Consider the following 57,671-nt stretch of genomic DNA (forward strand, 5'->3'; position numbering starts at 1 on the left):
ATGCAGTTTCAGGTGCGTTGTCTTTCTACCTGCTCGCGACCATAAGAGCGATCGAGATCCCGATCCCTGCAGGGGAAGAAATGGGTAGAATGGTGCCCATTCTGAGCATGCAGTTGGAATCCAATCACACCATGAAAAGCCCACTAGCCCTATGGCCACTCTCTTGACGGTATAGCTGCTCCTGCTCCCGCAAAAATGACGAATTGATATGCCATCAGGCCATGCCCGGTGGTTCAGAAAGCTTACGGAAAAAACGATCACTCATGGCCATCAAAAAATCAGAGCTCTACTCTTCCTTATGGTCTTCCTGCGACGAATTGCGCGGTAGCATGGACCCGAGCCAGTACAAGGACTACGTATTGGTATTGTTGTTTATCAAGTACGTCAGCGATAAGTATGCTGGCCAAACCTTTGCGCCTATCACCGTCCCGGCCGGTGCTAGTTTTGCCGATATGGTCGCGCTCAAGGGCAAACCTGATATCGGCGACCAGATCAACAAGAAGATCATCGCGCCGCTGGCCAATGCAAACAAACTGTTCGACTTGCCGGATTTCGACGACTCCAACAAGCTCGGCACCGGTCAAGAAAAGGTAGAGCGCCTCACCAACCTGATCGCTATCTTTCAGAATCCGGCGCTCGACTTTTCAAAGAATCGTGCCGCTCACGATGACATTCTGGGCGATGCTTACGAATTCCTTATGCAGCACTTCGCCAAGGATTCGGGCAAGAGTAAGGGCCAGTTTTACACCCCCGCCGAGGTGAGCAAGGTAATCGCAAAAATAATCGGCATCGGGCAGGCACAAACCAGCAGCGATACCAGCGTTTATGACCCGACCTGCGGCTCGGGGTCGCTGCTGCTCAAGGTCGCAGACGAAGCCGGAACGCCTGTTACCCTTTACGGTCAGGAGAAAGACTCGGCCACCAGTGGCTTGGCGCGCATGAACATGATTCTGCACGACAACCCCACGGCGTTGATCGCCCAAGGCAACACATTGACCAGCCCGGCCTTCACGCTTAAAGCGGGCAATTATGACCTGCTTAAGAACTTCGACTTCGTCGTGGCCAACCCACCGTTTTCAGATAAACGCTGGAGCACGGGGTTGGATCCGCTCAACGATCCTTACAACCGTTTTGAAACCTTCGGTGTGCCGCCAGCTAAGCAGGGTGACTTCGCCTATTTGCTTCACATCATCCGCTCGCTGAAAAGCGACGGTAAAGCAGCCTGCATTCTGCCGCACGGCGTGCTATTTCGTGGTAATACCGAGGCCGACATCCGTCGTAACTTAATCCGCCACGGTTATATCAGGGGCATCATCGGCCTGCCGGCCAACCTGTTCTACGGCACCGGCATTCCGGCCTGCATTGTCGTTATCGACAAGGAACATGCGACGGGACGCAAGGGTATCTTCATGCTCGACGCCAGCGCTGGTTTCATCAAAGACGGCCCAAAGAACCGACTGCGCGAGCAAGACGTTCACAAAATCGTTGATACCTTCACCCGCCAGGACGACAGCGAGCCGCGTTACGCCCGTATGGTGGGTTTCGAAGAAATTGAGAGGAACGACTATAATCTCAACCTGCCGCGCTATATCGATAGCACCCAGGCCGAAGACAAACAGGACATCGAAGGCCATCTGAAGGGAGGCATTCCGGCCGCTGATATCGAGGCGCTAGCCGGCTATTGGGCGGTGTGTCCGCAGCTCAAGTCCGCGCTGTTCAGCGCTAACCGCCCCGGCTACTTCGATTTGGCTGTGAGCAAGTCCAATATAAAACACTGCATCTATGGACACCCGCAGTTTGCAGACTTTATTGCCGGTATGGCCAAACATTTTGACGATTGGCGTACGCAGGCGACGAAAACGCTCAAAGCGCTGCAACCGGGTTTTCATCCCAAGCAGCTGATTCATGAGGTATCTGAAAGCTTGCTGCAGCACTATCAGAACCAGCCGCTCATCGACGCCTATGATGTCTATCAGCACCTGATGGATTACTGGGCTGAAGTGATGCAAGACGACGCCTACCTGATCGCCGCTGACGGTTGGAAGGCCGAGACTTATCGCATCATCGAAAAGGACAAAAAGGGCAAGGAGAAGGATAAAGGCTGGGGTTGCGACCTGCTGCCGAAAAACCTGATCGTCACCCGCTACTTCGGCATCGAGAAGGCGAAGATTGACCAGATCAGCGTCGACCTAGAAGCGACCAGTGCCGCCCTTGCCGAATTGGAGGAAGAGCACAGTAGCGAGGAAGGTGTGTTCGCCGATCTCGACAAGATCAACGCCGCCACGATAAAAGAGCGCGTCAAAGATGTCGGTAAGGACGCGGTCGAGGAACTGGCTGTGCTCAAGCAATGGCAGACGTTGGCTGTCCAAGAAGCTGCGCTAAAAAAACAGCTCAAAGAGCGGGACATTGATCTGGACAAAAAGGCATATATCAAGTATGCCGATTTGAATAAGGCTGAAATTGAAATCAAGCAACTGGCCGTAAATGATAAATGGTTGACCAGCTTACAAGCCGCCATCAGTGACGAGATTGATCGCGTTAGCCAGACGCTGACCCTGCGTGTGAAGGAGCTGGCTGAGCGTTATGAGAGCCCGCTGCCGCAATTGATTATTCGCACTAGCGGACTGGAAGCTAAGGTAGCCGAGCATCTGCGGAAGATGGGGTTTGTATGGAGTTGATGCCTGGTTACAAGCAGACTGAAGTGGGGCTGATTCCGGAGGATTGGAGCACCCCTTGCCTAGGTCAACTAATCCACTCGGTGGAATACGGCTCATCAGCAAAGTCGCGCCCTAGTGGTAAAATTCCCGTACTCCGAATGGGTAACCTACAAGATGGGAGTATCGATTGGCGAGACCTCGTTTTCACGAATAGTGAGGCGGAGATAAAAAAATATTTGCTCAATCCGGGTGATGTGCTTTTCAATCGTACGAACACCATTGATCTAGTTGGAAAGACGGCGATCTATAAAGGAGAGTATTCTGCGGTTTTTGCCGGTTATTTAATTCGGATAAATGAAAACAAATTATTGCTGGATTCGCGCTTTCTTAATTACGTGTTGAATGCTGAGTTCTCCAAGAAATATAGCCTAAAGATTCTAAGTGTTGCTGTTGGACAAGCCAATATCAATGGGCAAAAACTCAAGACCTATTCGATTCCTCTTCCTCCTACACTCGCCGAACAAAAAGCTATCGCCGAGGCCTTGAGTGATGCGGATGCGCTGATTGAATCACTAGCCCTACTGTTGACCAAAAAACGCCAGACCAAGCAAGGCGTGATGCAGGAGTTGCTCACCGGTCAGCGCCGTCTGCCAGGGTTTAGTGGTGGTTGGGAGAAAAAAACTATTGGGGAAGTTGCTGATGTAAAGACAGGCCCCTTTGGTTCATCTCTGCATGAAAGTGACTACGTGCAGTCTGGTACCCCTATTATCACTGTGGAGCACTTGGGCGAATTTGGGGTGACATACCAAAACCTCCCTCTAGTATCGGAGGAGGATCGAGTTCGTCTTGGGAACTATTCTTTAAGCGCTGGGGATATTGTTTTCAGTCGAGTTGGGTCGGTTGATCGAAATGCACTGATTCGAGAAGAACAAGAAGGCTGGCTATTTTCAGGTCGGCTTCTCCGTGTTCGGCCCAATCACGGAGTAGTGTATTCACCATATTTGAGTTTTCAATTTAATACTGAGCGTTTCAAGAGCTCGGTTCTCAAAGTTGCTGTTGGGCAAACCATGGCCTCCCTTAATACGCAGATTCTTAAAGCGCTATATGTGGATGTGCCGAATATCGCTGAGCAAACTGCTATAGCGACTATTCTCTCCGATATGGATAACGATATCATCAATCTTGAAAGCCAACTCCAGAAAGTCCGTAATCTCAAACAAGGACTGATGCAGGAACTCCTTACCGGAAGGATTCGATTGGTATGATCCAGCACCTACAGCGGGCACGGAAGGCCGCGTGGTGCGGCGAGTACCTGAAATGGATATGCGGTTTCGGCAATACCGGCGAGCCAATGGGCGTGGACGACGCGGCGCTCCTGTCTCAGCAATCAACTAAAACGAAACTCCAGCTGGTAATGCAACTTGGACCGAGCGGTAATGGAATAAAATATCATGTAACCAAACTGCGGACGTCTAGAATGATCCGGCAGGTTAGCCCAACGAAAAGCGAACACAGGGAAGTACTCAAATGACCGATATCGGCAAAGCCGAACGCGTGACACAGAACCGTGTGACCAAACTGTTTGTTGAGGAGTTGGGCTACAAATATCTCGGCGATTGGGCTGACAAGGTTAATAACAGCAATATTGAAAAAGATTTGTTCAGTGTATATATGATCGGCGCAGGCTACAGTCAGACGCAGATCAATGCCGTCCTGCACAAGCTGAACACGGAGGCCAACAAATCCGACCGCAGTCTGTATGGCACCAATCAAGCCGTTTACAAGTTGCTGCGCTACGGTGTGCCGGTGAAGACTGAGATCGGCAAGGTGACCGAGACGGTGCATCTGATCAACTGGGCCGAGCCGCTGAAAAATGATTTCGCCATCGCCGAGGAGGTCACGCTCAAGGGCAAGCTAGAGCGGCGGCCGGATATCGTGCTCTATGTGAACGGTATCGCTATTGGCGTGCTGGAGCTGAAAAATAGCCGCATCAGTATCGGCGACGGTATGCGCCAGAGTTTGTCCAATCAGCAGCCGGAGTTCAATGAGTGGTTCTTCAGTACGGTGCAGTTCGTCTTCGCCGGCAATGACTCGGAAGGTCTACGCTACGGCACCACCGGCACTCAGGAAAAGTACTTTCTGACCTGGAAGGAAGATGAGTCCGATAACAGCCGCTACAAGTTGGACAAGTACCTGTTAAAAATCTGCGACAAGGCCCGGCTGATTGAGCTGATGCACGACTTTGTGTTGTTCGACGGCGGTGTGAAAAAGTTGCCCCGAGTGCACCAGTACTTCGGCATTAAGGCTGCCCAGGAACATGTGAAGCAGCGCCAGGGCGGCATCATTTGGCACACCCAGGGCGCTGGTAAAAGCATTCTGATGGTGCTGCTGGCCAAGTGGATTCTGGAGAGCAACCCAAACGCTCGTGTGGCCATCATCACCGACCGTGACGAGCTGGATAAGCAGATTGAAAGGGTGTTCCGGGATGCTGGAGAAACCATCTGCCGTACCGGCAGTGGCCAGGAGCTGATGCGCCAGCTCAGCCAGCCAAGTCCGCGTCTGCTGTGCTCGCTGGTGCACAAGTTTGGCGGCTCTACCAAAGGCAAGGATGACAAGGACTTCGAGGCATTTATCAAGGAGCTGCAGACCCAACCCAGCCAGACCTTGGGCGAGCTGTTCGTGTTTGTCGATGAGTGCCACCGGACTCAGGGCGGCCGGCTCAATCGAGTGATGAAGGCACTAATGCCCAATGCGGTGTTTATAGGCTTTACCGGCACGCCGTTGCTCAAGCAGGACAAGGTCACTAGTCTGGAAGTGTTTGGTGGTTACATTCATACCTACAAGTTCAGCGAGGCGGTGGAAGATGGCGTAGTACTGGACCTACTCTACGAAGCACGTGACATTGACACCAGATTGGGGTCTTCAGAAAAAATTGACCAGTGGTTCGAAAACAGCACCAAGTCATTGAATAAGTGGCAAAAGGATGAACTGAAGCAGCAGTGGGGCACCATGCAGAATGTGCTCAGTTCCAAGTCGCGTATGGACCGTGTGGTGGCGGATATCATCTTCGATTTCAGCACCAAACCCCGTCTGTCCAGCCAGCGAGGCAATGCTATTTTCGTCGCCTCCAGCATCTATGAGGCCTGCAAGTACTTCACGCTATTCCAGAAGTCATTGTTCAAGAGCAAGTGCGCAGTCATAACGTCCTACAACCCGTTGGCCAAGAATGTGACTCTGGAAGAAACCGGCGCGAATACTGAAACAGACAAGCAGTTTATCTACAGCACCTACATGGACCTGCTGGAAGATGTACAGGCAAAACCCGGCATGTCCAAAACTGAAACCTATGAAGAACGGGCCAAGGCGCTGTTTATCAAGGAGCCTGCCAACATGAGGCTGTTGGTGGTGGTGGACAAGTTGCTCACAGGCTTTGACGCGCCGCCGTGCAGCTATCTGTATATCGACAAGTCGATGCATGACCATGGCCTGTTTCAGGCTATCTGCCGGACCAACCGTCTGGATGGCGAGGACAAGGAATTTGGCTACATCGTCGACTACAAGGACCTGTTCAAGAGTGTGGAGAATGCCATCGCGGTATACACCTCCGAGCTGGATCACAGCGCTGGCGGAGTCGATCCAGAAGTGCTGTTGCACGATCGTTTAACGCAGGGCAAGGAGCGTCTGGACGATGCCCTGGAAGTGCTGGCGCTGTTGTGTGAGCCGGTCGTTCCGCCAAAGGATGAGTTGGCGCATATTCACTACTTCTGCGGTAATACCGAGATAGCAGACGACCTGCAAAACCGCGAACCACAGCGAGTGGCCCTATACAAGGCAGTAGTAGTGCTGCTGCGCGCGTATGCGAATCTGGCTGATGAGATGGAAGCGGCGGGTTACAGTTCCGCGCAGATCGAAGAGATCAAGCGCAAGCTGGGTCGGTACCTGGCGCTGCGCGAGATCATCCGCAAGGCCAGCGGTGAGACGCTCGACATCAAGCCGTTCGAAGCGGACATGCGGCATCTGATCGACACCTATATCGAGGCCAGCGAACCGCGCAAGATTTCCCCCTTTGACAACATAGGGCTGCTCGACCTGATCGTAAAGACCGGTATTGGTGAGGCTATCGCCGAGAAGTTGGGAGAGATGAAAGGTAATAAGGGAGCAGTGGCCGAAACTATCGAGAACAACGTTCGCAGCAAGATCATCAAGGAAAACCTGACTGACCCAGCCTACTTCGCGAAAATGTCAGCTCTGCTCGATGAAATCATCAAGCTCCGCAAGGAAAAGGCCATCGAGTACGAGGAGTACCTCAAGCGTATTGGTGAGCTGGTGGCCAAAGTCCAAGCTGGAAAGTCCAAGGATACTCCGGAAACACTGAACACCCCTGGCAAGCTAGCGCTCTATAACAACTTGACGCCAAAGAACTCAGTGTCCGAGCCGGCAATGCCCTATGGCCAGTCTCCTGGGGACGCCGTTTTGGATCTGGCACTGAAGATCGACAAAGCGGTGAAGCAGGCGCGACCGGATGGATGGCGTGGAGTGCAGGCCAAGGAAATGATGGTCAAACAGGCTATGTACAAGGTGTTGAACAATGAGGAAGAGGTCGAGCGTCTGTTTCCCATCATTGTTGCTCAGGAGGAGTACTGATGTCCGAGCACATTCAGCTCGGTGATATCCGGGTCGAGGTTCAGAGAAAGAATAATAAGCACGCGCACCTGTACGTGTATCCCCCGGAAGGTCGGGTGCATATCTCCGCGCCTCTGCACATGGGGCTGGACGCTCTGCGAGCGTTCGCTATTTCTCGACTGAGCTGGATCAAGGCGCAACAGAGGAAAATGCGCGCCCAACCGCGCGAGACGGAACGTGAGTATCTGAACCGAGAAAGTCATCAGGTGTGGGGAAGGCGCTACTTGTTGGAGGTGATTGAGGTAAATGCAGCGCCAGTTGTCGAGCTAAAGCATTCCGCGCTGGTGTTGCAGATACGCCCCGGTAGTGACGAAGCACGCCGAGCGGCGCTGCTGGAAAGCTGGTATCGCGAACAGCTGCGGGCGAAGCTGTCGGTGCTGCTGGGCAAGTGGCAGCCTCTGATGGGGGTTAACGTTCGGCGTATTTTGGTGCAACGCATGAAAACCCGTTGGGGTGGATGCAACCCGAGCACCGGTAATATTCGGCTGAACACCGAGTTGGCGAAAAAGCCGCCGGAGTGTTTGGAATACATCCTGATACACGAGCTGGCACACCTGATCGAACCAACCCACAACAATCGTTTTCTAGCGTTGATGGATAAATTCATGCCCCACTGGCGGCAAATCAAGGACGAGCTGAACCGTTTACCGGTTCGACATGAAGAGTGGGATCACTGATGTATTTGAAATAAGGCTGCTGCTGCCAAATTCTACCTTGAGTGAGTCCTTTAAACGTCAAGGTCGATACTCAGGCCGTAGCCAATAGATGCCGACGACGCCAGTTAAGACGGTTGGCTTCCGTATCAACGTATGGGCCCATACCCCATCCATTTCCAGATTAGCAGCAAAAACGGAGTGGATTTATTTTGTGGAGTATTCGCACGCTTTCGGCCGACGCTGCTGAAAAAGTCGGTTTCACTTTTCATGACAGAACAGTGCGCGTCTGGGATTGAAATTTGTGTTTTGAACAGAGGGTGCAGGACTCAGACTTCACGTAGCAGAGTGCTCAAATGACGTTTTCACCGCTCAATGCATGGACCGTCCCCCGGGTCGACTGTTTTCAACAGAATCGGTCAATCGTGGCTTTCTCATCGGTGGTTTCCGGTCAGAAGCAGGTATTTGGTAGCAGAAAATAGACCCGTCTGATTTTCTAGGAGGAGCTTCTAGAAAATCAAAGCGGCCGGCAACGCGAACGCTGCCGCCTAAATGTTCAGCGAAGCGATGGACTGCGTTGGCTCCGGTATTGCGCCGCGATCAATCGCTGCTGCAGATAACGTAGAAATCCAGCTTCGAAGGCCTCGCGCCGATCACCTTCCGGATAGTCACGACGGGCTTTGATCAATTCCCACCACAGAGGCTGGGTGGTTTGCCGTTCTATCCAGCGCCCGGCGCAGCGGGCGCCGCTGGCGATTTCCTGGGCGAACTGTTTTTCCCAGGGCGTCGGGATTCCAGGCAGCGGATCGGCGCAGGCGTTGAAGCGGGTGGCGGCGGTTGACGCGGGTGAGGGGGGATGACGTTGCCGGAGGAGTGCCGTGTCATAAAAGGCGATGGCATCGAGGATCAGTTTGTTGCCTAGTTCCTGTTGTTGATCATTCTGAAAGGCCAGGGTTCGGGCACCGTCCAGGCACAAGTGGGCAGCACGGCGTAGATGACCGACTGCTTCGCTGGTATCCAAGATGGCGAATTTGATCAGTGCGGGTGTGGGTAGGCGCGAGAGCAATGGGCAATCAATCATGGAGGCAATCTCCCTGATCGGGTTGCATTAACGCCAGGCGGAGCAGGCGGTGCCCGGGCGCGAAAGGGGGGTAGGCCATTCTCCTTATCTCCATCGTGAGGTTAAGGAACCGACACCCGCCGATCTGACGCGGTTGGGGTGGCGGACCGCACGGGGGTCAGAATCCGGCTCACGAAGGAACGCCGGCCAGGCCGAAGCCTGCCCCGCGCGGTCCACCATATGAGCGAAGCAACCGAACGCAAAAATGCGCCGACTCCATCGCTACGGCGCTACCGCGCCTTCGTGAGGTTTACAGGTTCTGACACCCGGTCACAGGTATGCCTGTGACTCAAGAAGCCTAACGAAGGGGGGAGCATTGCTCAGTCGGTCATAGACCAAGACGGCGTGCGAAGTATCCGATAATTTTGTAGGGGTGTCTTGTTGGCGGGGTGGGATCTGTTTGTCGCATTTTGTTTCTTGGATGGGGAAACAGGGCGCTCACGCCAATCCGTTGGGCCAGGGTCGAACGTGGGACGGCCAAGCCGGTTCGACCGAAAATCAGCGGCTAAGCGCAGAAAATCTTTGTGGGCGAGCGAGCGGTCCAGAGCTTCCACGAAGGACAGCTTTAACCCGAGCCGCAGCCATCTCAAGTGCCTGGGGGGTTGCTGCATAGACAGCATCAACCTGACGGTCACGTAGGCTGCTTTTAAGGTTCATCATCTCCGCAAAACTGAGGTCTTTTGAACGCTGGCGGTCACTGATCATGACAAAGGTGCCTAGATTAAAGGGTAGAAATTTAGACTTGGGGCCGAGATTAGCCCTTCAGCACGCGCATTTACAGCAGGAGAGCTGTGATCGTGGAGCATTAGCCGACGAGGTGCGCACATCGCCCTGCGACAATGTAGCGGGCTGCCAACATGTATCCGGTCGGTAGCGACGTCAGCTGGACCAATCGGCTTTGCTCTCAACGCATAGGCCAGCTTTTCCCCAGTTGCTTCAAGATTAGCTGCGCGGTGAGACGGTAGTAATACAGAGTCGCTTCGGAGTGGTCCTTCAGGTGATGAGCCAGAAACCAGCGTATATGCTTGCGCCGCCAGGTCCAGGGGTTATCGCGTTGCCATCTCTGTTGGATGGCTGCCTGCATGATTCGGGCTTGGCGTAGGTGGCGTTGCTGGGTGACTTTCGAACCAGTCAGTACACCGCTCAGAAACAGCGCCATATCGAGGGGCCTGGTCACGCTCGACCTCCAATGTAGGCCGAAACCACATCGACTCGGTAATGCCCGAGTTCAAGGCTGATCTGTTGGCGCGCCTGTTGATCAAGGTCGCGGTCAATGTGATAACAGCGGCCACCATTGACCGGCGCTACGTGGCCAGTGAGCTGCTGGTAACGTTCGCAGGCGTAGGCTGCTCGTAGTTCATGAAAACCCTTCAACCCCTGTTCATGTAGAGTTTCGCGGGCAGGGAGCACCGCCTGTCGCAGGAACGCGGCATAGCTTTCGTTTCGGGCCAGCAGGTTGCGGCTGCCGGTCGGCGAGGCATTACCAGCAAACTGCAGCGCTGCCTTCACCTCTTCGCTGGCAGCAATCCATCGTGGCGCTGAAGCTCCTGAACGACCGCCTTTGGTGCCGTCCTGGATGTTGATGCGACCGAGTCGTTCGGCTTCACGTTGCAATCGTGGCAGGTCAGCCAGTATCGCTTCACGCAGGCGCATGCCGGTTGCTCGGGCCAACAGGACAATCGCGGCCACCCGCTCGTGCTGCTGTTCGCCAAGCGCCTCTAGCACTCGCTGGATCTGTTGGCGGTCTTGACCATCCGGTGCGCTGATACGGACTGCCGAGCGCCGCATGCCTAACGCCTTGCTCGGGCTGGCGATCCTCACATCATGATCACCACGTAGAGCCGCGAGGGTTCGGTTGACGCTACTCAGGCGGTTCTGCGCGGTGGCGATGCAGATTTCACCTCGTCGGAGCAACTGGCGTAGATGAGCTGCATAGTCCTGCAGTGTCCGTAGATCGATCTGGCGTGTATCGTTGTAACCTGGACCCTCCGCTGACCGACACCACCTCACGAACGCTTGCCAGCGATCACTATGCGCTTTAACCGTGGCGAAGTGACCACCGGCAAACAGGTCCTTCAGCGCTTGCGGTCCGGCGTAACTCAACTGGCGGCCATATCCAAAATTACGCCCATCACGCCGACCGACCAAAGCCATCAGCCTCACCGTTTTCATTGTCTTGCAGAAAGCGCAGCAAGGCTTTCCAGTGGGAGCTGATCCGGTCCAACTGTTGCCAGTGTGTTGGCCGGATCAGAAGGGTATTTTCGTTGTGCTGCAGTACCATCCCTTCTTCACGCAGTTGCTGTATCAGTAGGCGAATATGGGCCGGCTCTAAAGTGTGTGTGGCGACGGCGGCGACAGTGGCGACAATCCCTGCCGTAGCTGGCCTGGCGCATGGCGACAAGTTGGCGACACATCGCAACACCGGCCGCGGTTGATGTTGCGCCTGATAGCGGCGCACCGCGTCATTGAGGCGGAACATGGCGCACCTCGAAAGTCTTGCCATCGCTGCTGTTCAGCCAGTTAAACGTGATCAGCTCTACGAGTAGCGTGGCGGTCTGATGGCTGCTCTTGCGGGCAAAGCGGGGGCCGTTGCGATTGAGATCGCGGATGGTGAAGTGGGTCCAACCTTTTTGCGTCAGCCAGCGCAGTAGCCGATCCGCTTCCTCGCGTCGGGTGTTGATCGGCTCCTGTTCGGTCAGGCGTTGGATCTCTGCCAGGTAGTAATCCATCAGCGTGGAGGCGCGTTCAATATGGGCCTCGCCCAACGAGCTGGCGTCTTCGATTACCGCCAGCACACCCGCGATACGCAACACATTGGCCGCCGCTTTGCCCGCGACAGACTGGATGCCGGCTAACTCGCCGAACTCACCCGATTGGCACTCGATGGTGTCGTGAATATCAATCCAGGCAGTGCGGGCACTGGCCGTCAGCTCCAGCGCCACGGGGTTAAGCGAGCCGTCCTTGTGAAGCGGCAACGGCTTTTGCAGCAGGGCTGTGATGCGCGCTTGGTAGCGCTGGACCCTGGCATCTCGCGTCAGGTCGACGGCCTTGTACAGACGCCGCCCGGCCAGGCGTTCGGGCCAACTGACCAGGCAGCGGCCGAGGATGCCTTGGCCATTGATCACCGGGTCTCTGAGTAACTGGTTGGCCAGGTAAGGTTGCAGCATCAGGTGCAGACTCAGACGACGATCATAGGCCCGCAGGCTCTCTCCGGGCATGGAACGCGTCCGGTCGATTGGACTGCCATCCCAGAGTGACGACAGGGTGCTGATGGCTTTGAGTTGATTCTCTTTGCTCATGGTGCTGCTGCCCAGGAACTGGCCACCTTCGTCATTGAACAAGCCCATGCTGGGCAACCCGTGGCACAAGTTTTTGATCAGTGCCTCAATGGTGGGTTCGGAGATGATCAGCCTCGGCGGTACTGGTTCGGCTGGCTCACGGTCTTCCAGCTTTCCGTGCTTCCGGACTCTGGCCGTGACACGAACGGCTGCGCGATAGGCGTTGAGCTGTTCCATATACAAGGTCCATTGCTCTCGTTCCCAGTTGCGCGTTGCCGTCAGCGCCAAGTGATCCACCGCGCTCTTGCGATCGCCCGAGGAGGCCACCGTCAGCAGGTACAGGGACAGTGGATAAGTGCGACCGTCGAGGTGCACATTGGCATGGCCCTGACTCACCAGGGCGGCGGTGGCCAGCACCGATTGAGCGGCCATGGCGCGGGGCACGCCGATGACCTCGGCCATTCGCTCTACCGCCGGGCCCAAAATCTCTCCCAATGCTTCGACCGGGTAGGCCAATGGTTCGGGCCGGTACTCCAGTAGCGGGCGCGGTGGGTCGAACGCTTCGCACAATTGCATCGTCATTCTCCTGAAGCTTCGATTGCTCCCTCACTCTCCCCGCCACGGTTGTTGAGTGTTATCAGGGATCAAGGCCCCTGCTGCCTGTGAGGGTTGTCCACTGACGCGGGACGGGCGGCTCCTTACGGCCGGGAGCTTGGGCATCTCATGATCTGGCCTCCTGAGCACTTCTACGGAAGTGGGCGGGTGGAGGCTGCGTTGGCTGACGAGACCTGCGCCGCGAGATCCTGAGTCGGGATCAGGCTGCGATGTGATGACCGGGGCGTGCCTGGCTGTCAGTCAGGTGCAGTCCGTTCCGTGGGCTGCGGCACCATCATCGAAATCGCTGTTGCGGGTGATGTCGGCGGTTTGTCAGGCCGATTGTCACGAGGAGAGTCGCCGCAACGCCATATTCGACGTGAGCTGCGGCAGTGGTCCGGGCGTCCGTCTCTTTCCAGGAGAAAGAGACGGACGCTGGTTGCCGCATTTGCACTGTGGATAAGTTGGCTTCCATCACGTTGGGCGTGACTGCGCGTACTAGCGGAAGCGAACGCGCATGGGCAGGGACCACCACTGCGTGGCGTAGCCTCAAAGGTCCGGGCTACCTGGGCGTGCTGTCGAGGACAGCGTTGCTACGGCTCTGGTGTAACGCTTGATCGGCGGGTGGTCAACCGTGTGTGCGGTGGGTTTTTTATGCGGTGTACAAGTGTGGACGTGAGTGGCATTGAGTGGACGAGAGGCCGTTCGTCGGCTTTTTAACGCGAGCCCCTGAGGACGGGAAGGCGAAGCCTTCCTGCCCTCAGGGGCTTGGCCGGAAAAGCTCGAGGGCGACGCAGATGCTGGCGACTGTCGCCGATTTGTCGCCAGACGCCAGACCGGTAAATACGCGGGTTGTCGCCACTGTCGCCGCAGTCGCCAACAGGAACTGGTTAGCGAATCGGGATGACGTTTCCGCCTTTGTTTTCACGAATGGCTGTCACCGATAAATTGCCTGTCGCTGCTTTTTGGATGTGCTCGCTCCACCAGGCCATCATCGGGCGTCGGCGTTCGATGTAGTCCGCTCGGTTGTAAGTGCTCCGCACTTCGTCTTTGTCGACGTGGGCGAGGGCGACCTCGATCAGCTCAGGGTCCCATCCATGTTCGTTGAGGATGGTGCTGGCCATGGAGCGCATGCCGTGGCTGACCAGACGGTCCTGGAAGCCCATGCGTTTCAAGGCCATGTTCGCCGTTTGGCTGTTGGCGTGAGTGCGCGGATTTCTGTCTGCCGGGAATACGTATTCCCTGTGGCCGCTGTAGGGCTTGAGCGTCTCCAGTAATGCGAGTGCCTGGTCGCTCAGTGGGATGATGTGTGCCCGACGTTTTTTCATGCGTTCCGGCGGGATGGTCCAGATGCGCTTGTCGAAGTCGATATCTACCCAGCGCGTGGTCGCGGCCTCGGCAGGGCGGGTCATGGTGTGTAGCTGCCATTCGATCAGGCAGCGGGTGATCCGCTTGATACTGGCGTTGGCGATTTCCACCATGAGCTCGGGCAGCTCATCGGGTCGGAGTGCGGCCATGTTTTGTTTTTGGGGTTTCTTGAATACGGCTCGAATGCCACTGAGTGGGTTGGCAAAGATCAGTCCGCAGTTGACGCCGTAGGTCATGATTTCGTTGAGGCGTTGGGAAAGCCGCTTCACCGTCTCCAGGCTGCCTTTGGCTTCGATGGGGCGAATGAGCTTGATGATCATGGGGGCGGTGATGTCTGCGAGTGGTGTGTTTTTCAGGCTGGGGAAAATATGCAGGGTGAGTGAGCGCCAGATGTCTTCGGCGTAGGCCGGTGTGACGGAGTGTTTTTTCAGTTCGAACCAGGCAGTGGCCACTTTCTCGAATGTGTGCTCGGTTTTTGCCAGCTTGGCTTGCCTGAGCTCATCGCGGTGAGCTTTGGGGTCAATGCCTTGCGCCAGCAGTTCACGTGCCTCATGGGCTTTCTTTCTGGCGTTCGCCAACGAGAGGGCTGGGTAAGGGCCTAGCGCCATGTTGAGGTGGTTTCTGGTTACCGGCTCGCGGTAGTTGAAGTTCCATATCATCGAGCCACTGGCTCTGACCCTGAGTTGAAGGCCGTCGCCGTCAGTGAGAACGAAGTCTTTACCTGTTGCCTTGACTGCCTTGAGTTGGCGGTCTGAGAGGCGGGTTGCATGAGTAGGCATGAGAGCTACCTCTGACACCGTTTTGGTATCCCAAAAATAGCATCGGTGGGCTCGGGATACCAAATGGGATACCAAAACGACCAGCACTCAGACACCCTCTGCGGAACTCCGCAGCGCTGAAACCCTTGATTTCATTGGATTTCAGGCACAAAAAAAGACGTCCTTGGACGTCTTTAGATGTTGAAGTGGTGGAGCCGGGGGGATTTGAACCCCCGTCCGCCAGTACTCCGCTGTCGGTACTACATGCGTAGCCGTGTCTATTAAGTTAACCCGCAGCGACCCGACGGGCAGGGTGCTTTGGGCGAGTTGTGTAAGTTTTAGCCGCTTCGTCCACAACGTACTGCACGGCGATTCTGTTCTATATGACAATCATTTTGGGTTTACAGACATCCCCTGATGATTGCTGGCACCGAAGTAGCCAGGAGGAAGGCTAGCGCCGCTTACGCAGCGAGAGCTTGTTCCCCGTAATGGTCGTCATTGGCAACTATAAGTAGTTGCAACAGTGGATTTACGAGTTCTGTTACCAACTCGGCATGCACCTAGAGTTTCGCGACCGGCGTCGAATCCTAAACGGCCCCGTGCCTGCTGTACGTAACCAGCAGGCATGCACAGTGTACGCCAATCTGGCTCGCAAGGCCATCCCGATGCGGGCCAGGTTTACGGGGCGCTTTTCGGGCTGCTCTGGATTTCCTGGAGCGTCCGGTCGGCGATGGCGATGCACTCCCTGGCGCCGTCAAGGGTGTTTTTATCCCCGGCGGCCCTGGCTTGCTGGATGTTGGTGTCGAAGTTGGCCTGCTGATTGGGGGCCAACTGGGTCCTGGCAGTGTCGAGCGCCTGCAGTTTGATCGCGCAAAGATCCTTCTCCGCCGAGGCAAACGCAGGCGCGGCCAGGACGCAAGCGCTGACGAACAGACCCAGCAGCACAGAACGATTCATGCATGACTCCTTGAACTGAGTAGCCCGACGTCATCGGCCATCAGCACAGACTGTCGAGTAGGGGAGGAAGTCCCGCTTTCGCGAGACTTGGTCTATAGACTGCCGCCGGCAGCCAAGGTTCTGTTTCTATCCGTGCGCCGACTTGGCCCGGGTCACCCGATCCACCAGGTACACCAGCCCGTGGTAGTCGATCCCGCCATGCTGGCTCAGGCCGATCTCGCAGGTGCGGCTGGTGGAGATGCCTTCTTCGCAATACTGCACGGCGTCCTTCAAGGTCCGCAGCGAGTGGGCATTGAGCTCCGGGGTGGTGAAACCCTTGTCGCCGGCAAAACCACAGCAGTGAATGCCTTCCGGAATCACCACGTTATGGCTGCAACGCCGCGCCAGGTCGATCAGCGCCTGGCTCTCGCCCAGGTGCTGGGTGCTGCAGGTTACGTGCACCGCAATCGGCGCGTCCTGCGGTGTGAATTCCAGTCGCTCTACTAAATGTGTGCGGATGAAGCGCACCGGGTCGTAGAGGTCGAGGCGGGTGTCGCCCAGGTCTTGCACCAGACGCAAGGTGCACGGGCTGGTGTCGCAATAGATCGGGTCGAGGCCGCCTCGGCTGGCGTGCAGCAGCGCGCCAATCAACTCCTGGCGCTTGTGCTCGGCCTGTTCGACGTAGCCCTTGGAAGCAAACGGCTGGCCGCAGCAGAGCTGGTCGGTGTTGTCCGGGAACACCACCTGGTAACCGGCTTTTTCCAGCAGGCCACGGGTCTTGTCCAGCAGCGACATTTGCTCCTTGTCACCCGCCGCCGGGCCCATTACCCGTGACACGCAGGCAGCCAGATAGACCACCCGTGGTCGCTCGTCGCTGACCGCCGGGCTGAAGCGCACCGCCCGCTCCGGCTGCGGCATGGCGCTGGTCCATTGCGGCACGCGGCCCTTGGACAGACGCGTCAGGCTCGACGACAGCTTCGCCAGGCGCGGTGCCCCGAGCAGCAGGCGTGCGCCGTTGGCGACATGCAGGGTAAAGCGCGCCCCTTGCAAGACCGTGGCGAAATGGGTGCCGAGCCAGTCGGCGGCTTTTCCGTGTGTGGCGTGCTCGCCCCGCAGCTTCTTCACCAGTTCACCGGTGTTGATGCCCACCGGGCAACGTTGCGCACAGAGTCCGGTCGCGGCGCAGGTGTCGATGCCCTGGTACTGATAGGCCGCCTCCAGTTCCGTGGTGTCCACCCCGGCGCGTTTTTTTGCCTGGATATCCCGCCAGATCACGATCCGCTGGCGTGGGCTCAAGGTCAGTCCCTTCGACGGGCAGACCGGTTCGCAGAAACCGCACTCGATGCACTTGTCGACGATCTCATCGGCGGCAGGCAACGGCTTGAGGTGCTTGAGGTGAATCTGCGGGTCGTCGCTGAGCACCACGTCCGGGTTGAGAATGCCCTGGGGATCGAGCAGGCGTTTGATGGCCCACATCAACTGGTAGGCGTCGCGGCCCCATTCCAGTTCGACAAAGGGCGCCATATTGCGTCCGGTGCCGTGCTCGGCCTTGAGCGAACCGCCGAATTCGACGGCAACAAGGTGCGCGACGTCGTCCATAAATGCCTGGTAGCGGGACACCTCGGCGGCGCTGTTGAAGCCCTGGGTAAAGACGAAGTGCAGGTTGCCTTCCAGGGCATGGCCGAACAGGATCGCCTCGTCGTAGTGGTGCTTGTCGAACAGGGCGATCAGGCGGTTGACGCCGATGGCCAGTTGTTCGACCGGGAAGGTCACGTCCTCGATGATCACCGTGGTACCGGTCTTGCGCACGGCGCCGACGGCGGGAAAGGTGTCCTTGCGGATCGCCCAGAGCCGGGCGTTTTCGGTCGGGTCTTCGGTGAAGTCGACCTGTTTTTCCACCGGGAACGACGCCAGCGATGTCATGATCTGCCGCAGTTGTTCCTGCAACAGCGACGAGGACGCGGCTCGGGATTCGATCAGCAGGGCGCAGGCGCCGTCGGACAGTTCGCGCACGAACGCCGGCATGCCCGGTTTGTCCTGTACCGAGCGCATGCTGCGGCGATCGAGCAGTTCCACGGCGGACACCGGCTGGCTTTTCAGCACGGTGACGGCGGTGCAGCAGGTCTCCACATCGGGGAAGACGATCAGCGCCGAGGCCTTGTTCGGGTGGTCGATCACCGTGTCGTAGGTCACTGCGCTGATAAACCCGAGGGTGCCTTCGGAGCCCACCAGCAGGTGGCTGAGAATTTCCAGAGGCTCGTCGAAGTCCACCAGGGCGTTGAGGGACAGGCCGGTGGTGTTTTTCAGCCGGTACTTGTGCCGGATCTTGGCGGCCAGTTCGCTGTTGGCGCGGGTTTCCCGGGCCAGCACCGAAAGTTGATGGAGCAGCGGGCCATGGCTCTGGCGAAAGGCCTCGACGCTGGCCGCATCCTCGGTGTCCAGGCGACTGCCGTCGGCCAGGATCAGGCGCATCCCGGCCAGGGTGTGATAGGTGTTCTGCGCGGTGCCGCAGCACATGCCGCTGGCATTGTTGGCGACGATGCCGCCGATCTTGCAGGCGTTGATCGAGGCCGGGTCCGGGCCGATCTTGCGCCCGAACGGCGCCAGCCAGGCGTTGGCCTGGGCGCCGATCACGCCGGGTTGCAGGCGGATCTGTGTACCTTGATCGCGAATCTCCCGACCGTTCCAATGGTCGCCGAGCACGATCAGCACCGAGTCGCTGATGGCCTGGCCCGACAGACTGGTGCCGGCGGCGCGAAAGGTCACCGGCACCTGGTCGCGGCTCGCCAGCTTGAGCAGGGTCACCACTTCATCTTCGGATTCGACGCGGATCACCAGCTTGGGGATCAGTCGATAGAAGCTGGCATCGGTGCCGAAGGCCAGGGTCGAGAGCGGGTCGTCGAAACGGCGCTCGCGGGGGATCAGGCGTTCGACCGCGTGGAGGAACGGGTGGGGCAGGCTCATGCAAACTCCTCACGGGGTCGCGGCGTCTGGTGCGCGACGTGCCCCGTTCAATCAGGCGGTGATTCGTTTGGGCGCGCTGTTCAGGCGCCCAGTTCACGAACCAGCGAATCACGGTTGATCTCGCTGATGGACTTGGCGCCGGTGAGCACCATCGCCACGCGCATTTCCTTCTCGAACAGGTCCAGCAGATTCTTCACGCCGGCTTCACCGGCGACGGCGAGTGCGTAGAGGAACGCGCGGCCGATCAGTACGGTGTCCGCGCCCAGGGCGATCATGCGCACCACGTCCAGGCCGCTGCGGATGCCGGAGTCGGCGAGGATCTTCAGGTCGCCTTTCACCGCATCGGCGATGGCCGGCAGGGCGCGGGCGCTGGACAGCACGCCGTCGAGCTGACGACCGCCATGGTTGGAGACCACGATGCCGTCGGCACCGAACTTCACCGCGTCCCTGGCATCCTGCGGATCGAGAATACCCTTGATGACCATCGGCCCTTCCCAGAACTCGCGGATCCACTCCAGGTCCTTCCAGGAAATCGACGGGTCGAAGTTGTTGCCCAGCCAGCCGATGTAGTCGCCCAGGCCGGTCGGGTTACCGCGATACTTCGAGATATTGCCCAAGTCGTGGGGCTTGCCCATCAGGCCCACGTCCCAGGCCCACTGCGGGTGAGTCATGGCTTGCCAGACCCGCCGCAGCGGCGCGTTCGGGCCGCTCATCCCGGAGTGCGCATCACGGTAGCGGGCGCCGGGCACCGGCATGTCCACGGTAAAGACCAGGGTGGTGACACCCGCTGCCTTGGCGCGCTCCAGGGCATTGCGCATAAAACCGCGGTCCTTGAGTACGTACAGCTGGAACCACATGGGGCGACTGATGGCCGGGGCCACTTCCTCGATCGGACAGACCGACACGGTCGACATCGTAAAGGGAATGCCCTTGGCCGCCGCCGCGCGGGCCGCCTGAACCTCGCCGCGACGGGCATACATGCCGGTCAGGCCGACGGGTGCCAGGGCCACCGGCATGCTCAAGGTTTCATTGAACAGCCGGGTTTCCAGGCTCAGCTCGGACATGTTCTTCAGCACGCGCTGACGCAGGGCGATGTTCGCCAGGTCCTCGACGTTATGACGCAGGGTGTGTTCGGCGTAGGCGCCGCCGTCTGCATAGTGGAACAGGAACGGCGGCAGCTTGCGTTGGGCCGCTGCGCGGTAATCGGTAGAGGCGGAAATAATCATGGGGGCTCGCAGCCTTGGTTGAAAGGGAACGGTTGCCGGGGGCTTCGACAGGCCCCCGGCCCTTGTCACTTTAGTGCACCAGCATGCCGGTGAAGATATAGGCCTGGGCCAGGGTGATCAGCCCGACAATGGTGGCGAAGAACAGGCTGTGCTTGAGGGTGAAGCGGAACAGATCCGACTCCTTGCCCACCAGGCCGGTGGCGGCGCAGGCCACGGCGATCGATTGCGGGGAGATCATCTTGCCGGTTACACCGCCGCTGGTATTGGCCGCCACCAGCAGGGTGTCGCTGACGCCGATCTGGTGTCCGGTGGTGGCCTGCAGGGAGCTGAACAGGGCGTTGGACGAGGTGTCGGAACCGGTGAGGAACACCCCCAGCCAGCCGAGGAACGGCGAGAAGAACGGGAACGCGGCGCCGGTCGCGGCCAGGACCAGGGCCATGGTCGAGGACATGCCCGAGTAGTTGGTGACGAAGGCGAAGGCCAACACCATGCCGATGGACAGGATCGGCCAGCGCAGTTCGTACAGGGTTTCTTTAAAAGTGGTCAGACCAGTTTTGATATCGATTTTCAGGATCAGCATCGACACCAGGGCGGAGAAGAAAATCGCCGTGCCGGTGGCCGCGATCGGGTCGAGCTTGAAGATCGCTGCAATCGGGGTGGGCGCCGCGACGATCGGCGCGGTCTTGATCACCAGTTGGTCGAGGTGCGGGATGGCAAAGCTGAACACCGTGCCGTACATCGCGCCGCCAGTGGCGAACAACGCCTTGAACGACTTCAGGGTCCAGATCGTCACCAGTACGGTGAGGATCAGGAACGGCGACCAGGCCTTGAAGATCTGGCCCAGGCTGTAGGGCGAGGCGAGGCTGCTGCGCGGCTGGCCGAAACCGCCGGCGCTGGCGGTGCTCAACACACCCGCGGCGGCACCGGCGATCTGCGCGCCGGCGGTGCGCTTGGGTTGCCAGATTTTCAGGAACAAGGTCAGGGAGACCAGGCTGACCAGCGCCGAGGTGATGTCCGGCAGTTCCGGGCCGATGAAGTTCGAGGTGAAGAACTGGGTCACGGCAAAGCTCAGGCCGGCCACCAGGGCCGCCGGCCAGGTTTCCCGCACGCCGCGCAGGCCGTCCATCATGAACACCAGCCAGAACGGCACGAACAACGACAGCAGCGGCAGTTGGCGACCGGCCATGGCGCCGATCTTGAACGCGTCGATGCCAGTGACCTGGCCCGCAACGATGATCGGGATACCGAGGGCGCCGAAGGCCACCGGTGCGGTGTTGGCGATCAGGCACAGGCCGGCGGCATAGAGCGGGTTGAAGCCCAGGCCGACCAGTAGGGCGGCGGTGATCGCCACCGGGGCGCCGAAGCCGGCGGCACCTTCCAGGAAGGCGCCGAAGCAGAAGCCGATCAGCAGCACTTGCAGGCGCTGGTCATCGGTAATCGACAGCACCGAACTGCGGATGATTTCGAACTGGCCGCTCTTGACCGTCAATTTGTAGAGGAACACCGCCGCCACGATGATCCAGGCAATGGGCCACAGGCCATAGGCAAATCCGTAGCCGGCGGCGGCGAGCGCCATGTCGACCGGCATCTTGAAGGCGAAGATCGCCACCAGGATCGACAACGCGAGGGTAATGCTGCCCGCCACATGACCCTTGAGGCGAAACACCGCCAGGGCCAGGAAGAAGAACACGATGGGAATCACGGCCGCGAGAGCGGACAGGCCGAGGCTGCCGAGAGGGCTGTAGAGCTGTTGCCAGGTTTGCATAGTGGGGTGGCCCCTAATTGTTGTTGGTCAGGCACTGATGGGGATTTGGATAATTGGTAATACCAATTTACAATCGCCGGACGCTAGGTTAAAAGCCTTGTTAGGGATGTGTCAATTTGCCGCCCTGAAACTTTCGTCTGATAGGTGGTCGGCGAGAGGGCTGAGCAGGTGATTTATGTCGTGTCTGGCAGGTGCTGGTCGTGCCTCGATAGGCCAGAATAGGCAGTCCCGGCAAGGGTTCGGGATCGTGAGGAGTGAGTGATGGGGTTTGATCAGGTTCGTCAGCGCCGTTTGTCTGACGATATTGTCCAGCGGCTGGAGGAGATGATCCTCGAGGGCACGCTCAAGGCCGGTGAGCGGCTGCCGGCCGAGCGCGCGCTGGCCGAGCAGTTCGGTGTCTCACGGCCGTCGCTGCGCGAGGCAATCCAGAAGCTGGTGGCCAAGGGGTTGCTGGTCAGTCGCCAGGGCGGTGGCAATTACGTGGTGGAGTCGCTGGGTTCGACCTTCAGCGATCCGTTGCTGCACCTGCTGGAAAGCAATCCGGAGGCCCAGCGTGACCTGCTGGAGTTTCGTCATACCCTGGAGGCGTCTTGCGCGTATTACGCGGCATTGCGGGCGACCGAGGCGGATCGGGAGCGCCTGCGGGTGGCCTTTGAGCATTTGCAGAGTTGCTATGGGCGTGCGGACGAGGTGAGCCGGGCGGAGGAGGGCGCGGCAGACGCGAGTTTTCACCTGGCGATTGCCGAGGCGAGTCATAACGCGGTGTTGCTGCATACCATCCGCGGCTTGTTCGATCTGCTCAAGCGCAATGTGGTGACCAACATTGGCGGCATGTACAAGCAGCGCAGCGAAACCCGGGACATGCTGATCAACCAGCACCGCGAGCTGTACCTGGCGATTATCGAAGGGCGTGCCGAAGACGCGCGCGAAGTGTCCAGCCGGCATATTCTGTATGTGCAGGAGGTGCTGGAGGAAGTGCGCCAGGAAGTGCAGCGGGTGGCGCGGGCGGAGCGGCGCAAGGGGTTGTAAGCGTGGCGAGGGGTTGCCCCCCCTCGCCACGGGCTCAGTCTTCCTTGCCCTTGTTGCGCACCGCGCGCTGCAAGTCCCGGTTGGCATCGCGCTCGCGCTCGGTATCGCGCTTGTCGTATTCCTTCTTGCCCTTGCCCAGGGCGATCTCGCACTTGACCAGGTGCTTGCTCCAATACAGCGACAGGCAGACACAGGCATGGCCTTTCTGCTGCACGGCCGCATGGATCTTTTCCAGCTCGCGCTGGTTGAGCAGCAGCTTGCGCGTGCGCGTCGGGTCGGCAATGACGTGGGTGCTGGCGGTCGTCAACGGTGTGAAGTGGCTGCCGAACAGCCAGGCCTCACCGTTCTTGAGCAGCACATAACTGTCGACCAGTTGTGCCTTGCCTGCACGCAGACTCTTTACTTCCCAGCCGGCCAGGACCAGACCAGCCTCGAACCGTTGTTCGACGAAGTAATCGTGGCGCGCCTTTTTATTTTGCGCGATGGTCCCTGTGGGGTGCTTCTTCTGTTTAGCCATAGGGGCGGCATTATAGGGAGTTGCGCGTCACTCGGCTACGGTGAAGCTGCGTGCTTGAGCGCGTAGGATGAATCCCGGACAATGCGCGCACTTTTGTTTGCCGCCCAGCTGTGGAATCAACGCTGACATGACGACCCATATTCAACGTTCGGCCTTGCTGCCTTACCCGGCACAGGCGCTTTATGACCTGGTGAACGACGTGGCGCGTTACCCGGAGTTCCTGCCGTGGTGCTCGACGGCCCAGGTGCTGGAAAGCTCGGAGGTGCACATGCGTGCCACGCTGGGGGTAGCCAAGGCGGGCTTGAGCCAGCATTTCGTCACCCGCAATACGCTGCTGCCGGGGCACTCGATTGAAATGAACCTGGAAGAGGGGCCGTTCACTCAGTTGCACGGTGTCTGGGTGTTCAAGCCCCTGGGGGAGAAAGCCTGCAAGATCAGCCTGGACATGACCTTCGATTACGCTGGGCCCCTCGTGCGGGCAACCCTGGGGCCGTTGTTCAATCAGGCGGCCAATACCCTGGTGGATGCCTTCTGTCAGCGGGCCAAGCAACTCCATGGTTGAGCCCATGATCGCGATAGAGGTGGTTTACGCCGATATCGGGCGTCAGTGCCTGCAGGCGGTTTCAGTGCCGGCGGGAGCGACGTTGCGGGCGGCGGTGCGCCTGTCGGGGATCGCCGAGCAGTTTCCCGGGCTGGATATAGCAAGCTGTCCGCTGGGGATTTTCGGCAAGGCGATCGCCGATGCCGATAGCCGCACGGTGGAGGAGGGCGATCGCATCGAAATCTATCGTCCCTTGCTGGCCGATCCCAAGGAAGTCCGGCGCCTGCGTGCGGAAAAAGCGGCCAAGGCCAAGGCGCAAAACCTGTAGCCAAAAAAAAGCCCGGACATGCCGGGCTTTTTTTTGTACCGCCGTTTTACTGCGGCGTGGTGTCCAGCGGTTGCGGCGTCGGAACCGGTACGGCTTTTACGCCGTCGACATCCTTCTGGATCTGGTCCAGCAGCGAACCCGGCTTGACCGGCTTCTCAGGTTGCGGCTTCTCGGCATTCTGCGCCGGAGCGTTCACTTGTGTGCCGTCCTTGCCCAGGATCGCTTCGTCACGGCTTACGCCGGGCTTGAAGTCGCCGGACAGGCTGGCGAGTTGATCATTGGCATTGAAGATCAGGCTGACACGCTCCTGTTGGCGTTCACCGCCGCCGGGCTGCAGGCTATACAGGTAATCCCAGCGATTGGGGTGGAATGTGTCGACCAACAGAGGGTTGCCCATGATAAACCTTACTTGCTTGCGGGTCATTCCCGGGCGCAACTGGTCTATCATGTCCTGCGTGACGACATTGCCCTGTTGGATGTCGATTTTGTAAACCCCGGGGAATGAACAACCGGCGAGTGCGAGCAGTCCCACTAAGGTAAAACTGGTTAGCAACAGCTTGGTGTTTTGCATCGGTGGGCGACTTCCACTATCTTGGCTGGGACAACGTAAACCCCGATCATACCCGTATTAAGAGAAGCTGCGAAGCAGCATCGCGAGAAAGCTGACCATGGTTGAAAATAGCGAACTACGTAAAGCCGGCTTAAAAGTGACTCTGCCACGGGTCAAGATTCTGCAAATGCTTGATTCCGCCGAGCAGCGTCACATGAGCGCCGAGGATGTCTACAAGGCGCTGATGGAAGCGGGCGAGGATGTTGGCCTGGCAACGGTCTACCGTGTACTGACCCAGTTCGAAGCGGCCGGGTTGGTGGTTCGCCACAATTTCGATGGCGGCCATGCGGTCTTCGAGCTGGCGGACGGCGGGCACCACGATCATATGGTCAACGTGGATACCAGCGAGGTGATCGAATTCACCAGCCCGGAAATCGAGAAGCTGCAGAAGGCTATCGCCGAAGAGCACGATTTCGAGCTGGTGGACCACAATCTGGTGCTGTACGTACGTAAAAAGAAAAAATAAGTCTGTCGCGGATACCGGTTCGCGAAGCGAACAAAGGCGACCCTAGGGTCGCCTTTGTGTTTTTTGTTGCCGGATTTTTCCGGGTGTCGATATCCGGACTCAGGCTTTGGCCGTGATCACCATCTTTTTCGCGTGGGCCAGGGACTCCTTGGTCAGGTCGATGCCCCCGAGCATGCGCGCGACTTCTTCGATCCGTTCAGCCTTGCTCAGTTTCGAGACTGCCGTACGGGTGGCATCGCTGCCGCGCATCTTGTGCACAAATAGATGGTGGTGCCCTTGCGCCGCTACTTGGGGCAGGTGCGTGACGGTCAGTACCTGCCCGCGTTCGCCGAGGCGGCGCAGCAGTTGGCCGACGATCTCGGCGGTCGGGCCGCCGATACCCACGTCCACTTCGTCGAACACCAGGGTCGGGATGCGCGAGGTCTGTGCGGTGATGACCTGGATCGCCAGGCTGATCCGTGACAGCTCGCCCCCCGAGGCCACCTTGGCCAGGGCCTTGAGCGGCTGACCGGGGTTGGCGCTGACCAGCAATTCGACCAGTTCAAGGCCATAAGGCAGCGGCTCGTTGCTGGTGTTGGCGTGCAGTTCGATGCTGAAGCGCCCTCCGGGCATGCCCAGGCGCTGGATTTCCTGTTCCACGGCATTGGCGAGGCCGGTCGCCGCTTGATGACGTAGATCACTAAGTTCCCGTGCCCGTTCCTGATAGTGTCGGGCATAAGCCGCGAGTTCTTCGGTGAGGCGCTCGATGGCTTCGTCATTGGCATTGAGGGTTTCGATTTCATCCAGCAGCTTTTGCTGGAGGGTCGCTACCTCCGTTGGCTGGATGCGGTGCTTGCGCGCCAGGGTGTAGATCGCGTCCAGGCGCTCCTCCAGCTGTTGCAACCGGGCCGGGTCGGCGTCGAAGTGGTCGAGGAAGCGGTTCAGTTCGCCGACGGCTTCCTCGACCTGGATCTGCGCGCTGGCCAGCAGGTTGGTGGCTTCGCCCAGTGAGCCGGAGCCGTTGCTGACGCTGGACAGGCGATTGAGGCTTGCGGTCAGGGCATTGAGCACATTGCCCGAGTCGCTTTCGCTGCACTGTTCCACCACTTGGCGGCAGATGCCGAGCAGGGTTTCGGCGTTGGTCAGGTTCTTGTGTTCCTGCTCCAGGTCCCCCAGCTCGTTTTCCCCCAGGCCGAGGTTCTCGAGTTCTTCGAGCTGGTAGCTGAGCAGTTGGTGGCGGGCGCGCTGTTCGTCGCCGGAATTGGAGAGGCGCTCCAGTTCCTGGCGGGTCTGGCGCCAGCGCTGGGCGGCAAGCTGTACCTGGCGGGCGAGGTCGGTGGCGCCGGCGTATTCGTCGAGCAGTCGGCGATGGGTGTCGGTTTTCAGCAGGGACTGGTGTTCGTGCTGGCTGTGGATGTCGATCAGCAGTTCGCCGAGGGCCTTGAGGTCGCCCTGGGGGCACGGCGAGCCGTTGATATAGCCGCGCGAGCGACCTTCGGCGGTAATGACCCGGCGCAGGATGCACGGACCGTCGTTGTCGAGGTCGCGTTCGGCGAGCCAGGCCCGGGCCTCGGGGATGTCCTCGAGGTCGAAGGTAGCGAGGATATCGGCCTTGTCCGCGCCGGGCCGGACCACGCCGCTGTCGGCGCGATCGCCCAGGGTCAGCCCGAGGGCGTCGAGCATGATCGACTTGCCGGCGCCGGTTTCGCCAGTGATTACGCTCATCCCGCGATCCAGTTCCAGATCGAGATGTTCGACGATTGCGTAGTTATGTACGGACAGGTGCACCAGCATGAAGGCCGCTCCCAGGCTTTAGGTCTGGTTATTTATACAGTGTTTTGATTTGCGCTGACAATGCTTGCTCTTAGTTCGATTGGCTTGAATGTCGGGGTTTCTTAGCGCGATCTGTAACCGCGCGCGGATGGACCGGGGTGCGATTGCCGTACTGGCGGCCCTTGAACCTGGAAATTGCGACCCCATATATCGGGGCAGAAGCGCGAGTCGAGCTCGCAGACGATATTGAAAGGAGGTTTTTTATGGCTGACGAACAGACTCTGGATTCGCAAAATCAGGAAGCCGGCTCGGCCGCACAGGCTCAGGGCGACGATCTGGCTACCCGCGTCCAGGTGCTCGAAGAGCAACTGGCAGCGGCGCAGGATCAAGGGTTGCGTGTCGCGGCCGACCTGCAGAACATCCGCCGGCGTGCCGAGCAGGATGTGGAAAAGGCGCACAAATTCGCCCTGGAGAAGTTTGCCGGCGACCTGCTGCCGATCATCGACAGCCTGGAGCGCGGCCTGGACCTGTCCAACCCGGACGATGAAAACATCCGGCCGATGCGCGAAGGCATCGAGCTGACCCTGAAGATGTTCCAGGACACCCTCAAGCGTTATCAGCTGGAAGCCATCGACCCCCACGGCGAGCCCTTCAACGCCTCCCTGCACCAGGCCATGGCCATGCAGGAAAGCGCCGAGGTCGAGCCCAACAGCGTGCTGAAGGTGTTCCAGAAAGGCTATCAGCTGCACGGTCGCCTGCTGCGCCCGGCGATGGTTGTGGTCAGCAAGGCGGTGGCGCCGGTTTCGCCGACGATCGACGAGCAGGCTTGAAATCGGCTGCAAGGCCCCCCATCTACAAGTCAAGCGTTTAAGTGCTACCACAGTTGGCCATAACCGCTGCGGTAAAAAAAATCAAAGTTTCGGGAGAGTGAAATGGGCAAAATTATCGGTATCGACCTGGGGACTACCAACTCCTGCGTCTCCATTCTTGAGAACGGCAAGGCCAAAGTGATCGAAAACGCCGAGGGTGCGCGCACCACGCCGTCGATCATTGCCTACGCCAACGATGGCGAAATCCTGGTTGGCCAGTCGGCCAAGCGCCAGGCGGTGACCAATCCGCATAACACCCTGTACGCGGTGAAGCGTCTGATCGGTCGCAAGTTCGACGAAGAAGTCGTTCAGAAAGACATCAAGATGGTCCCTTACAAAATCGCCAAGGCTGACAACGGCGACGCTTGGGTTGAAGTGAACGGCCAGAAAATGGCGCCGCCGCAGATCTCGGCTGAAATCCTGAAGAAGATGAAGAAAACCGCCGAAGACTACCTCGGCGAGACTGTGACCGAAGCGGTCATCACCGTTCCGGCCTACTTCAACGACAGCCAGCGCCAGGCCACCAAGGACGCCGGTCGTATCGCCGGTCTGGACGTCAAGCGCATCATCAACGAACCGACCGCGGCTGCTCTGGCCTACGGTATGGACAAGGCCAAGGGCGACCACACCGTCATCGTTTATGACCTGGGTGGCGGTACCTTCGACGTGTCCGTGATCGAAATCGCCGAAGTCGATGGCGAGCATCAGTTCGAAGTGTTGGCCACCAACGGTGACACCTTCCTCGGTGGTGAAGACTTTGACATTCGTCTGATCGACTACCTCGTCGACGAATTCAAGAAAGAAAGCGGCATGAACCTCAAAGGTGACCCGCTGGCCATGCAGCGCCTGAAAGAAGCTGCTGAAAAAGCCAAGATCGAGCTGTCCTCGGCTCAGTCGACCGACGTCAACCTGCCGTACATCACCGCAGATGCCACCGGTCCCAAGCACTTGAACGTGAAAATCTCCCGCGCCAAGCTGGAAGCGCTGGTGGAAGACCTGGTTCAGCGCACCATCGAACCTTGCCGCATTGCGCTGAAAGACGCCGGTATCGACGTCGCCAAGATCAACGACGTGATCCTGGTCGGTGGTCAGACCCGTATGCCGCTGGTGCAGAAGCTGGTAACCGACTTCTTCGGTAAAGAAGCCCGTAAAGACGTCAACCCGGACGAAGCCGTTGCCATGGGTGCAGCTATCCAGGGTGCCGTTCTGGCCGGTGACGTGAAGGACGTTCTGCTGCTCGACGTCAGCCCGCTGACCCTGGGTATCGAAACCATGGGTGGCGTGATGACCGCGCTGATCGAGAAAAACACCACGATTCCTACCAAGAAATCGCAAGTGTTCTCGACTGCCGACGACAACCAGGGCGCCGTGACCATCCATGTCCTGCAGGGTGAGCGTAAGCAAGCCACGCAGAACAAGTCCCTGGGCAAGTTCGACCTGGCCGAGATTCCACCAGCGCCACGTGGCGTGCCACAGATCGAAGTGACTTTCGACATCGACGCCAACGGCATCCTGCACGTCGGCGCGAAGGACAAGGCCACCGGCAAAGAGCAGAAGATCACCATCAAGGCCAACTCCGGCCTGTCGGATGAAGAAATCCAGCAGATGATTCGTGATGCCGAGCTCAATGCCGAAGAAGACCGCAAGTTCGAAGAGCTGGCCAGTGCCCGCAACCAGGGTGATGCCCTGGTGCATTCGACGCGCAAGATGGTTGCTGACGCCGGTGACAAGGTGACCGCCGAAGAGAAAACCGCGATCGAAGCGGCTGTGGTTGCCCTGGAAGCCGCTGTCAAAGGCGACGACAAGGCCGCTATCGAAGCCAAGGTCGAGGAACTGTCCAAGGTCTCCGCGCCTGTGGCCCAGAAGATGTACGCCGAACAGGGCGCCAAGCCTGAAGCCGGTGCACAACCTGCCCAGGAAGAAGCGCACCACAAGGATGACGTCGTCGACGCTGAGTTCGAAGAAGTCAAAGAACACAAGTAACCACTTGTAGGTCAACCGGTTGACTGCCCTTGAGCGGTGACTGGTAGGATGTCGCCGCGCGGGAGCTTGCTCCCGCGTTGGCGTGTCTGGAATAGACGAATTTTTACAGCATGCGACAGCGTTCGGGTGCTGGTGGTAGGGGCGGGACTGTTCCGGTCGGTTGTCCCGAACATCCTCAAGAGTGCAAAGAATCATGGCAAAGCGTGACTATTACGAGGTTTTGGGGGTCGAGCGTGGCTCCAGCGAGGCGGACCTGAAAAAAGCGTACCGCCGCCTCGCGATGAAACATCACCCGGACCGTAATCCGGATGACAAGGCGTCGGAAGAGCTGTTCAAGGAGGCCAACGAGGCCTACGAAGTACTGTCCGATTCCAGCAAGCGTGCGGCCTACGACCAGTACGGCCATGCGGGCGTCGACCCGAGCATGGGTGGCGGCGGTGCCGGTTTCGGCGGGCAGAATTTCTCCGATATCTTCGGTGATGTATTCAGCGATTTCTTTGGTGGCGGTCGCGGCGGTTCCCGTGGTGGCGCACAGCGCGGCAGTGATCTGCGCTACACCCTGGAACTGAATCTGGAAGAAGCGGTACGCGGTACCACCGTCAATATCCGCGTTCCGACGCTGGTCAATTGCAAGCCGTGCGACGGTTCCGGGGCCAAGAAAGGTTCCGCGCCGATCACTTGCCCGACCTGTGGCGGTATCGGTCAGGTGCGCATGCAGCAAGGCTTCTTCTCGGTGCAGCAAACCTGCCCGCGTTGCCATGGCCAGGGCAAGATCATTTCCGATCCGTGCGATTCCTGCCATGGTCAGGGCCGCGTGGAAGAGTACAAGACCCTGTCGGTGAAAGTGCCGTCGGGCGTCGATACCGGTGACCGTATTCGCCTGTCCGGCGAAGGCGAGGCGGGTACCCAGGGTGGTCCGACCGGCGATCTGTATGTCGTGATCAATGTCCGCGAGCACGATATTTTCCAGCGCGACGGCAAGCATCTGTTCTGCGAGGTGCCGATCAGCTTCGTCGACGCGGCCCTGGGCGGCGAGCTGGAAGTGCCGACCCTGGACGGTCGCGTCAAGTTGAAGATTCCGGAAGGGACCCAGACCGGCAAGCAGTTCCGTCTGCGCGGCAAGGGCGTTGCGCCCGTGCGTGGTGGCGGTGCGGGTGACCTGATGTGCCGTGTGGCCGTCGAGACCCCGGTGAACCTGAGCCGTCGCCAGCGTGAGTTGCTTGAAGAGTTCCGCTCCTCCCTGGACGGTGACAGCTCTCATTCGCCCAAGGCCAGCGGTTGGTTCGAAGGCATGAAGCGTTTCTTCGGCGACCTGTAAGGAGCGAGGCATGCGACGCATAGCTGTGATGGGCGCCGCCGGGCGCATGGGCAAGATCCTGATCGAGGCGGTGCAGCAGCGCGCTCCGCTCACCGCTCTGACGGCGGCGATCGTCCGTCCCGGCAGTTCGCTGGTCGGCGCGGATGCCGGCGAGTTGGCTTCGTTGGGGCGTATCGGCGTGCCGTTGTCCGAGGGGTTGGATGCGCTGGCGGATGGGTTCGATGTGTTGATCGACTTCACGCTGCCGGAAGTGATGCTGAAAAACCTGGCGTTCTGTCGCCAGGCGGGCAAGGCCATGGTGATCGGTACCACCGGCCTGAGCGCCGAGCAGAAGCAGTTGCTGGTGGAGGCGGGCAAGGATATTCCCATCGTCTTCGCCGCCAATTTCAGTGTCGGGGTCAATCTGTCGCTGAAGTTGCTCGCGCTGACCGCTCGGGTAATGGGCGATGAAGCGGATATCGAGATTATCGAGACGCATCATCGGCACAAGGTCGATTCGCCGTCGGGAACGGCCATGCGCATGGGCGAGGTGATTGCCGATACCCTGGGCCGTGATCTGCAGAAGGTCGCGGTCTATGGTCGCGAAGGTCATGTCGGTGCGCGGGCACATGACACCATCGGTTTTGCCACGGTGCGCGGCGGTGACGTGGTCGGTGATCACACCGTGCTGTTCGCCACCGAGGGCGAGCGCCTGGAGATCACCCACAAGGCTTCGAGTCGCATGACCTTCGCCAAGGGCGCGGTGCGTGCGGCATTGTGGCTGGATGGCAAGGCGCCAGGCCTGTACGATATGCAGGATGTGCTCGAACTGCACTGACAGGTACGACACGGTACTTGACTGTGGGAGCCGGCTTGCTGGCGATGGCGTCCGTCAAGGCGCTGCAAGGCCCAAGGGCCTCATCGCCAGCAAGCCGGCTCCTACAGGATTGTGGCTTCTTCGACCTCTGTTTCACACCGCCTGGCGACGCCCTGTCGCATTCCCTGGCCTTTTCGGCTCATTAGCGGTGGATTAAAAAAGCCTTTTTCTGTAAGCTACAGCTTTAGTGTGTCCACTAAAAGCGCGCAGAATAATTCAGTGAACGAGCGGGGTGACGTGTCCATACGTCATTCCGCTTTTTTACAACCTGCGATCGCCCTTTCAGGCTTTATTTACGGGAGGTCTTCTTGACTAAGCCAGCCATACTCGCCCTTGCTGATGGCAGCATTTTTCGCGGCGAAGCCATTGGAGCCGACGGTCAGACCGTTGGTGAGGTGGTGTTCAACACCGCCATGACCGGCTATCAGGAAATCCTTACCGATCCTTCCTATGCCCAGCAAATCGTTACCCTGACCTACCCGCACATCGGCAACACCGGCACCACGCCGGAAGATGTCGAGTCCGATCGTGTCTGGTCCGCCGGCCTGGTCATTCGCGACCTGCCGCTGGTAGCGAGCAACTGGCGTAACACCATGTCGCTGTCCGATTACCTGAAGGCCAACAACGTGGTGGCCATCGCCGGTATCGACACCCGCCGCCTGACCCGCATCCTGCGGGAAAAAGGCTCGCAGAACGGCTGCATCATGGCCGGCGACAATATTTCCGAAGCCGCGGCAATTGCCGCGGCGCAAGGCTTCCCAGGCCTGAAGGGCATGGACCTGGCGAAAGTCGTCAGCACCACCGAGCAGTACGAGTGGCGCTCGACGGTCTGGGACTTGAAGACCGACAGCCATGCGACCATCGAAGCGTCCGAGCTGCCTTACCATGTCGTGGCCTATGACTACGGTATCAAGTACAACATCCTGCGCATGCTGGTCGAGCGCGGCTGCCGCGTGACGGTCGTGCCGGCGCAAACCCCGGCCAGCGATGTTCTGGCCCTGCAGCCGGACGGCGTGTTCCTGTCCAACGGCCCGGGCGATCCCGAGCCATGCGACTACGCTATCCAGGCGATCAAGGACGTGCTGGAAACCGAGATCCCGGTGTTCGGTATCTGCCTGGGTCACCAACTGCTGGCCCTGGCCTCCGGCGCCAAGACCCTGAAAATGGGTCACGGCCATCACGGTGCCAACCACCCGGTCCAGGACCTGGACACCGGCGTTGTCATGATCACCAGCCAGAACCACGGTTTTGCCGTGGATGAAGCGACCCTGCCGGGCAATGTCCGGGCGATTCACAAGTCGCTGTTCGACGGCTCCCTGCAAGGCATCGAGCGCACCGACAAGAGTGCGTTCAGCTTCCAGGGCCACCCTGAAGCCAGCCCGGGCCCGAACGACGTTGCACCGCTGTTCGATCGCTTCATCAATGAGATGGCCAAGCGCCGTTGATCGCCTGAATGCTCAGGGCGGCCCCGCGGTGCGGCGGCCCCCCGGGTCTCTTCTAGGATTGTTCAACGGCTTGCCGACTGACCTGCGGATTTGAGTGACAAACCCATGCCAAAACGTACAGACATAAAAAGCATCCTGATTCTCGGTGCCGGCCCGATCGTGATCGGCCAGGCCTGTGAATTCGACTACTCCGGCGCCCAGGCCTGCAAGGCCCTGCGCGAAGAGGGTTACCGCGTCATCCTGGTGAACTCCAACCCGGCCACCATCATGACCGACCCGGCCATGGCCGACGCCACCTACATCGAACCGATCAAGTGGCAGACCGTGGCCAAGATCATCGAGAAGGAGCGTCCGGACGCCCTGCTGCCGACCATGGGTGGCCAGACCGCCCTGAACTGCGCCCTGGACCTGGAGCGCGAAGGCGTGCTCGAGAAGTTCGGCGTGGAAATGATCGGTGCCAACGCCGACACTATCGACAAGGCCGAAGACCGTTCGCGTTTCGACAAGGCGATGAAATCCATCGGCCTGGACTGCCCGCGTTCCGGTATCGCCCACAGCATGGAAGAGGCCAATGCGGTCCTCGAGAAGCTCGGCTTCCCGTGCATCATCCGTCCGTCCTTCACCATGGGCGGCACCGGTGGCGGTATCGCCTACAACCGTGAAGAGTTCGAAGAAATCTGCGCCCGTGGCCTGGACCTGTCGCCGACCAAGGAACTGCTGATCGACGAGTCGCTGATCGGCTGGAAAGAGTACGAGATGGAGGTGGTCCGCGATAAAAAGGACAACTGCATCATCGTCTGCTCCATCGAGAACTTCGACCCGATGGGCGTGCACACCGGCGACTCGATCACCGTTGCTCCAGCGCAGACCCTGACCGACAAGGAATACCAGATCCTGCGTAACGCCTCCCTGGCGGTACTGCGCGAGATCGGCGTGGAAACCGGTGGTTCCAACGTTCAGTTCGGCATCTGCCCGGACACCGGCCGCATGGTCGTGATCGAGATGAACCCGCGGGTATCGCGTTCCTCGGCCCTGGCTTCGAAAGCCACCGGCTTCCCGATCGCCAAGGTCGCGGCCAAGCTGGCCGTGGGTTACACCCTGGACGAGCTGTCGAACGACATCACCGGCGGCAAGACCCCGGCGTCCTTCGAACCGTCCATCGACTACGTCGTGACCAAGCTGCCGCGCTTCGCCTTCGAGAAATTCTCGAAAGCCGACGCGCGCCTGACCACCCAGATGAAGTCGGTCGGTGAAGTCATGGCCATCGGCCGGACCTTCCAGGAATCCCTGCAGAAAGCCCTGCGCGGCCTGGAAGTGGGGGTTTGCGGCCTGGACGAGAAGCTCGACCTGAGCAACCCGGAAAGCATGAACGTGCTCAAGCGCGAGCTGACCGTGCCGGGCGCCGAGCGTATCTGGTACGTGGCCGACGCCTTCCGCGCCGGTATGACCGTCGAAGAAATCTTCGGCATGAACATGATCGATCCATGGTTCCTGGTGCAGATCGAAGATCTGATCAAGGACGAAGAGAAGGTCAAGACCCTGGGTCTGTCGGCCATCGACCGCGACCTGATGTTCCGCCTCAAGCGCAAGGGCTTCTCCGACATGCGTCTGGCCAAGCTGCTGGGCGTCACCGAGAAAAACCTGCGGACCCACCGCCACAAGCTGGAAGTGTTCCCGGTCTACAAGCGCGTCGACACCTGCGCGGCCGAGTTCGCCACCGACACCGCCTACCTCTACTCGACGTACGAAGAAGAGTGCGAGGCCGCGCCATCGGGTCGCGACAAGATCATGATCCTCGGCGGCGGTCCGAACCGTATCGGCCAGGGCATCGAGTTCGACTACTGCTGTGTACACGCGGCCCTGGCGCTGCGCGAAGACGGGTACGAGACCATCATGGTCAACTGCAACCCGGAAACCGTGTCCACCGACTACGACACCTCCGATCGCCTGTACTTCGAGCCGGTGACCCTGGAAGACGTGCTGGAAATCGTCCGTGTCGAGAAACCGAAAGGCGTGATCGTCCAGTACGGCGGCCAGACCCCGTTGAAACTGGCCCGTGCCCTGGAAGCGGCCGGCGTGCCGATCATCGGCACCAGCCCCGACGCCATCGACCGTGCCGAAGACCGTGAGCGCTTCCAGCAGATGGTCGAGCGCCTGAACCTGCGTCAGCCGCCAAACGCCACCGTGCGCAGCGAAGACGAAGCGATTCGTGCCGCCAGCAAGATCGGTTACCCGCTGGTGGTGCGTCCGTCCTACGTACTGGGCGGTCGGGCGATGGAAATCGTCTACGAAGAAGAAGAGCTCAAGCGTTACCTGCGTGATGCGGTGAAAGTCTCCAACGACAGCCCGGTGCTGCTGGACCACTTCCTCAACTGCGCCATCGAAATGGACGTGGATGCGGTCTGCGACGGCACCGACGTGGTGATCGGCGCGATCATGCAGCACATCGAGCAGGCCGGCGTTCACTCCGGTGACTCCGCGTGCTCGCTGCCGCCGTACTCGCTGCCGGCGCATATCCAGGACGAGATGCGCGACCAGGTCAAGAAAATGGCCCTGGAATTGGGCGTTGTCGGCCTGATGAACGTGCAGTTGGCCTTGCAAGGCGAAGATATCTACGTCATCGAAGTCAACCCGCGCGCCTCGCGGACCGTGCCGTTCGTCTCCAAGTGCATCGGTGTCTCCCTGGCCATGATCGCCGCCCGCGTGATGGCCGGTAAGACCCTGAAGGAACTGAACTTCACCAAGGAAATCATTCCGAACTTCTACAGCGTGAAAGAGGCGGTGTTCCCCTTCGCCAAATTCCCTGGCGTGGACCCGATCCTGGGCCCTGAGATGAAGTCCACCGGTGAAGTGATGGGCGTCGGCGACACCTTCGGCGAAGCCTTCGCCAAGGCCCAGATGGGTGCCAGCGAAGTGCTGCCGACCGGCGGTACCGCCTTTATCAGCGTGCGTGATGACGACAAGCCACTGGTTGCAGGCGTGGCCCGTGATCTGATCAACTTGGGCTTCGAAGTGGTGGCAACTGCCGGCACGGCCAAGCTGATCGAAGCGGCCGGGCTGAAAGTGCGCCGGGTCAACAAGGTGACGGAAGGTCGTCCGCACGTCGTCGACATGATCAAGAATGACGAAGTCACCCTGATCATCAACACGACCGAAGGCCGTCAGTCGATCGCTGACTCGTACTCCATTCGTCGTAACGCGCTGCAGCACAAGATCTACTGCACCACTACCATTGCTGCTGGCGAAGCCATCTGCGAAGCGCTCAAGTTCGGTCCGGAGAAGACCGTGCGTCGCTTGCAGGATCTACACGCAGGATTGAAGGCATGATCAAATACCCCATGACCGTCCAGGGCGCGAAAGCCCTGGAAGAAGAGCATGCTCACCTGACCAAGGTCGTCCGTCCGAAGCTGAGCCAGGACATCGGTACGGCCCGCGAGCTGGGTGACTTGAAGGAAAACGCCGAATACCACGCTGCTCGCGAGCAGCAGGGTATGGTCGAGGCGCGGATCCGTGACATCGAAGGTCGCATGCAGAACGCGGTGATCATCGACGTCACGACCATCCCGCACACCGGCAAGGTGATTTTTGGCACCACCGTGGAAATCGCCAACGTCGAAACCGACGAAAGCGTGGTTTACCACATCGTGGGTGAAGACGAAGCCGACTTCAAACTCGGCAAGATCTCCGTCGGCTCACCGCTGGCCCGCGCCTTGATTGCCAAGGAAGAGGGTGACGTGGTGGCTGTCAAAACGCCGAGTGGCGTTATCGAGTACGAGATTGTTGAAGTCCGCCACATCTGAACGCCGGCGCCCGCTACGTGCGGGCGCCATGCTCTGGCAGCTGACCCAGATGCTCTGGGTCGGCGGCCTGTGGCTGCTGCACATCGGCTTGTTGCCGGTGTTGACGAAAATCGGCCTGGCAGCGCTGCTGATCGACGAGATCAATAGCCTGCTGGGCTCTTTATTGATAGGGTTTGCCACGGTGTGTGTGATCGTGCAGACCCTGGTGTTGCTCCAGGCCGAAGGCCGGGCAAGCCTCTGGCGCGATACGCGCGGGCAATTGCTGCTGATGTCGCTGTATGCGTGCGGGATGTATTTCGCGGTGCGTACCTGGCTGCCGGATGCATTGCGCTGGCAGTTGTTCAGTTACCTGGTGCTCGGCCTTTGCGGCCTGGTGCTGGTGCTGCAACCGGTGCCGGGCGAGAGTGGCAGGGTACGCACGGCGTACCCTTGACCCGTCTACGTCACTTGAAGCGATGGACGTTGGACAACTGCTTGTTGACGCTGAAGTTCTTGCGATACAGCAGCGCCATCTTGCCGATGACTTGCACCAGATCCGCCTTGCCGGCCTTGCACAGTTGCGCAATGGCCTCCAGGCGCGATTCACGGTCGAGGATATTGAGCTTGATCTTGATCAGCTCATGATCGCCCAATGCGCGTTCAAGCTCGGCTAACACACCTTCGGTCAAACCGTTGTCAGCCACAGTCAATACTGGTTTCAGATGGTGGCCGATGGATTTGTACTGTTTCTTCTGCTCTTGAGTGAGCGGCATAATCTGACCCCTGCGTCTGATCTTGTAAAAAGCGGCGGCCAGTTTACCCGAGCGCGTCCGGGACCGCCCAGTTAATCGCGATTCGACTATTTTTTTGAGGTGGCCCGTGGCCCGTTCCAAGACTAGCCTTAACTGGCTGAAAGAACATTTCAACGATCCATACGTCAAAATGGCGCAAAAAGACGGCTACCGCTCCCGGGCCAGCTACAAATTGCTGGAGATCCAGGAGAAGGACCGGATTATCCGCCCGGGCATGACCGTGATCGATCTCGGCGCGGCGCCGGGTGGCTGGTCCCAGGTGACCAGTCGTCTGATTGGCGGCAAGGGCCGTCTGATCGCGTCCGACATCCTGGACATGGACAGCATCCCCGATGTGACCTTCATCAAGGGCGACTTCACCGAGGACTCCGTCCTGGCTGAAATCCTCGCGGCAGTGGGAAATTCCGAGGTGGACCTTGTGATTTCCGATATGGCCCCCAATATGAGTGGTACACCCGAAGTGGATATGCCGCGTTCGATGTTCCTTTGTGAACTGGCTCTCGATCTCGCCGGACGCGTCCTACGCCCCGGTGGTGATTTTTTGATCAAGGTTTTCCAGGGCGAAGGCTTCGACGAGTACCACAAGAACTTCCGCAAACTGTTTGAAAAGGTCCAGACGCGCAAGCCGTCGTCTTCCCGTGATCGGTCCCGCGAGCAGTATCTGCTGGGTCGTGGCTTCCGCGGACGGATCGAGTAAGACGAGGTTCTTGGCCGGGGCGATAGGTTTTTCGTATTTCGCCCCGTGAGAATAAGCGCATATTGTGTAGTGATTGTTTCACAAAGGGTTACAGACGGCGCCTGCAGGATCTGTAGGTAATGTAGTAAGTTATGCCGGTGAATATCATGCGAAGCGCGCGCCAGTAGCGGATCCCGCTTCATGAGGGTAGTTAATTGAACGATATGGCAAAGAATCTGATCCTGTGGTTGATCATCGCGGCTGTCCTGGTGACGGTGATGAACAACTTCTCCAGTCCTAACGAGCCGCAGACCCTCAACTACTCCGACTTCATCCAGCAGGTCAAGGATGGCAAAGTCGAGCGCGTTGCCGTGGACGGCTACGTGATCACCGGCAAGCGCAACGATGGCGACAGCTTCAAGACCATCCGTCCGGCCATCCAGGACAACGGCCTGATCGGCGACCTGGTGGACAACCACGTCGTGGTCGAAGGCAAGCAGCCTGAGCAGCAGAGCATCTGGACCCAATTGCTGGTCGCCAGCTTCCCGATCCTGGTGATCATCGCGGTGTTCATGTTCTTCATGCGCCAGATGCAGGGCGGTGCGGGCGGCAAGGGCGGGCCGATGAGTTTCGGCAAGAGCAAGGCGCGCCTGCTTTCCGAAGACCAGGTGAAAACCACCCTGGCCGACGTCGCCGGTTGCGACGAAGCCAAGGAAGAAGTCGGCGAGCTGGTGGAGTTCCTCCGCGATCCGGGCAAGTTCCAGCGCCTGGGCGGCCGGATTCCTCGCGGCGTGCTGATGGTCGGTCCCCCGGGTACCGGTAAAACCTTGCTGGCCAAGGCGATTGCCGGCGAAGCCAAGGTGCCGTTCTTCACTATTTCCGGTTCCGATTTCGTCGAGATGTTCGTCGGTGTCGGTGCCAGCCGTGTCCGTGACATGTTCGAGCAGGCGAAGAAACACGCGCCTTGCATCATCTTTATCGACGAAATCGATGCGGTCGGTCGTCACCGTGGTGCCGGCATGGGCGGTGGTCACGACGAGCGCGAACAGACCCTCAACCAGTTGCTGGTGGAGATGGACGGTTTCGAGATGAACGACGGCATCATCGTGATTGCCGCCACCAACCGTCCTGACGTACTCGACCCGGCGCTGCTGCGTCCTGGCCGCTTCGACCGCCAGGTCGTGGTCGGCCTGCCGGATATCCGCGGTCGCGAACAGATTCTCAAAGTGCATATGCGCAAAGTGCCAATGGGCGACGACGTCGCGCCGGCGGTGATTGCGCGGGGTACGCCGGGCTTCTCCGGTGCCGACCTGGCCAACCTGGTGAACGAGGCTTCCCTGTTCGCCGCGCGTGCCGGCAAGCGCATCGTCGAGATGAAAGAGTTCGAACTGGCGAAAGACAAGATCATGATGGGCGCCGAGCGCAAATCCATGGTCATGTCCGAGAAGGAAAAACAGAACACCGCGTATCACGAGGCCGGTCACGCCATTGTCGGTCGTGTGGTGCCCGAGCATGATCCGGTCTACAAGGTCTCGATCATCCCGCGCGGTCGTGCGCTGGGTGTGACCATGTTCCTGCCGGAAGAAGATCGCTACAGCCTGTCCAAGCGTGCGCTGATCAGCCAGATCTGCTCGCTGTATGGCGGCCGTATCGCTGAAGAGATGACCCTGGGTTTCGACGGTGTCACCACCGGCGCCTCCAACGACATCATGCGTGCCAGCCAGATTGCCCGGAACATGGTCACCAAGTGGGGCCTGTCCGAGAAACTGGGTCCGCTGATGTACGCCGAGGAAGACCAGGAAGTATTCCTGGGTCGTGGCGGCGGCGGTCAGAACGCCAGCTTCTCCGGCGAAACGGCCAAGCTGATCGATTCGGAAGTGCGCAGCATCATTGACCAGTGCTACGGCACGGCCAAGCAGATCCTGACGGATAACCGCGACAAGCTCGACGCCATGGCGGACGCGCTGATGAAGTACGAAACCATCGATGCCGAGCAGATCGACGACATCATGGCTGGTCGCCCACCGCGTGAACCACGCGATTGGGAAGGCGGTTCGGGCACCTCGGGGACTCCGCCGGTGGTCCAGAACGAACGACCAGAAACGCCGATCGGCGGCCCCGCGGCTGATCATTAAGGTTTGAAATGACTTCTGTTCAGTCCTCGACCCGGTTGCCTTGCGGCAACCGGGTTCTTGATTTGGCCCGGACGCATGTCATGGGCATCCTCAACGTCACCCCTGATTCCTTTTCCGATGGCGGTCGTTTCAACCACCTCGATGCAGCCCTGCGCCACGCGCAGGCCATGGTCGAGGCGGGGGCGACGCTGATCGATATCGGTGGCGAGTCGACCCGTCCCGGTGCACCCGTGGTTTCTCCTCTGGAGGAGCTGGAGCGTGTCGCGCCGGTGGTCGAGCGTATCCATCGGGAACTGGATGTGATCATCTCGGTCGATACGTCCACGCCGCAGGTCATGCTGGAGAGCGCTCGCTTGGGCGCGGGCCTGATCAATGACGTGCGCTCGTTGCGGCGTGACGGTGCCCTGCAGGCTGCTGCGTCTACCGGCTTGCCGGTCTGTCTGATGCATATGCTCGGCGAGCCGGGCAATATGCAGGACAACCCTCATTACGATGATGTCACGGGCGAGGTGGTGGATTTTCTCGCCGAGCGCATGGAGCAGTGTGCGGCAGCCGGTATCGCCGCCGAGCGCATTGTGCTCGACCCGGGGTTTGGCTTTGCCAAGACCCTGGCGCACAACCTGAGCCTGTTCAAGCATATGGAAGCCTTGCATGCCCTGGGTCGGCCACTATTGGTCGGCGTCTCGCGCAAGAGCATGATAGGGCAGGCCCTCGGTCGCCCGGTCGGTGAACGCCTGTACGGCGGCCTGGCCCTGGCGGCATTGGCGATAAGCAAGGGCGCACGGATTCTTCGTGTGCACGATGTCGCCGAAACGGTCGACGTGGTGCGCATGATCGCTGCCGTCGACGCTGCACAATAAGAACGATGGAGTTCTGATGAAGAAAAAATACTTCGGCACCGACGGTATTCGTGGGCGCGTAGGGCAGTACCCGATCACCCCGGACTTCATGCTCAAGCTCGGTTGGGCCGCCGGCATGGCGTTCCGCAAGCTGGGTGCCTGCAAGGTGCTGGTTGGCAAGGACACGCGGATCTCCGGCTATATGTTCGAGTCCGCCCTGGAAGCCGGTCTTTCCGCTGCCGGCGCCGATGTGATGCTGCTGGGGCCGATGCCGACGCCGGCCATCGCCTACCTGACCCGGACCTTTCATGCCGAGGCGGGGATCGTGATCAGCGCGTCGCACAACCCCCATGACGACAACGGCATCAAGTTTTTCTCTGGCGCGGGCACCAAGCTGCCGGATGATGTCGAACTGATGATCGAGGAATTGCTCGATGCGCCGATGACCGTGGTCGAGTCGGAAAAGCTCGGCAAGGTCTCGCGGATCAATGACGCGGCCGGTCGCTATATCGAATTCTGCAAGAGCAGCGTGCCGTCGGGGACCAATCTCGCGGGCCTGAAGATTGTTATCGACTGTGCCCACGGCGCCACCTACAAGGTCGCGCCGAGTGTGTTTCGCGAACTGGGCGCGCAGGTCGTCGCCCTGTCGGCGGCGCCCAACGGTCTGAACATCAACGACAACTGCGGTTCGACCCATATGAAGTCGCTGCAGGCGGCGGTGTTGGCCGAGCAGGCGGACCTGGGCATCGCCTTCGACGGCGACGGCGATCGGGTGTTGATGGTCGATCACACCGGTGCCGTGGTGGATGGTGACGAACTGGTGTTCATCATTGCCCGGGATATGGCCGAGCGCGGCAAGCTGAACGGCGGTGTGGTCGGTACCTTGATGAGCAACCTGGGGCTCGAGCTGGCCTTCAAGGAGCTGGATATCCCGTTCGTGCGCGCCAATGTCGGCGACCGTTATGTGATTGCCGAGTTGCTGGAGCGCAACTGGCTGGTGGGGGGGGAAAACTCCGGGCATATTCTCTGCCTGAATCACACCACTACCGGTGATGCGATCATCGCCGCGTTGCAAACCCTGATGGCCCTGCGCCGCCGTGGCGAAGGTCTGGCCCAGGCGCGCCAGGCGCTGCGCAAGTGCCCGCAGGTGCTGGTCAATGTGCGTTTTGCCGGCGGCGTCGACCCGGTCAAGCACCCGAAGGTGATGCAGGCTTGCGAGCGTGTCACCGAGGCCATGAACGGTCGCGGCCGGGTGCTGTTGCGCAAGTCCGGTACCGAGCCGTTGGTGCGGGTAATGGTCGAAGGCGAGGACGAAGCGATGGTCCGTGGTCACGCCGATGCACTGGCAAAACTGGTGACTGAAGTTTGCGCCTGATTTCGGCTTGCCAGTGAGGATGTGGTTGGGTAACATCTGCGCCCACTTTGACCTGCGAGGTACAGCATGCGTCGCCCAATGGTAGCTGGTAACTGGAAGATGCACGGTACCCGCGCCAGCGTCGTCGAGCTGATCAACGGCCTGCGTGACCTGGCCTTGCCGAGCGGTGTCGATGTGGCGGTATTCCCGTCTTGCCTGCATATCAGCCAAGTGGTTGAAGGCTTGGAAGGCAAATCGATTCTGGTGGGTGCGCAGAACTCGGCGGTGGAGCCCCAGCAGGGCGCCTTGACTGGTGAAGTTGCACCGAGTCAGTTGCTCGATGCAGGGTGTTCCCTGGTGCTGGTAGGGCATTCCGAACGTCGCCTGATCATGGGTGAGTCGGATGCAGTCCTCATTCGCAAGTTTGCGGCAGCGCAGGCCTGTGGTTTGATTCCGGTGCTCTGTGTAGGGGAAACCCTGGAGCAGCGTGAGGCCGGCAAGACGCTGGAAGTGGTTTCGCGTCAGCTGGACAGTATTATCGAGGAGCTGGGTGTCGGCGCTTTTGCCAAGGCTGTCATCGCTTACGAACCGGTCTGGGCCATTGGCACCGGGCTGACAGCTTCGCCGCAACAGGCGCAGGATGTGCACGCCGCCATTCGCGCGCAGTTGGCGGCAAAGAATTCTGAGGTCGCACAAGGTGTGCGGCTTCTATACGGCGGCAGCGTGAAGGCGGCCAATGCGGTCGAACTGTTCGGCATGCCGGATATCGATGGGGGGCTCATTGGTGGGGCTTCCCTGAATGCAGATGAGTTCGGTGCGATCTGTCGCGCCGCGGGAAACTGAAAAAATGCTGGAAACAGTCGTAGTCGTTCTTCATCTGTTGGGTGCCCTGGGCGTTGTCGCTCTGGTATTGCTGCAACAGGGTAAAGGTGCGGACGCTGGTGCGTCTTTCGGGGCAGGTGCTTCAAATACTGTGTTCGGAAGCCAAGGTTCCTCTACCTTTCTTAGTAAGTTTACTGCTATACTTGCCGCAGGTTTCTTCATAACCAGCTTGGGGTTAGGTTACTTTGCTAAAGAGAAAGCTCATGAGCTGACTCAAGTAGGTTTGCCAAACCCAGCGGTGTTGGAAGTGCCAAAGCAGAAACCGGCATCTGATGATGTACCGGTGCTCCAGGAACCCAAGTCGGCCTCACCGACTGATGTACCCAAGGCTCCAGAGCAGAAGTAAAATGGGTTTTATGCTGTAAACGTTGTATTGCCGAGGTGGTGGAATTGGTAGACACGCAACCTTGAGGTGGTTGTGCCCATAGGGTGTAGGGGTTCGAGTCCCCTTCTCGGTACCAATTATCAGGAGAGCCCGCTGTTGCGGGCTTTCTTGTAGGTGGAAGGTTACATTGACCCTGCAAGGGATCGGTCGTATACTTCCGCCCCAGCTTTGTCGCGGGGTGGAGCAGTCTGGTAGCTCGTCGGGCTCATAACCCGAAGGTCGTCGGTTCAAATCCGGCCCCCGCAACCAGTTTTAGCGGAGCCCCTTTTCAGGGGCTTTTTGTTGGCTGGGTACTTCATGACGCCGCTGTTCGACGGCGTTTCAGGGATGGGCGATTCGCCCATTTTTTGTTTATTTCTATTGCATGCACAGAGATGCACGAGGGGGTTCAGGTGTCGAGCAAGCTAGAACAGTTGCAGGCCTTGTTGGCCCCGGTGGTCGTGGCCCTTGGCTATGAATGCTGGGGTATTGAGTATTCGGCTCAAGGTCGCCATTCCGTGTTGCGCGTTTATATCGATAAAGAAGGCGGTGTGCTGGTGGACGACTGTGCCATCGTCAGCCGCCAGATCAGTGGTGTCCTGGACGTCGAAGACCCCATCACCAATGAATACACCCTTGAGGTTTCCTCTCCTGGCATGGAACGCCCGCTGTTCACCCTTGAACAGTTTGCCTCGCATGCCGGCGAACAAGTGAAGATAAAGTTACGCTCGCCTTTCGAAGGTCGACGTAATTTTCAGGGCCTTCTGCGCGGAGTGGAAGAGCAGGACATCGTGGTGCAGGTGGAAGACCATGAGTTCCTGTTGCCGATCGATTTGATCGACAAGGCCAACATTATTCCCAGTTTTGACTGAGACGCGGATCCCGCGGATCCAATGGCTTGCGAAAGGCGAGGCGTACGATGAGCAAAGAAGTATTGCTGGTTGTTGAGTCGGTATCCAACGAAAAGGGTGTACCGGCAAGCGTGATTTTTGAGGCGCTGGAGATTGCTCTGGCGACCGCTACCAAGAAGCGCTTTGAAGACGAAGTTGACCTGCGTGTGGAAATCAACCGCCACACCGGTGCCTATGAGACTTTCCGTCGCTGGACAGTCGTCGAGGAAGCCGATCTTGATGATCCGGCGATCGAGACCTGGCCGAGCAAAGTCGCAGAAACCCACCCAGGCGCCAAGGTTGGCGACGTCGTCGAAGACAAGATCGAGTCCATCGAATTCGGTCGCATCGCCGCTCAGACCGCCAAGCAAGTCATTGTGCAGAAGGTTCGCGAAGCCGAGCGTGCACAGGTCGTCGACGCCTATCGCGAGCGCCTGGGGGAAATCATCTCCGGCACCGTGAAGAAAGTCACCCGTGACAACGTTATCGTTGACCTGGGTAACAACGCCGAAGCGCTGCTGGCTCGCGAAGACATCATTTCCCGCGAGACTTTCCGCGTCGGCGTGCGCGTACGCGCCCTGCTCAAGGAAATCCGCACCGAGAACCGCGGCCCTCAGTTGATCCTGTCGCGTACCGCGCCGGAAATGCTGATCGAGCTGTTCCGTATCGAAGTGCCGGAAATCGCCGAAGGCCTGATCGAAGTGATGGCCGCGTCCCGTGACCCGGGTTCGCGCGCCAAGATCGCGGTCCGCTCCAAGGACAAACGCATCGACCCGCAAGGCGCGTGCATTGGTATGCGCGGTTCGCGCGTCCAGGCCGTCTCCGGCGAGTTGGGCGGCGAGCGCGTGGACATCGTCCTGTGGGACGACAACCCGGCGCAGTTCGTGATCAACGCCATGTCGCCGGCGGAAGTCGCGGCAATTATCGTTGACGAGGATGCCCACGCGATGGACATCGCCGTCGGCGCAGACAATCTCGCTCAGGCCATCGGTCGCGGTGGTCAGAACGTGCGTCTGGCCAGCCAGTTGACCGGCTGGACCCTGAATGTGATGACCGAATCGGACATCCAGGCTAAGCAGCAAGCAGAGACCGGTGACATTCTGCGCAACTTCATCGACGAGCTGGAAGTCGACGAAGATCTGGCGCAGGTACTGGTTGATGAAGGCTTTACCAGCCTGGAAGAGATTGCCTACGTACCGTTGGAAGAAATGCTCAACATCGATGGCTTTGACGAAGACACCGTCAACGAGCTTCGCGCTCGGGCCAAGGATCGTTTGTTGACTAAAGCCATCGCTACTGAGGAAAAGCTGGCAGACGCCCATCCGGCCGAAGACCTGCTCTCGCTTGAGGGTATGGACAAGGATTTGGCGATGGAACTGGCGGTGCGCGGCGTAATTACCCGCGAAGACCTGGCCGAGCAGTCTATTGACGACCTGCTCGACATCGACGGCATTGACGATGATCGTGCCGGCAAGTTGATCATGGCCGCCCGAGCCCATTGGTTCGAGTAATTAGGCGCGGCCTGAGGAGAGAAGTGCATGACGCAAGTCACGGTGAAACAACTGGCCGATGAGGTCAAAACACCGGTAGAGCGCCTGTTGCAGCAGATGCGTGAGGCAGGTCTGCCACACACCGCCGCCGAGGAACATGTGACCGACAGTGAGAAGCAATCGCTGCTGACTCACCTGAAAAGCAGCCACAAGGCTAAAGTGGAAGAGCCGCGCAAGATTACCTTGCAGCGCAAGACCACCAGCACCCTGCGTGTTGCCGGTAGCAAAAGCATCAGCGTTGAAGTACGCAAGAAGAAAGTCTTCGTACAACGCAGCCCGGAAGAAATCGAAGCCGAGCGCAAGCGCGAGCTGGAAGAACGTCGTGCCGTAGAGAATGCGGCTCGTCAAAAGGCTGAAGAAGAAGCCAAGCGTCGCGCCGAAGAAGAAGCGCGCCGCCAGCCTGCTGCTGCTCCGGGTAACGCTGCGGTGGTCGAAGCCGTTGCCCAGGCACCTGTTGTCGCTGCCGAGCCTGTCCGTGAAGTCGCGGCGGCCGCTCCTGCACCAGCCGTCGAGCGCAAGCGCGAAGAACCGCGTCGCCCGGACAAGCCACGTGCCGACGATAGCAATCGTCGTAGCGGCAGTGGCGATGGCGAACGCAAGAACGCCCCGCACCGTGCTTCGGTCAAGGAAAAGGCGCCGGCGCCACGTGTGGCTCCGCGCACTACCGACGAAGAAAGCGACGGTTTCCGTCGTGGCGGTCGCGGCAAGGCCAAGCTGAAGAAACGCAACGCCCACGGTTTCCAGAGCCCAACCGGCCCTATCGTGCGTGAAGTGAAGATCGGCGAGACCATCACTGTGGGCGATCTCGCCCAGCAGATGTCGGTCAAGGCTGCTGAAATCATCAAGTTCATGTTCAAGCTGGGTACCCCGGCCACCATCAACCAGGTACTGGACCAGGAAACTGCCCAGCTGGTTGCTGAAGAACTGGGCCACAAAGTGACCCTGGTCAGCGACACCGCCCTGGAAGATTCCCTGGCCGAGTCCCTGAAGTTCGAAGGTGAAGCGTTCTCCCGTGCACCGGTCGTGACCGTCATGGGCCACGTTGACCACGGTAAGACCTCGCTGCTCGACTACATCCGTCGTGCCAAGGTAGCGGCCGGCGAAGCCGGTGGTATTACTCAGCACATCGGTGCGTACCACGTTGAAACCGATCGCGGTATGGTCACGTTCCTCGACACCCCGGGCCACGCCGCGTTTACCGCGATGCGTGCCCGTGGTGCCAAGGCCACTGACATCGTGATCCTGGTGGTTGCAGCGGACGACGGCGTAATGCCGCAGACCATTGAAGCTGTCCAGCACGCCAAGGCTGCCGGTGTTCCACTGGTGGTTGCGGTGAACAAGATCGACAAGCCGGGCGCCGATCTCGATCGCATCCGTAGCGAACTGTCGGTTCATGGCGTGACCTCGGAAGAGTGGGGCGGCGACACCCCGTTCGTATCGGTTTCGGCGAAAGTCGGTACCGGCGTGGACGAGTTGCTCGAAGCGGTCCTGCTGCAAGCCGAAGTGCTTGAACTGAAAGCGACTCCGTCGGCTCCTGGCCGTGGCGTCGTGGTTGAATCGCGTCTCGACAAAGGTCGTGGCCCGGTGGCTACCGTTCTGGTTCAAGACGGTACCCTGCGCCAAGGCGACATGGTCCTGGTCGGTTCGAACTATGGCCGTGTACGGGCCATGCTCGACGAGAACGGCAAGCCGATCAAGGAAGCCGGTCCTTCCATCCCGGTCGAGATCCTCGGCCTGGACGGTACCCCGGACGCTGGCGACGAGATGAGCGTGGTGGCCGACGAGAAGAAAGCCCGTGAAGTGGCTCTGTTCCGTCAAGGCAAGTTCCGCGAAGTCAAACTGGCTCGCGCCCATGCTGGCAAGCTGGAAAACATCTTCGAGAACATGGGCCAGGAAGAGAAGAAGACGCTTAACATCGTCCTCAAATCCGACGTCCGTGGTTCGCTGGAAGCGTTGAACGGCGCCTTGAACGGCCTGGGTAACGACGAAGTGCAAGTGCGTGTTGTCGGTGGCGGTGTCGGCGGTATCACCGAGTCCGACGCCAACCTGGCACTGGCCTCCAACGCTGTACTGTTCGGCTTCAACGTGCGTGCCGATGCTGGCGCACGGAAGATCGTCGAGCAGGAAGGTCTGGATATGCGTTACTACAACGTGATCTACGACATCATCGAAGACGTCAAGAAAGCCCTCACCGGTATGCTGGGCAGCGATGTTCGTGAGAACATCCTGGGTACCGCTGAAGTGCGTGACGTGTTCCGCTCGCCGAAGTTTGGCGCGATCGCCGGTTGCATGGTGATCGAGGGTGTTGTTCACCGTAACCGTCCAATCCGTGTACTGCGTGAAGACATCGTTATCTTCGAAGGCGAGCTGGAATCCCTGCGCCGCTTCAAGGATGACGCTTCCGAAGTGCGTGCCGGCATGGAATGCGGTATCGGCGTGAAGAGCTACAACGACGTCAAGGTCGGTGACAAGATCGAAGTCTACGAGAAGGTCCAGGTTGCTCGCAGCCTCTGACTCGCGCACTTCAAGGGCCACGCCGAGCCGTCGCATTGAAATGCGCGGCACGGTGTCAGGACTCTAAACGCAACGCCCGGTCCGGCTTCTGCCAGGCCGGGCGTTTGCCGCTTTCAGACCCGCGGGTTTCACCGCAGGGCAGCTACAGGTAACAAGACATGGCAAAAGAATACAGCCGTACCCAACGTATCGGCGACCAGATGCAGCGTGAGCTCGCGCAGCTGATCCGTCGTGAAGTCAAAGACCCGCGCGTCGGCCTGGTCACCATTACCGCCGTCGACGTCAGCCGTGACGTCGGCCACGCGAAGATCTTCATCACCGTGATGGGCCAGGACAACCCGGAAGACATCGCCCAGAGCATCAAGGTGCTCAACGCGGCGGCGGGTTTCCTGCGCATGCAACTGGCTCGCGAGATGAAGCTGCGCAGCGTGCCGCAGTTGCACTTCCACTACGACGAAAGCGTCGTGCGTGGTGCCCACCTGTCGGCGCTGATCGAGCGCGCCGTGGCCGAAGACAATCAACATGTCGACGGCGCGGCTCCAGAAGACACCCTTCCAGAAGACGGTCGGGAGTAATCGGTGGCTCAGGTCAAGCGTATCCGTCGTAATGTCAGCGGCATCATCCTGCTGGACAAGCCGTTGGGGTTCACTTCCAACGCTGCCTTGCAGAAGGTCCGCTGGTTGCTCAACGCCGAGAAGGCCGGCCATACCGGCAGCCTCGATCCGTTGGCCACCGGCGTGCTGCCGTTGTGCTTCGGCGAAGCCACCAAGTTCTCGCAGTACCTGCTCGATTCCGACAAGGGTTACGAAACCCTCGCGCAACTGGGCAAGACCACCACCACCGCAGACGCCGAAGGCGAGGTTTTGCAGACGCGCCCGGTGACCGTTGGTCGTGCCGATATCGAAGCGGTGTTGCCGGAATTTCGCGGTCAAATCAGTCAGATACCGCCGATGTACTCGGCGCTCAAGCGGGACGGGCAGCCGTTGTACAAGCTCGCCCGTGCCGGTGAAGTAGTGGAGCGCGAACCGCGTTCTGTTACTATTGCGCGCTTGGAATTGCTCGCCTGCGAAGGTGATACTGCGCGGCTGGCGGTGGACTGCAGCAAGGGCACCTATATTCGTACCCTGGTGGAGGATATCGGTGAGAAGCTCGGTTGTGGCGCGTACGTGGCAGAATTGCGACGGACCCAGGCCGGCCCTTTCACCCTGGCCCAGACCGTCACGCTGGAAGAGCTCGAGGCGGTGCATGCCGAAGGCGGCAACGAGGCGGTTGATCGCTTCCTCATGCCTTCGGACAGCGGTCTGCTAGACTGGCCGCTGCTGCACTTTTCCGAGCACAGTGCGTTCTATTGGCTCAACGGCCAACCGGTACGTGCCCCGGACGCGCCGAAGTTCGGCATGGTGCGGGTACAGGATCATAACGGTCGCTTTATCGGTATCGGTGAAGTGAGCGAAGACGGGCGCATCGCGCCGCGTCGGCTGATTCGGTCAGAATGACCGGAAACCAGCCTGTGTCAAAGCAGGCTGGAGAGGGTGGCTGTCAACAGGCACGGTCACTACTCATTTATAGATACAGGGATTTGTCCCTGGCCTGTTGAAACTGTTTTTTTGAAACAGTTTCTTGATAAAAGGATTGCCTCATGGCTCTCAGCGTTGAAGAAAAAGCTCAAATCGTTACCGACTACCAGCAAGCCGTTGGTGATACTGGTTCGCCAGAAGTGCAAGTTGCACTGCTGACCGCCAACATCAACAAACTGCAAGGTCACTTCAAGGCCAACGGTAAAGACCACCACTCCCGTCGTGGTCTGATCCGCATGGTTAACCAGCGTCGTAAGCTGCTGGACTACCTGAAAGGCAAGGACGTGAGCCGTTACAGCGCTCTGATCGGTCGCCTGGGTCTGCGTCGCTAATCAGCGATTGCGCTATGAGGTTGGTTGTTTGCTGTGCGTCAGCGGGTTTCCCGCCGGCGCATGGCAAGCTTCCAGCCTCAAGTTTTATCTGAGCACCTGCTTTACCCGAAGACAGCACCCGGACAATGACAGTCGGGCCGATTCCCGGCGTTGCCCAAGAATTTCGCAAGAAGACAAGTTCCCCAAGAGCCACAAAAGAAGGTAGGACACCGTGAACCCGGTCATCAAAAAATTCCAGTTCGGTCAGTCGACCGTCACCCTCGAGACAGGCCGTATCGCCCGTCAGGCTTCCGGCGCAGTATTGGTCACCGTTGACGACGACGTCAGCGTATTGGTGACCGTTGTCGGTGCCAAGCAAGCGGATCCAAGCAAAGGCTTCTTCCCGCTGTCCGTGCACTACCAGGAAAAAACCTACGCCGCCGGCAAGATCCCTGGTGGCTTCTTCAAGCGTGAAGGCCGTCCTTCCGAAAAAGAAACCCTGACTTCGCGCCTGATCGATCGTCCGATCCGCCCGCTGTTCCCTGAAGGTTTCATGAACGAAGTGCAGGTTGTCTGCACCGTCGTTTCCACCAGCAAGAAGACCGATCCGGACATCGCTGCGATGATCGGTACCTCGGCAGCCCTGGCCATCTCCGGTATTCCTTTCGATGGCCCGATCGGCGCCGCGCGCGTGGCTTTCCACGAAAGCACCGGCTACCTGCTGAACCCGACTTACGAGCAGCAGAAAGCCTCGAGCCTGGACATGGTCGTTGCCGGTACCTCGGAAGCGGTACTGATGGTTGAATCGGAAGCCAAAGAGCTGACCGAAGACCAGATGCTGGGCGCCGTGCTGTTCGCCCACGACGAATTCCAAGTGGTTATCCAGGCTGTCAAGGAACTGGCCGCCGAAGCTGCCAAGCCAACCTGGACCTGGGCTGCCGCTCCAGAAGCCACAGCCCTGCTGGGCGCGATCCGTGCCGAGTTCGGCGACGCGATCTCCCAGGCCTACACCATCACCGTCAAGGCCGACCGTTACGCGCGTCTGGGCGAGCTGAAAGACCAGGTGGTTGCCAAACTGTCCGGTGAAGAAGGCCAGCCTTCCTCCAGCGAAGTGAAAGCCGCTTTCGGCGAAATCGAATACCGCACCGTTCGCGAAAACATCGTCAACGGCAAGCCACGTATCGACGGCCGCGACACCAAGACCGTACGTCCGCTGAACATCGAAGTCGGTGTTCTGCCCAAGACCCACGGTTCGGCCCTGTTCACCCGTGGTGAAACCCAGGCGCTGGTTGTTGCAACATTGGGTACTGCCCGTGATGCACAGCTGCTGGATACCCTGGAAGGCGAGAAAAAAGACCCCTTCATGCTGCACTACAACTTCCCGCCGTTCTCGGTCGGTGAGTGTGGTCGCATGGGCGGTGCGGGTCGTCGTGAAATCGGTCACGGTCGTCTGGCCCGTCGTTCGGTCCAGGCCATGCTGCCGGATGCTTCTGAGTTCCCGTACACCATCCGCGTGGTTTCGGAAATCACCGAGTCCAACGGTTCGAGCTCCATGGCTTCGGTCTGTGGCGCTTCCCTGGCCCTGATGGACGCCGGTGTGCCGATGAAGGCGCCGGTTGCCGGTATCGCCATGGGTCTGGTCAAAGAAGGCGAGAAATTCGCCATCCTGACCGACATCCTGGGTGACGAAGACCACCTCGGCGACATGGACTTCAAGGTAGCCGGTACCGCCAAAGGCGTCACCGCGCTGCAGATGGACATCAAGATCAAGGGCATCACCGAAGAGATCATGGAGATCGCCCTGGGCCAGGCCCTGGAAGCGCGCCTGAACATCCTCGGCCAGATGAACCAGATCATTGGTCAGTCCCGCACCGAGCTGTCGGAAAATGCTCCGACCATGATCGCGATGAAAATCGACACCGACAAAATCCGTGATGTCATCGGTAAAGGCGGCGCGACCATTCGTGCGATCTGTGAAGAGACCAAGGCTTCGATCGACATCGAAGACGACGGCTCGATCAAGATCTTCGGCGAAACCAAGGAAGCGGCTGAAGCGGCTCGTCAGCGCGTCCTGGGCATCACTGCGGAAGCTGAAATCGGCAAGATCTACGTCGGTAAGGTTGAGCGCATCGTCGACTTCGGCGCATTCGTCAACATCCTGCCAGGCAAGGACGGTCTGGTTCACATCTCGATGCTGAGCGACGCTCGCGTAGAGAAAGTGACCGATATCCTGAAAGAAGGCCAGGAAGTGGAAGTGCTGGTACTGGACGTGGACAACCGCGGCCGTATCAAGCTGTCCATCAAGGACGTTGCAGCAGCCAAGGCGTCGGGCGTTTAATCGCGCTTTGACTTCACGCTGAGAAAAAGCACCCTTCGGGGTGCTTTTTTATGGGCGCTGGAAAAGCTCGATGTTTCAGCGGGTTGTCCGTGGCCAAAAGCCGCAACTTGCATGCAGTCTGGCGGCCGGTCATGCAATCTGCACGATTCTGATTTTTATGGTTCTTCTTAACTTATTGATTTATATCAGTTTATTTTGTTTTCGTGGATTGGCACAGCACCTGCAACCTTACAGATAACCCTGCCGCCAGGATCCAGGCGCAGACTTTTCCAGAAGAACAGGAGTTATTTGTATGAAGAAGTTCGCTATCGCTGCCGCCACTGCCACCGCTCTGACCCTGACCTTGGCCAATGCCGCATTTGCCGCTCAACCGACTTCTCAGGCTCCAATGGTTGTCGCGGCTGGTGAAGTCACCAAGGCCAAGGAAGAGACTTCCGACACCTGGATCACCACCAAGGTCAAAGCTGACCTGGTCACCGAAAAAGGCATCCCGGGTACCGACATCAAGGTTGAAACCAACAAAGGTGTGGTTTCCCTGTCGTCCATGACCCCGGTGACTTCCGCACAGAAAGATACCGCGGTGAGCATCACCAAGAAAATCAAAGGGGTCAAAGACGTTTCGGCCGCTGGCTTGAAAACCGAGTAACGCACAAGGATCTCGCTTGAACCCGCTTTAGGGTGAAGCAAGTGGTGTTGCAGTACGCTTGCCGAGCCTCGAGGTTCAGGCGATGGGTCACAGGGAGTGACCAACTACAGGCCCCGACGCAGTGTGTCGGGGCCTGTTTTATTATGGGTTGTCAGTTACCGCGCTTGCTGTCGATACGCTCCAGGCGTCCGCCGACAAAGCGCAGGTACTGGACCATGCCACCGCTCTGTGGATAGACCCACTCTTCGATCTGCACCTCGGTGCGCCGGTCGAAGCTGCGCTGATAGCCCACCAGGTCCTGGGAGCGCGGCTCGCCGCATTTGCCGAGCACCTCTGACTTCCTGTCCCCCACGCTGATCAACTGGCTGCCGCAACGCAGGGTGTCGGCCTGGGCCTGGCCGGCGAGCAACGCCAGCGCCAGGCTGAACATCACGGGCTTGAGCATGCTCACTCGCTATCCAGATGCAACGGGGTCACGACACTGCCATCTTTCTGCGCATCGCCGAGGTTGGCGTCGATAAGGTACACGCGGTCATCGGCCAGTTGGCCCTTGTCCACCAGGAAGTCCTTGATGCTGCTGGCGCGGTCCTGGCCGAGCTTGCGCAGCAGCGGCTCATTGCCGCTCCAGGCTGTGATCACCCCGGCCTTCAGTTTGGCGCTACGTTCGTCGTTACCCAGCTTGGCCCATTCGGCAGGCGGTTGCTGCTTGAGCAGGGTGCGGTAGATGCCTTCGAGCATCGGCGCTTTCTCTCCTTCCGGCACCTGGAGCATCGAGGCCTGGGCCGGCACCTTGTCGCCGCGACGCTGGAGCATCTTGTAGTAGGTGGCCTGGTATTCGCGATCCAGGCGCTGCTGGGCGATCAACGCGCCGTCACTGCTCTGGGCCGCGGTGCCTTCGATTTCCAGGCGCAGGTTGGGACGCTCTTTCAGGGCCGCCGCCAGCTTGGTCAGGGACGACTGGGCATCGCTGCTCAGCTCGCTGGAGCCGGGAGCAAAGGACACGTTGCTGAGGTCCTGGGCGTCGCCCCCGGAGATCAGCCCGCCAATGAACTTGAAGGGCGCGGTGGCGGCCCGCACGATCAGGTTGCGCAGGGTCTGCCAGATGATCGGCATCACGCTGAACTGCGGGTTGTTGAGGTCGCCGCTCACCGGCAGTTCGATGGAGATGTTGCCGTCGGAGTCCTTGAGCAGGGCAATCGCCAGCTTGATCGGCAGGTCCACGGCATCCGGGCTGTCGACCTTCTCACCCAGTTGCAGTTGTTCGACCACCAGTTTGTTTTCGGCTTTCAGCTGGCCCTTGGTGATCAGGTAGTGCACGTCGAGATTGAGCCGGCCCTTGCGGATGCGGTAGCCGGCGAACTTGCCGGAGTAGGGGGTCAGCGTGGTCAGCTCGACGCGCTTGAAGCTGGTGGCGATATCCAGGCTGGCCATCGGGTCGAACGGGTTCACCGCGCCCTTGATGGTGACCGGCGCATAACGATCGACCTTGCCGTTGATATCGACGCCGGCCGGTTTCGGCTGGCGGCTGTCGATGGTGCCGATCTGGCCGTTGAGCTGCTGGACCGCCGTGGCGAAGTGCGGGGTCAGGCTGAAGTCGGCAAAGTTGGCCGAGCCGTCATTGATGGCAATACCGCCAATGTGGATACCCAGCGGCTTGCTGCTGGATGCCGTGGGTTGCGCCTTGGCTTTTTCCGCCGACTTGCTCGCCGGCGGTTGCGGGATCAGCAGGTCATCGATGTTGGTGGTGCGATCGTCGTTGATCATGAAGCGGGCATAGGGTTGCAGCAGGTTGACCTTGTCGATCGACAAGCTGTCACCGTGCTGATAGCTCAGGCCATCGATCGTCAGCTTCTGCCACTTCACGAAGTCGCGGCTCTTGAGGGTGTCGAGGGTGTGCAACTGGTCGACCTGGGCCTTGCCGGTCACGCTGAAGGCTAGCGGGTCGACGCTTTTCAGATTGACCGCGAGGTCGCTGCCGAGCATGCCGCTGCGCACTTCCAGACGAATGAACGGCTCGACATAGGCCTGGGCCACCCGCAGGTCGATGTCCTGGGTGTTGACCTTGAGCTTGGCGCTGATCGGGCTCAGGTTGACTTCGCCGCTGGCGAGAATCTTGCCCTGCTTGCCCAGCCCGGTGTCGAGCTTGAGGGTGAAGGGTGACTGGTTGAGGCTGTCGAAGTTTTCCAGGTCCAGGTTCAGCGGACCGAGCTCCAGGGCCACCTGGGTTTTCGGCGCGCGGTCGGCCAGGTGCACGCGGTAGTCGCGCAGTTGCACGTCCTTGAGCAGGACCTGCCAGGGCTTGCTCGGCGCTGGCGGTTCGGTCTTGGCCGTGTCGGAAGCCGCCGGGGCTTCCTTGGGCGCCGGTTTGGCCGGTTGTGAGGCGAAGAGTTTCTGCCAGTCGAGTTGCCCGTCCTTCTCGCGGGCGGCCCAGGTTTCGAGCTTGTTGCTGCGGATCTTGCCGACCACGACCTGCTGCTTGGCCAGGTCGACGCTGGTTTCGCTGACGTCCAGGCGCTCCAGGCGTACCAGCGGGCGCCCATCCGGCGCCTTCATGGCGAAGGGCGCGACGCTGACGGCGGTGTTGCTCAGCAGCAGCTCGGTGTCTTTGGCGAGGCTGAACTTGTAGTCGGTGCTGAGGTTGATGACACCGTCCTCGAGTACCAGTGGCAGGGCATCGCGCACATAGGGCCACCAGCCTTTCATATGGCTGTCGCTGATCTTCAGCGAGCCCTCGGAAGCCACTGGCACCAGGCTGAAGTTGCCTTTCCAGTCGATCCGTCCGCTATCGCCACCGATGGCCACCAGGGTCATGGCGGCGTTGTCTTCAGGCAGGGTGCTGAGGTTCTTCAGCGCCAGGTCCATCGGGGTGTAGGTGAACTCGATCGGCTCGCTGGGGCGCAGGTCCTGGAAATGCAGGCGCCCGCCGGCCAGTTCGATCTGGTCGATGCGCACCGGGAACGGCTTGCTATTGGGGTCGGCCGGGGTCGGTTCGCTGGGCGGCAGCTTGAACAGCTGGGCGAGGTTCAGGGTGCCGTCCTTGCTGAATGTCACCTCGGTGTTGGGCTTGTCCAGCTGGATGTCGACCAGGTGCAGGGCGTGGGTCCAGAGACTGTCGATCTGCAGGTTGACGTAGAGACGCTCGAACGCGACCTGTTCCTTGCCCGGTTCACCGATATTCAGTCCCCACAGGGTCAGCTCGAGACTGAAAGGATTGAACTCCAGGCGCTGCAGGCTGGCGGGTACCGTGGCGTAGTGCGCCAGTTGCTGGTTGGCGATACGCAGGCCAAC

The 57,671-nt window shown here is 59.5% G+C and carries 46 protein-coding genes, 2 tRNA genes and 1 other RNA gene (1 of these 49 running past the window's edge); 32 read left to right on the top strand and 17 right to left on the bottom strand.

Annotated features, from left to right (window positions below; genetic code table 11):
• Positions 1-263: 263 nt before the first annotated feature.
• The 4 genes from M5B42_RS23485 (at position 264) to M5B42_RS23500 (ending at position 8,017) form a co-directional block, all read left to right on the top strand.
• Positions 264-2,678 (top strand): type I restriction-modification system subunit M, encoded by a 2,415-nt coding sequence (locus M5B42_RS23485; RefSeq protein WP_248747180.1) that lies wholly within the window; start codon positions 264-266, stop codon positions 2,676-2,678.
• Positions 2,669-3,922 carry a restriction endonuclease subunit S gene (locus M5B42_RS23490; RefSeq protein ID WP_248747181.1) on the top strand — a complete coding sequence of 418 codons (1,254 nt, stop codon included), beginning with the start codon at positions 2,669-2,671 and terminating at the stop codon, positions 3,920-3,922. The genes M5B42_RS23485 and M5B42_RS23490 overlap by 10 nt, the downstream gene beginning before the upstream one ends.
• A gap of 262 nt (positions 3,923-4,184) precedes the next feature.
• The gene (locus M5B42_RS23495) at positions 4,185-7,301 is read left to right on the top strand and encodes an HsdR family type I site-specific deoxyribonuclease (protein ID WP_248747182.1); all 3,117 of its coding nucleotides are present in this window, start codon (positions 4,185-4,187) and stop codon (positions 7,299-7,301) included.
• Positions 7,301-8,017 carry a SprT family zinc-dependent metalloprotease gene (locus tag M5B42_RS23500; protein ID WP_248747183.1) on the top strand — a complete coding sequence of 239 codons (717 nt, stop codon included), beginning with the start codon at positions 7,301-7,303 and terminating at the stop codon, positions 8,015-8,017. Before M5B42_RS23495 ends, M5B42_RS23500 begins: the two co-directional genes overlap by 1 nt.
• A gap of 532 nt (positions 8,018-8,549) precedes the next feature.
• On the opposite strand, the gene M5B42_RS23505 is transcribed toward M5B42_RS23500, so the two are convergent.
• The 11 genes from M5B42_RS23505 to M5B42_RS23555 all read right to left on the bottom strand — a co-directional run bounded on the left by M5B42_RS23505 (position 8,550) and on the right by M5B42_RS23555 (position 22,002).
• A complete protein-coding gene (locus tag M5B42_RS23505) occupies positions 8,550-9,074 on the bottom strand; it encodes a LasR-specific antiactivator QslA (RefSeq protein WP_248747184.1) in 525 nt (174 codons plus the stop codon).
• Between the two features lie 943 nt (positions 9,075-10,017).
• Complete coding sequence (locus M5B42_RS23510; RefSeq protein WP_248747185.1) at positions 10,018-10,290, bottom strand: hypothetical protein; 273 nt, start codon at positions 10,288-10,290, stop codon at positions 10,018-10,020.
• Complete coding sequence (locus M5B42_RS23515; RefSeq protein ID WP_248747186.1) at positions 10,287-11,267, bottom strand: integrase domain-containing protein; 981 nt, start codon at positions 11,265-11,267, stop codon at positions 10,287-10,289. The genes M5B42_RS23510 and M5B42_RS23515 overlap by 4 nt, the downstream gene beginning before the upstream one ends.
• Positions 11,245-11,592, bottom strand: coding sequence for a hypothetical protein (locus tag M5B42_RS23520; RefSeq protein ID WP_248747187.1), 348 nt, complete (start codon positions 11,590-11,592; stop codon positions 11,245-11,247). The genes M5B42_RS23515 and M5B42_RS23520 overlap by 23 nt, the downstream gene beginning before the upstream one ends.
• Entirely contained in the window at positions 11,576-12,967 is a 1,392-nt protein-coding gene (locus M5B42_RS23525; RefSeq protein ID WP_248747188.1) for a YfjI family protein, read from the bottom strand. The genes M5B42_RS23520 and M5B42_RS23525 overlap by 17 nt, the downstream gene beginning before the upstream one ends.
• Positions 12,968-13,875: 908 nt before the next feature.
• Positions 13,876-15,132 (bottom strand): integrase domain-containing protein, encoded by a 1,257-nt coding sequence (locus M5B42_RS23530; RefSeq protein ID WP_248747189.1) that lies wholly within the window; start codon positions 15,130-15,132, stop codon positions 13,876-13,878.
• A gap of 186 nt (positions 15,133-15,318) precedes the next feature.
• Positions 15,319-15,710: a transfer-messenger RNA gene (gene ssrA, locus M5B42_RS23535) on the bottom strand.
• Between the two features lie 79 nt (positions 15,711-15,789).
• Positions 15,790-16,068: a hypothetical protein gene (locus M5B42_RS23540; protein WP_152737636.1), complete on the bottom strand. Its 279-nt coding sequence runs from the start codon at positions 16,066-16,068 to the stop codon at positions 15,790-15,792.
• A gap of 126 nt (positions 16,069-16,194) precedes the next feature.
• Positions 16,195-19,011: an FAD-binding and (Fe-S)-binding domain-containing protein gene (locus M5B42_RS23545; RefSeq protein WP_248747190.1), complete on the bottom strand. Its 2,817-nt coding sequence runs from the start codon at positions 19,009-19,011 to the stop codon at positions 16,195-16,197.
• An 80-nt stretch (positions 19,012-19,091) separates the two neighbouring features.
• Positions 19,092-20,237 carry an FMN-dependent L-lactate dehydrogenase LldD gene (gene lldD / locus M5B42_RS23550; protein WP_103494950.1) on the bottom strand — a complete coding sequence of 382 codons (1,146 nt, stop codon included), beginning with the start codon at positions 20,235-20,237 and terminating at the stop codon, positions 19,092-19,094.
• A gap of 70 nt (positions 20,238-20,307) precedes the next feature.
• On the bottom strand, positions 20,308-22,002 hold the full coding sequence (locus M5B42_RS23555; RefSeq protein ID WP_103494949.1) for a lactate permease LctP family transporter: 1,695 nt from the start codon (positions 22,000-22,002) through the stop codon (positions 20,308-20,310).
• A gap of 261 nt (positions 22,003-22,263) precedes the next feature.
• On the opposite strand from M5B42_RS23555, the gene M5B42_RS23560 reads away from it, so the two are divergent.
• Positions 22,264-23,031 (top strand): GntR family transcriptional regulator, encoded by a 768-nt coding sequence (locus tag M5B42_RS23560; protein WP_152737633.1) that lies wholly within the window; start codon positions 22,264-22,266, stop codon positions 23,029-23,031.
• A gap of 34 nt (positions 23,032-23,065) precedes the next feature.
• On the opposite strand, the gene smpB is transcribed toward M5B42_RS23560, so the two are convergent.
• Positions 23,066-23,548: an SsrA-binding protein SmpB gene (gene smpB / locus M5B42_RS23565; RefSeq protein ID WP_100939616.1), complete on the bottom strand. Its 483-nt coding sequence runs from the start codon at positions 23,546-23,548 to the stop codon at positions 23,066-23,068.
• A gap of 127 nt (positions 23,549-23,675) precedes the next feature.
• On the opposite strand from smpB, the gene M5B42_RS23570 reads away from it, so the two are divergent.
• Both M5B42_RS23570 and M5B42_RS23575 read left to right on the top strand, forming a co-directional pair.
• Positions 23,676-24,110, top strand: coding sequence for a type II toxin-antitoxin system RatA family toxin (locus tag M5B42_RS23570; protein WP_103494947.1), 435 nt, complete (start codon positions 23,676-23,678; stop codon positions 24,108-24,110).
• Positions 24,103-24,417 carry an RnfH family protein gene (locus M5B42_RS23575; protein WP_248747191.1) on the top strand — a complete coding sequence of 105 codons (315 nt, stop codon included), beginning with the start codon at positions 24,103-24,105 and terminating at the stop codon, positions 24,415-24,417. Before M5B42_RS23570 ends, M5B42_RS23575 begins: the two co-directional genes overlap by 8 nt.
• Before the next feature lie 46 nt (positions 24,418-24,463).
• Here the strand turns inward: M5B42_RS23575 and M5B42_RS23580 are convergent, their stop codons facing one another.
• Positions 24,464-24,988 carry an outer membrane protein assembly factor BamE gene (locus tag M5B42_RS23580; RefSeq protein WP_103494945.1) on the bottom strand — a complete coding sequence of 175 codons (525 nt, stop codon included), beginning with the start codon at positions 24,986-24,988 and terminating at the stop codon, positions 24,464-24,466.
• Positions 24,989-25,085: 97 nt separating this feature from the next.
• Between M5B42_RS23580 and fur the strand changes: the two genes are divergently transcribed.
• Entirely contained in the window at positions 25,086-25,493 is a 408-nt protein-coding gene (gene fur, locus M5B42_RS23585; RefSeq protein WP_103494944.1) for a ferric iron uptake transcriptional regulator, read from the top strand.
• Between the two features lie 99 nt (positions 25,494-25,592).
• On the opposite strand, the gene recN is transcribed toward fur, so the two are convergent.
• Positions 25,593-27,266: a DNA repair protein RecN gene (gene recN / locus M5B42_RS23590; RefSeq protein WP_103494943.1), complete on the bottom strand. Its 1,674-nt coding sequence runs from the start codon at positions 27,264-27,266 to the stop codon at positions 25,593-25,595.
• A 242-nt stretch (positions 27,267-27,508) separates the two neighbouring features.
• Between recN and grpE the strand changes: the two genes are divergently transcribed.
• The 8 genes from grpE to M5B42_RS23630 all read left to right on the top strand — a co-directional run bounded on the left by grpE (position 27,509) and on the right by M5B42_RS23630 (position 37,949).
• Positions 27,509-28,075, top strand: coding sequence for a nucleotide exchange factor GrpE (gene grpE / locus M5B42_RS23595; protein WP_103494942.1), 567 nt, complete (start codon positions 27,509-27,511; stop codon positions 28,073-28,075).
• 102 nt (positions 28,076-28,177) lie between these two features.
• Positions 28,178-30,097, top strand: a complete 1,920-nt coding sequence (gene dnaK / locus M5B42_RS23600) for a molecular chaperone DnaK (protein ID WP_103494941.1) — start codon at positions 28,178-28,180, stop codon at positions 30,095-30,097.
• A 193-nt stretch (positions 30,098-30,290) separates the two neighbouring features.
• On the top strand, positions 30,291-31,415 hold the full coding sequence (dnaJ, locus tag M5B42_RS23605) for a molecular chaperone DnaJ (protein ID WP_103494940.1): 1,125 nt from the start codon (positions 30,291-30,293) through the stop codon (positions 31,413-31,415).
• A gap of 10 nt (positions 31,416-31,425) precedes the next feature.
• Positions 31,426-32,232 (top strand): 4-hydroxy-tetrahydrodipicolinate reductase, encoded by an 807-nt coding sequence (dapB, locus tag M5B42_RS23610; RefSeq protein WP_152737631.1) that lies wholly within the window; start codon positions 31,426-31,428, stop codon positions 32,230-32,232.
• A gap of 347 nt (positions 32,233-32,579) precedes the next feature.
• The gene (gene carA, locus M5B42_RS23615) at positions 32,580-33,716 is read left to right on the top strand and encodes a glutamine-hydrolyzing carbamoyl-phosphate synthase small subunit (protein ID WP_248747192.1); all 1,137 of its coding nucleotides are present in this window, start codon (positions 32,580-32,582) and stop codon (positions 33,714-33,716) included.
• A gap of 105 nt (positions 33,717-33,821) precedes the next feature.
• On the top strand, positions 33,822-37,043 hold the full coding sequence (carB, locus tag M5B42_RS23620) for a carbamoyl-phosphate synthase large subunit (protein ID WP_152737629.1): 3,222 nt from the start codon (positions 33,822-33,824) through the stop codon (positions 37,041-37,043).
• The gene (gene greA / locus M5B42_RS23625) at positions 37,040-37,516 is read left to right on the top strand and encodes a transcription elongation factor GreA (RefSeq protein ID WP_103494936.1); all 477 of its coding nucleotides are present in this window, start codon (positions 37,040-37,042) and stop codon (positions 37,514-37,516) included. The genes carB and greA overlap by 4 nt, the downstream gene beginning before the upstream one ends.
• Before the next feature lie 28 nt (positions 37,517-37,544).
• Positions 37,545-37,949, top strand: coding sequence for an MFS transporter (locus M5B42_RS23630; RefSeq protein WP_248747193.1), 405 nt, complete (start codon positions 37,545-37,547; stop codon positions 37,947-37,949).
• Between the two features lie 10 nt (positions 37,950-37,959).
• Here M5B42_RS23630 and yhbY read toward each other — a convergent pair whose 3' ends face one another.
• Positions 37,960-38,268, bottom strand: coding sequence for a ribosome assembly RNA-binding protein YhbY (gene yhbY, locus M5B42_RS23635; RefSeq protein WP_100939603.1), 309 nt, complete (start codon positions 38,266-38,268; stop codon positions 37,960-37,962).
• A 106-nt stretch (positions 38,269-38,374) separates the two neighbouring features.
• Between yhbY and rlmE the strand changes: the two genes are divergently transcribed.
• From rlmE to M5B42_RS23715, 16 genes are all read left to right on the top strand, one after another.
• Positions 38,375-39,004 carry a 23S rRNA (uridine(2552)-2'-O)-methyltransferase RlmE gene (gene rlmE, locus M5B42_RS23640; protein WP_177102015.1) on the top strand — a complete coding sequence of 210 codons (630 nt, stop codon included), beginning with the start codon at positions 38,375-38,377 and terminating at the stop codon, positions 39,002-39,004.
• Between the two features lie 203 nt (positions 39,005-39,207).
• Positions 39,208-41,118, top strand: a complete 1,911-nt coding sequence (ftsH, locus tag M5B42_RS23645; protein WP_152737626.1) for an ATP-dependent zinc metalloprotease FtsH — start codon at positions 39,208-39,210, stop codon at positions 41,116-41,118.
• Between the two features lie 8 nt (positions 41,119-41,126).
• Positions 41,127-41,978, top strand: coding sequence for a dihydropteroate synthase (folP, locus tag M5B42_RS23650; RefSeq protein WP_248747194.1), 852 nt, complete (start codon positions 41,127-41,129; stop codon positions 41,976-41,978).
• A gap of 16 nt (positions 41,979-41,994) precedes the next feature.
• Complete coding sequence (gene glmM / locus M5B42_RS23655) at positions 41,995-43,332, top strand: phosphoglucosamine mutase (protein WP_177102011.1); 1,338 nt, start codon at positions 41,995-41,997, stop codon at positions 43,330-43,332.
• Between the two features lie 66 nt (positions 43,333-43,398).
• The gene (tpiA, locus tag M5B42_RS23660; RefSeq protein ID WP_152737623.1) at positions 43,399-44,154 is read left to right on the top strand and encodes a triose-phosphate isomerase; all 756 of its coding nucleotides are present in this window, start codon (positions 43,399-43,401) and stop codon (positions 44,152-44,154) included.
• 4 nt (positions 44,155-44,158) lie between these two features.
• Positions 44,159-44,539 (top strand): preprotein translocase subunit SecG, encoded by a 381-nt coding sequence (secG, locus tag M5B42_RS23665; RefSeq protein WP_100939598.1) that lies wholly within the window; start codon positions 44,159-44,161, stop codon positions 44,537-44,539.
• A 29-nt stretch (positions 44,540-44,568) separates the two neighbouring features.
• Positions 44,569-44,654 (top strand) — tRNA-Leu (locus M5B42_RS23670).
• 96 nt (positions 44,655-44,750) lie between these two features.
• Positions 44,751-44,827 (top strand) — tRNA-Met (locus M5B42_RS23675).
• Between the two features lie 143 nt (positions 44,828-44,970).
• A complete protein-coding gene (rimP, locus tag M5B42_RS23680; protein WP_177102043.1) occupies positions 44,971-45,429 on the top strand; it encodes a ribosome maturation factor RimP in 459 nt (152 codons plus the stop codon).
• Positions 45,430-45,476: 47 nt separating this feature from the next.
• Entirely contained in the window at positions 45,477-46,958 is a 1,482-nt protein-coding gene (gene nusA / locus M5B42_RS23685; RefSeq protein ID WP_100939596.1) for a transcription termination factor NusA, read from the top strand.
• 27 nt (positions 46,959-46,985) lie between these two features.
• Complete coding sequence (gene infB / locus M5B42_RS23690) at positions 46,986-49,511, top strand: translation initiation factor IF-2 (protein WP_103495486.1); 2,526 nt, start codon at positions 46,986-46,988, stop codon at positions 49,509-49,511.
• A 158-nt stretch (positions 49,512-49,669) separates the two neighbouring features.
• Positions 49,670-50,086 (top strand): 30S ribosome-binding factor RbfA, encoded by a 417-nt coding sequence (gene rbfA / locus M5B42_RS23695; RefSeq protein WP_100939594.1) that lies wholly within the window; start codon positions 49,670-49,672, stop codon positions 50,084-50,086.
• A gap of 3 nt (positions 50,087-50,089) precedes the next feature.
• Entirely contained in the window at positions 50,090-51,007 is a 918-nt protein-coding gene (gene truB, locus M5B42_RS23700; RefSeq protein WP_103495484.1) for a tRNA pseudouridine(55) synthase TruB, read from the top strand.
• 143 nt (positions 51,008-51,150) lie between these two features.
• Positions 51,151-51,420, top strand: coding sequence for a 30S ribosomal protein S15 (gene rpsO, locus M5B42_RS23705; protein WP_002555121.1), 270 nt, complete (start codon positions 51,151-51,153; stop codon positions 51,418-51,420).
• A 211-nt stretch (positions 51,421-51,631) separates the two neighbouring features.
• Entirely contained in the window at positions 51,632-53,737 is a 2,106-nt protein-coding gene (gene pnp / locus M5B42_RS23710; protein ID WP_177102007.1) for a polyribonucleotide nucleotidyltransferase, read from the top strand.
• A gap of 292 nt (positions 53,738-54,029) precedes the next feature.
• Complete coding sequence (locus M5B42_RS23715) at positions 54,030-54,383, top strand: BON domain-containing protein (RefSeq protein WP_152737622.1); 354 nt, start codon at positions 54,030-54,032, stop codon at positions 54,381-54,383.
• A gap of 151 nt (positions 54,384-54,534) precedes the next feature.
• Here the strand turns inward: M5B42_RS23715 and M5B42_RS23720 are convergent, their stop codons facing one another.
• Positions 54,535-54,828, bottom strand: coding sequence for a DUF2845 domain-containing protein (locus M5B42_RS23720; RefSeq protein ID WP_103495481.1), 294 nt, complete (start codon positions 54,826-54,828; stop codon positions 54,535-54,537).
• A gap of 2 nt (positions 54,829-54,830) precedes the next feature.
• Positions 54,831-57,671, bottom strand: partial view of a DUF748 domain-containing protein gene (locus M5B42_RS23725; RefSeq protein WP_248747195.1) — the 3' portion only. Its footprint extends 87 nt past the window's final position; only the last 2,841 of its 2,928 coding nucleotides appear in the window; its start codon lies beyond the right edge, outside the window; its stop codon occupies positions 54,831-54,833.

It is taken from the genome of Pseudomonas sp. MWU12-2037 (assembly GCF_023242345.1).
In the GTDB taxonomy this organism is placed as follows: Bacteria; Pseudomonadota; Gammaproteobacteria; order Pseudomonadales; family Pseudomonadaceae; genus Aquipseudomonas; species Aquipseudomonas gingeri_D.

Bases quoted from the DNA above. Each gene is read 5' to 3' on its own strand.
- infB (WP_103495486.1), top strand. From the start codon at position 46,986: ATGACGCAAGTCACGGTGAAACAACTGGCCGATGAGGTCAAAACACCG.
- M5B42_RS23505 (WP_248747184.1), bottom strand. From the start codon at position 9,074: ATGATTGATTGCCCATTGCTCTCGCGCCTACCCACACCCGCACTGATC.
- nusA (WP_100939596.1), top strand. From the start codon at position 45,477: ATGAGCAAAGAAGTATTGCTGGTTGTTGAGTCGGTATCCAACGAAAAG.
- folP (WP_248747194.1), top strand. From the start codon at position 41,127: ATGACTTCTGTTCAGTCCTCGACCCGGTTGCCTTGCGGCAACCGGGTT.
- ftsH (WP_152737626.1), top strand. From the start codon at position 39,208: ATGGCAAAGAATCTGATCCTGTGGTTGATCATCGCGGCTGTCCTGGTG.
- secG (WP_100939598.1), top strand. From the start codon at position 44,159: ATGCTGGAAACAGTCGTAGTCGTTCTTCATCTGTTGGGTGCCCTGGGC.
- M5B42_RS23715 (WP_152737622.1), top strand. From the start codon at position 54,030: ATGAAGAAGTTCGCTATCGCTGCCGCCACTGCCACCGCTCTGACCCTG.
- dnaJ (WP_103494940.1), top strand. From the start codon at position 30,291: ATGGCAAAGCGTGACTATTACGAGGTTTTGGGGGTCGAGCGTGGCTCC.
- greA (WP_103494936.1), top strand. From the start codon at position 37,040: ATGATCAAATACCCCATGACCGTCCAGGGCGCGAAAGCCCTGGAAGAA.
- M5B42_RS23720 (WP_103495481.1), bottom strand. From the start codon at position 54,828: ATGCTCAAGCCCGTGATGTTCAGCCTGGCGCTGGCGTTGCTCGCCGGC.
- dnaK (WP_103494941.1), top strand. From the start codon at position 28,178: ATGGGCAAAATTATCGGTATCGACCTGGGGACTACCAACTCCTGCGTC.
- M5B42_RS23490 (WP_248747181.1), top strand. From the start codon at position 2,669: ATGGAGTTGATGCCTGGTTACAAGCAGACTGAAGTGGGGCTGATTCCG.
- tpiA (WP_152737623.1), top strand. From the start codon at position 43,399: ATGCGTCGCCCAATGGTAGCTGGTAACTGGAAGATGCACGGTACCCGC.
- M5B42_RS23525 (WP_248747188.1), bottom strand. From the start codon at position 12,967: ATGCAATTGTGCGAAGCGTTCGACCCACCGCGCCCGCTACTGGAGTAC.
- M5B42_RS23630 (WP_248747193.1), top strand. From the start codon at position 37,545: ATGCTCTGGCAGCTGACCCAGATGCTCTGGGTCGGCGGCCTGTGGCTG.
- M5B42_RS23530 (WP_248747189.1), bottom strand. From the start codon at position 15,132: ATGCCTACTCATGCAACCCGCCTCTCAGACCGCCAACTCAAGGCAGTC.
- M5B42_RS23575 (WP_248747191.1), top strand. From the start codon at position 24,103: ATGGTTGAGCCCATGATCGCGATAGAGGTGGTTTACGCCGATATCGGG.
- glmM (WP_177102011.1), top strand. From the start codon at position 41,995: ATGAAGAAAAAATACTTCGGCACCGACGGTATTCGTGGGCGCGTAGGG.
- M5B42_RS23500 (WP_248747183.1), top strand. From the start codon at position 7,301: ATGTCCGAGCACATTCAGCTCGGTGATATCCGGGTCGAGGTTCAGAGA.
- recN (WP_103494943.1), bottom strand. From the start codon at position 27,266: ATGCTGGTGCACCTGTCCGTACATAACTACGCAATCGTCGAACATCTC.
- grpE (WP_103494942.1), top strand. From the start codon at position 27,509: ATGGCTGACGAACAGACTCTGGATTCGCAAAATCAGGAAGCCGGCTCG.
- M5B42_RS23520 (WP_248747187.1), bottom strand. From the start codon at position 11,592: ATGTTCCGCCTCAATGACGCGGTGCGCCGCTATCAGGCGCAACATCAA.
- lldD (WP_103494950.1), bottom strand. From the start codon at position 20,237: ATGATTATTTCCGCCTCTACCGATTACCGCGCAGCGGCCCAACGCAAG.
- rbfA (WP_100939594.1), top strand. From the start codon at position 49,670: ATGGCAAAAGAATACAGCCGTACCCAACGTATCGGCGACCAGATGCAG.
- M5B42_RS23540 (WP_152737636.1), bottom strand. From the start codon at position 16,068: ATGAATCGTTCTGTGCTGCTGGGTCTGTTCGTCAGCGCTTGCGTCCTG.
- rpsO (WP_002555121.1), top strand. From the start codon at position 51,151: ATGGCTCTCAGCGTTGAAGAAAAAGCTCAAATCGTTACCGACTACCAG.
- M5B42_RS23570 (WP_103494947.1), top strand. From the start codon at position 23,676: ATGACGACCCATATTCAACGTTCGGCCTTGCTGCCTTACCCGGCACAG.
- dapB (WP_152737631.1), top strand. From the start codon at position 31,426: ATGCGACGCATAGCTGTGATGGGCGCCGCCGGGCGCATGGGCAAGATC.
- M5B42_RS23580 (WP_103494945.1), bottom strand. From the start codon at position 24,988: ATGCAAAACACCAAGCTGTTGCTAACCAGTTTTACCTTAGTGGGACTG.
- smpB (WP_100939616.1), bottom strand. From the start codon at position 23,548: ATGGCTAAACAGAAGAAGCACCCCACAGGGACCATCGCGCAAAATAAA.
- M5B42_RS23560 (WP_152737633.1), top strand. From the start codon at position 22,264: ATGGGGTTTGATCAGGTTCGTCAGCGCCGTTTGTCTGACGATATTGTC.
- M5B42_RS23515 (WP_248747186.1), bottom strand. From the start codon at position 11,267: ATGGCTTTGGTCGGTCGGCGTGATGGGCGTAATTTTGGATATGGCCGC.
- carB (WP_152737629.1), top strand. From the start codon at position 33,822: ATGCCAAAACGTACAGACATAAAAAGCATCCTGATTCTCGGTGCCGGC.
- M5B42_RS23545 (WP_248747190.1), bottom strand. From the start codon at position 19,011: ATGAGCCTGCCCCACCCGTTCCTCCACGCGGTCGAACGCCTGATCCCC.
- M5B42_RS23485 (WP_248747180.1), top strand. From the start codon at position 264: ATGGCCATCAAAAAATCAGAGCTCTACTCTTCCTTATGGTCTTCCTGC.
- fur (WP_103494944.1), top strand. From the start codon at position 25,086: ATGGTTGAAAATAGCGAACTACGTAAAGCCGGCTTAAAAGTGACTCTG.
- M5B42_RS23495 (WP_248747182.1), top strand. From the start codon at position 4,185: ATGACCGATATCGGCAAAGCCGAACGCGTGACACAGAACCGTGTGACC.
- M5B42_RS23555 (WP_103494949.1), bottom strand. From the start codon at position 22,002: ATGCAAACCTGGCAACAGCTCTACAGCCCTCTCGGCAGCCTCGGCCTG.
- yhbY (WP_100939603.1), bottom strand. From the start codon at position 38,268: ATGCCGCTCACTCAAGAGCAGAAGAAACAGTACAAATCCATCGGCCAC.